The organism is Ruminococcus flavefaciens 007c (assembly GCF_000571935.1).
GTDB classification, from domain to species: Bacteria; Bacillota; Clostridia; order Oscillospirales; family Ruminococcaceae; genus Ruminococcus; species Ruminococcus flavefaciens_F.
The window spans coordinates 173,014-230,684 of sequence record NZ_ATAX01000036.1 but is presented as its reverse complement, the minus strand read 5'-3'; the positions used below and the strand labels follow the sequence as shown (position 1 = coordinate 230,684).

The window sequence follows — 57,671 nt, the reverse complement described above, 5'->3', positions numbered from 1 at the left end:
AGCGTGAAACAGCTGTTTCAAGGGAGAATATCCTTATCTCGGGATTGCGCTCCGAGACCTGCTTGAAGGCGTGACCGCTGATGATACAACATTCGCTGTCCTCCTCAGCATCTATAGCGACCTCAAATGTTATTGACTGCAAAACGCAAGAAGCAGAAAGCATACACATATCGCCCGTATGCAGGCGGTAAAGAGTTACGTCCTTGCCGTCCTCTGACATGATATATACACGAAGGCTTCCGCTGCGAACGAATATTACGCCCGAGCATTCGCTGCCGTTATGCAGGTTAGTACCTTTTTCGTATTTATGCACCGTGGAATTATCGCAGATGAAGGTGCGGTCGTCTGCTGATATTTTGTCCCAGAACGGGAATAATTCACTATATATTTCTTCAAACATGTTTTTTCCTTTCGGAGGTAGAAAAATGAAAACTATTATCATCGGCGGCGTTGCAGGAGGAGCTTCCGCAGCCGCAAGACTAAGACGATTAAATGAAAAGGACGAGATAATAATCCTTGAACGCGGTGATTATATATCTTTTGCCAACTGCGGTCTGCCGTACTTTATCGGCGGAGAGATAAAGGACAGGAAGATGCTGACATTGCAGACTCCAGAAAGCTTTCGCATGCGTTTCAATATTGACGTCCGTGTTAAGAGTGAAGCTGTGAAGATTTCTCCAGATACTCACACAGTTACCGTGCGTAATGTCGATACGGGTAAGGAATACGAGGAGACTTTCGACAAACTCATACTCTCACCCGGAGCTGAACCAATTCTTCCTAATATCAGCGGCGTTGATCTTCCTCACGTATTCACGCTGAGAAATATTCCCGATACTATGAAAATCAAGAACTTCATTGACAGCAACAAACCAAAGAGAGCTGTAGTTGTCGGCGGCGGATATATCGGAGTTGAAATGGCGGAAAACCTTGTAACTGCAGGTCTTGAAGTATCAGTAGTCGAGCTTGCAGAGCACCTTATCGCACCTCTTGATGCTGACATGGCAGCTGACGTTCATCGCTATATCAGGAGTAAAGGTATAAAGCTGTTCCTTAAAAACGGCGTTGCAGAGATAACCGCTAACACAGTCATTCTGCAAAAGGGCAGTATTGAAGCCGATATGGTGATAATGTCCGTGGGAGTTCGGCCCGAAACTTCACTTGCCAAAGAATGCGGTATCGCTCTGAACTCACGGGGCAGCATTATAGTGAACAGCCGTATGCAGACAAACTACCCTGATATTTACGCTGTCGGTGATGCAGTCGAGGTAAAGGACTTCATAACAGGCTCCGCTTCGTTCATACCTTTGGCAGGTCCTGCCAACAAACAGGGACGTATCGCAGCGGATAATATCTCCGGTATACACTCAGAATACATGGGAACCCAAGGCTCGGCTGTACTGAAGGTGTTCAATATGACTGTTGCGACCACAGGTCTTAATGAGAAACGTGCAGCTGCTGAGGGAATAACCTACGATAAAACATATACCTATTCTGCTTCTCACGCATCATATTATCCAAATGCGACGAATATGTCAGTAAAGGTGCTGTGGGACAAGAAAACCAATAAGCTCCTAGGTGCTCAGATAGTTGGTTTTGACGGAGTAGACAAGCGTATGGATGTGCTTGCGACCGCTATACGTTTCGGTGCAAAGGTCACTGATCTGAAAGAGCTTGAACTCTGCTATGCACCGCCGTTCGGAAGCGCGAAGGATCCTGTGAATATGTCTGGATTCGTAGCTGAAAACGTCATAAACGGAACAATTAAGCAGTTCTTCTGGCACAATGTTGAAAAGCTTCCGCGAGATGGAAGCGTTACTCTTCTTGACGTCAGAACCAAGACTGAAATTGCCCGCGGAATGATAGATGGCTTTATCAATATCCCACTTGATACCCTGAGAGATAATATTGACAAGCTGCCTAAGAACAAACCTGTATATGTACACTGTCACAGCGGTCTGCGAAGCTATATAGCCTGCCGTATACTAAGTGGAAACGGTTACGACTGTTACAATCTTGCCGGCGGTTGGAGACTGTATGAGTCAGTTATCAATGACCGAACAGTTCCTGAGTATATCTGTACTGAATGCAAATAGAATTTCAAGCAGTGTCTCCTTCGTGAGGCACTGTTTCAGTTTTCAAAAAGTTTATCTGCCAAATCAAGATCAAGAAGATAGAATCTTCTGCATTTCTGAATATTCCATTGCAAACGCTTTATTTCTATCATTCATCTGTTTAATGTAAGATAGCGCTTTTACTTCATTTAATTTCTGAAACAAGATGTTTTTATATATCAACGAGGAACTTTAATTCTTCTTTTTTATTATATCATAACACTCATAATATGTAAACATAAAAAAGTAAAACGCCTCGAATAAGACAGCAATAATACAACAAAAAAGGCATTATTACCGAGCATATCTATCATATAGATATTCGTCAAAAGAGATAAACGTCTTGACGACCTTTAGTCTTCTGTAAGGTGGATTGAGCTCTTTCGCTGCTCTTTCTATTTTAGTATATACATCATGTAGTAGTATCAGGCTCTGACAGTTCTATCTACCGGAAGATTGATCTGCTCACGATCGTAGTCGTGAAGATAGGTTCACCGAAAAGGAAAATGTTAAATACGAGGGCTGGTCGAGGTTAACAGTACAGTCGGCTACCAACATGCCACCCCTTTACTTTTTCGGGCTGAGTGTGTTATAATAGAAATATGAGCTATTACACGCTTGGTGAAAGAGTAGAAACTCCGTGTCTGGAAGGAAAAGTACCCATGAAATAATATGTAAAGGTTATGCAAAATCTCCCCATCACACACAGCCATTGCTGAGAATAATGTATTCTTTCACACAACAATATTCTTATGGAATAATGCTCTCACATCATGATACATTTATTTAAAAACTGACTTTACTTTTAATTACAGCAATTTACAAGCACAAAAAACAAGGAAAGTGGGAAATTATTTATGAAAATTTGTGTCCTTAACTGTTCACCAAAAAACAATTTATCTCTTACACTACAAACCGTTTTATATCTGCAAAAATGGTATCAGGAAAAACTTAATGAAGATGAGTTCGATATTATTCCTGCATTCAGCGGAAAAGTTACAGAGAAGATTGAAGAAACTGTCAAAAAATCAGATCTAATAATCATGTCAGGTGCGGTATTCCATTTTGATGTCCATAGCAGCATGGGAAAATTACTGGATTTGCTTTCCGATAATTATTATGATACCATAAAAGATAAGCCTGTCACCTTCATATCTACCTCGGGAATGCTGGGGGATTCTCTTGCTCATAACAGATTTGAAATGTGGGCAAAAAGAAACGGGCTGAGATACATTAACAGCCTGAGCTTAGAGAGCTCGGAGATACTTTCTCCCACAGGCCGTGAAGAATTGTTCTGCTGGTTCAAATATGTAAAGGCTATGGCAGAGTACTATAAAAACAAGAACATGCCCAAAGCGAAGCTCCACGGACGAGTAGTTTTACTTGATACCTGCGAGAACCAGATATCTAAAATTGGTTCTGCTATAATAAACGCAAAGCAAAGATTTGAAGCAAGCGGTTTTGAGACTGAAATCATAACGTTAAGAGACAAAAACATCAGCCATTGTACAGGCTGTCAGAGCTGTTTCAGCAACAGGACCTGTATTTTTAACGACGACTGGGAAAAGACATTTGAAAAACTGTATCTCAATACAGATATGATAGTATACTTCGGAGAATTGCATTATGCAACGCTTGGTAACTGCTACAAGACCTTCCTTGAAAGGCACGCCTGTCTGGGACGTTCAGGAATCGAGGACGAAGTTATAAAGTCCTATTTCTTCATACTGGACGAAAAATCTGACGGCGAAGATATATCCGCTTTCAAGTTCAACTGTGAGACCTTCGACGGCTTGAATTGCTCTTATCTAAGCGATGTCTGTAAAATAGAAAGCAGCGAGAAAATGCAAGAACTATACGACAAAATGACAATCGCCTATAATTCTGATATTATGCCTCAAAATGGTTTTTTAAAGAATGGCATCAGAACAGGCTTCGCAAAGATTGCAGCCAGTGTAAAGAACCGCTGTCCGGGCGATTACAGCTATTTTAAGGCAATCGGCTGTTATGAGACTATTCAGGCAAGTCCTCATGTAAAGTGGCTGGATAATGCAGAAGATGCTAAAAAAGACAGAGAAGCAAGACTGATACCATATAAAATGACATTATCACATCTTGAGGAGCTACCGACTATAACCGAAAGAAGAAAAAACAAAAGCATATCTGTCATTGAAAGGCAGAAAGCAGCAGCCAAAATTTCTGTCCTTATTAAATCGAACTAACGTAATCGAGCGCAATTGTATTGCTGCGTTCGATTTTTATTGTGCTTATGGATGGTAAACGTCCAGAAGAAATAATGACAGTTGTCAAGAAATTCTAAGAAGAATAGATGAATCAAAAATACTTGAAACTGATAATTAACTGTGATATAATATATAAAGGAAAAAATAATATCGGTATAATAGTCTTATTGGAGATAATGAAACTATGGATTTAACATTTGTATATTTCTGGGATCAGGTAACATCAAACCCACTTCTGATGCTTGCAGTCGGTTTGACGCTCGGCGTTATTTTCGTAAACGGCTGGACGGACTGCCCTAATGCGATTGCAACATGTGTGACAACCCGATGTATGGAAGCGCGCCCCGCGATTCTAATGTCAGCATTCTTTAATTTTCTAGGTGTTTTCATTATGAGTTCTGTCAATGCAACGGTTGCACAGACGATTGCCAATATGGTCGATTTCGGAACGAACTCGCATGATGCAATCGTAGCACTGTCAGCGGCTCTGTTGGCGATCGTGATCTGGGCGATACTCGCATGGTATTTCGGGATACCGACCAGCGAAAGTCACGCGCTGATCGCAGGCTTGACAGGTGCGGCAATTGCGATGCACGGCGGTCTTGACGGCGTTAATGGTCGCGAATGGATCAAAGTTATCTACGGCCTTGTAATCTCGGTCGTGCTCGGCTTTATTCTCGGCTATGCAGTCTGCAAGCTGGTGACCGTCATATTCTTCAATGTTGACCGGCGAAAAACAGAAGGCATCTTCCGGAACGGTCAAATTGGCGCCGCCTGTGCAATGAGCTTCATGCACGGCGCACAGGACGGTCAGAAATTTATGGGCGTAATCATGATGTGCCTTCTGCTTTCAAACGGTGGCGGAGAAGGCGACGCGGTAAAGATGCCGGTATGGATTATGCTGCTTTGTTCCGTCATCATGTCAATCGGTACGTCGATCGGCGGCAAGAAAATCATCAAATCCATCGGCATGGATATGGTGAAGCTGGAAAAATATCAGGGCTTTTCGGCAGATATTGCTGCTTCGATCGCACTGCTCATCAGCTCGCTCTTCGGAATTCCGGTATCGACAACACATGCGAAAACAACTGCGATCATGGGTGTCGGTGCAGTCAAACGGCCTTCTGCGGTCAATCTCGGTGTTGTTAAAAATCTCATGATGACATGGATTCTGACTTTCCCAGGCTGCGGACTTATCGGATATATCACCACGAAGATCTTTATGGCGATCTTCTGATCAGGAGGATACTATGGCTAACAAGAAAAATGATTTTTACTGGAACAACTACATTTCGGCTGCTGATACCGCTTGCAGTGCCGCGGATTATCTACTCGAATGCCTGCGTGAATTCGATACCGAACAGATGAACAAAATATTGCCTAAAATGCATGAATTTGAGCATAAGGGTGATTCCCTGCGTCATGAAATGACGGAAATGCTTGCCAAGTCTTTTGTTACACCAATTGATCGCGAAGACATGGCTGAACTGTGCCAGAGACTCGATCATGTGATTGACTGCATAGAGGAAGTTTTGCAGGTGATTTATATAAACAATATTTCAAAGATTACCGACGAGGCAGTTAGTTTTGCTGAGAAAATCTGTATCTGTACTTCCAAAATGAAAGCGATGCTGACGGAACTGCCGAATTTCAGAAAATCCGAGCAGCTACACAAGCTTATCATTGAGGTAAACGCCGCTGAGGAAGAATGTGATGCACTGTATCTTCAGGCTGCTTACAGTTGCCGCCAAAAATGGGACGGAAAGAATCCGCTGGACGTAATTGCATGGCGTGAGATCTATTCGACGCTTGAAGAATGTGCTGATGCCTGCGAAGATGTTGCGGATACTGTTGAAGCCGTGGTAATGAAAAACACCTGACGAATAATGCAGGTTGCTGTTGAATATGCAAATGAAAGGATACTGTCACAATGCTATTTTATCAAAAAATAGTATCATAACTATATCAATAGACCGTAGTCTATTTATATACAAGAATCAGATCCCCCAAGGGAGCTGTATCATCTCGGCAGATACCGTTGCTATTTCTTCTTTTGTTGCCTTGCGTATCAGATTCACAAGGAATACTGTTTCAGTCTCAGCTAAAAGCTGAGACAATCGCTTCATCTGAAGTCGCCCTTCAATCGCGGATTGATGTAGCGTTCTCTTTTTTCTGTACCTTTCCCATATTGGATAGCTTGTTTCGGACAGCGATTTATGCAGGCAGAGCATTTGGTACAATGACTTTTTATCCATACAGGCTTTTTATCGCGGAGCTTAACAGCACTGTCAGGACAAAGCTTTTCGCACATTCCGCAGCCGATACAGTTGTCATTCACACGGAAACGCTTTGTAGCATTCATGATATGATAAAGTTTTCGCATTGGCTTAGATAGTGTACCGCTACCAATCTCCCTCTTACCATGTCTTTCAATAATACTGATTATCTTTTTAAGTTTTTCTTCGGCGTTATTGATACGCTTTTCTGCTTCTGCTTTGCCCGTCACTTTGTAGTAGAATACTGTATTATCGGGCATTAACAGTTCAAAAACTGCATTCAGAGTAATACCTCTTTGGGCAAGTTCTGACTTAAGAAAGCCGCCTGCTCCGCCGATACCGCCTCCACAGGTTATGACTGCATAGACATATTCTGCGTTTGTAAGCTGTATTTTGCTTACAAAATCAAAAACCGTGTCGCTCAGTGTATAGCAATATACGGGAAATACAAAGCCTACATTCTCTTTATCTGAGACAGAGTATTTGTATTCTCTATTTTTTCGGGCATCTGCAATGCTTATAAGTCTTTCGTCCTCTTTGACAAGTTGTTTTGCAGCCCATAACGAATTTCCTGTTCCTGTGAAATAAAAAATCATATCGTACGCCTCCTGTTATTGTATTGATAGTATTATAGCATAATATCCAAATATCCGCAAGAGTGCCCCATTTCGGATATTCTAATACTGCGATTTACTTTTTCTTAGCACTTCCTGCAACCTGCTGATCGTATACAAAATTCAGCATAGCTTTCTTCGGGAACAATGGAGCGAGCTTCATCATTGGCATCTCCGACAGCACATGGGTCTTGGAGCAGATACCGCTTGAATCAATAGTGAAATTATTCATTTTGCCTATTCAAAACAGTATCAGCTTCTATTTTGCGGTTACGTATGTAGCAAGATCATAAGGAATGCACACGAACAATTACGGCACAATGCCGTCTACATAAGTCTTTGATACTTTTTTTAAAGATTTTTTTGATAACGACCATTATTATCTCAAGGCGCTTATGCCGATACCCTTAATTCTCTCAATAATAACATAAGTGTCGCAAGCAATAAGTAAACATAAAAATCCAGCCCGGAATGGGCTGGATTCTTATTTATAAATCGCTTTGATACAGCAGTTGTTAGGCTCAAAGTCTATCTTCAGAACGGCCTTGATATCACTATTGACAACATCATTCCATACGTTACCTGCATATACAAAGGACTGGCCTTTTTCGGATACAGTTTTATATTCCAGTTCGCCGTAGTCAACATCTTCCCCCTCAACAGGAGCACCTTTTGTGTAATTGATTACTATGGCATAATCAGTAACGTCAAGCGCAGTATCAAGCTCTATGGTATGATAACCATGATAGTCAAGCTTTGCGTCCTGAGAATACAGCAGATTCTGTATTCCCGCATCATATATCTCTATCTTTATATCCTGCTCGTCAAAGTCATTATATGTGCCCACAGCGGCAAGTTTTCCTTCCTTGTGGAAAACATTGGCAGTTTTTGTGATATCTCCTGTCCTGACATATCTGTCCTGCTCTGTGCCTGCGTCATAGCTCAGGACTTCACCGTATTTATCAGTGACAGAGTGGCTTATGGCGTATTCGAGAGGCGCGCTGTAGGATATATAATAATAGCACGCAGAGCCTAAAGAGCTGTTATAGGTAATCCATGCACCATCCTCGGAGGCAGTTTCTTTGAAGTATTCCTTCGGGAAATGGTCATCGTAGCCTATAATAGTTACGTCGTGGTCAAAATTGTCTTTTTTTGTATAGTTTATGGTGCGGTAAGTACCGAACCAGCCTTTTTTGCTGTTATCACTATCAAGAATACCGATAGCAACTGCGCCCCTTTTGCGGATATTCTCCTTTATGGCTTCTCTGTCATCTGCATCAAGAATGACAGAGCTGTCAAGAACAAGGTCATCAAAACCGTCTGACAGGCTAAATGTTACTATTGGTTGCGAACCGCCCAGTTCCTTTCCGTCTATTCCCTCTTTTACAAAGAAGCCCTCGTCCTTTTCATCTAAATAGGTGATATCAAGAAGCTGCAATGGGTCTATTGAGATGTAACTTCCGTTTTTCTTAAAATATGCGGTCTCCATACTCGCAGCAGCTGCATAGAGCCAGCAGGTACCATACTTCTGAGACTTCATTTCAAACTCAGTCATCTCGTCCGCGATATTATAGTATCCGTCTTGGCCGTGTACATAGTCATATACTTTTTTCTCTTTCGCAGTAGTTTCAGCAGTAGTTGTCACTTCTGCAGGAGCAGGCAGCTCCTCAATTGAGGTGTTGTTGTCAGAGCAGCTGAATACAGACAGCATCCCTGCAATTAAAAGTAATAAAATAAGTAGTTTTTTCATTTTTTCCTCCTGCTATTCAACATACAAGAATTTCTCTATAGCTGTCATTATCTCCTCAAGACACTTAACACCTATGAACTTTGTAAGCTACCCGCGGTTCATTTTCTTTTTTTCGGTAGTTTTACCTGTCAATAATCTCTTTCTGTTCCATAATGCCTCATTATTCCTTATTATATCATATCGCAGATACTATTGTAAATAGCTAAACAGAAAGCTCCTCCGGAAAGGAGGAGCTTTTAAAATAAGTATTATTTGCTCGGTTCAAGACTGCTTATGATCTTGAGGAGGTATCTCTGTATCATAACGGCGTCATCTCCTGTAAGTCCCTTTACTGAAGTATCAACATCAGCAAGTTCCCTGCCTTTTTCCGTTATAGCACTTGGTGATGTTCCGCCTAAACCATATTTATTCGGATTAGCAATGGACTGCATAATGAGTATCGCGTCTGACAGATCAACTACGCCGTCGCAGTTGGCATCGCCATACTTGCCTGTCATTACCAACGGAACAGTAGTAGTTGTTGTAGTTGTTGTAACTGTGGTTGTGGTTGTTGATGTAGTTGACGTTGAAGTTGAAGTGGAAGTTGTTGTCTGCTGTGAGCCGTTTGAGGAAATTATAAATGCCTTTATGCTCTCAGCGCCCGAAGCGGGAGGTGTTATTTCCTTGCCTGACTTGTCAGAAGCGTACCAAGCCTGTAAAAGTGCAGATTTTTCTTTCTTTATCATCTCGATAAGCTGCTTCTTTACATTACTGTCTGTAACAGCTTCGGCAGGCTCATTGGATACGTCCATTACCTGCTTGGGATTGTTCATATCAAGAGTGATAGTGCCCGACTTCTTAGCCTCCCAGACGTATGATACCCAGTAGCTCTTGCCGTTGAGCTGCGGCGAGAAGCCCAGACAGCCGTTCATAAAGTTTGTATTGCCTGCGAACTGAACGTCTACAAATGCAGTTTCTCCGATACTTGTACCAAAGTTTACAGTACCGCTGCCGTTATCTTTACCGTATATCTTGTCGCTCTCGGAAACATTTGAAGAAGTGGTCGTGGTCACTATATCAATTGGATTCGTAACAGAAGTAACGATAGTTGACTCAGCGTTTCCTCTTGCGTACTTGTTGATAGCAGCAACTATCTCGGGACGCTTCCATGTGCAGTTTGATCTGTCGAGGAGCATAAAGCTGATATCGTCCCACCAGCAGCAGGTAACGCCTACAGATGAAGCATAAGCTGTGAAGTAAGCAGCACAGTCAACTCTGTCCTGAACGTTGTTGCCCTTTTCTCTTGCGCCGTACTCACCAACGTAAACAGGGATACCCTTTGATGTGTACTTCTGGTATACCTTGTCAAAAGCCTGATTTATCTCGCCAGTGTCTGTATTGATGTTGAAGTTTCTCACGCTCTGGGAGTCGCTTTCCTCAGCAAGAGCGAAACCGTATGGCAGATATGCGTGAACAGCTACGATAAGTCTGTTCTGCGCACTGTCGTTAGGTATCTGGAAATTCTCATTCGTAGCGCCATCAACTGAGCAGTCATAGCCCGGGACCGCAACGTATCTTGTGCTGTTGTTTCCGCCTGATTTACGGATAGTATCAAGACAGTCCTGATTGAGTTTGTTGATAGTCTTTATAGCGTCGATACAATCAGGGTTTGAAGGATTTATCCACCACTCGTTTGTATGGCCGATAAGACGGGGCTCGTTCATTGTTTCGAAAATGAGCTTGTTGTCATAATCCTTGAAGCGGTCTGCGATCTGTGACCATACAGTGGTCATGTACTTCTTTGACTGATCGTAATGAGCAGTATCGGGGTACATATGCTTGGAGTCGTTATCGTGGTGAACATTGATGATAACGTACATATCGTCATCGATAGCGTAGTCAACAATCTCCTGGACTCTGTCCATCCACTGCTTTGAGATCTGATAGCTGCCGTCAACGTGATTGTGCCATGAAACAGGGATACGGACAGTTCTGAAGCCTGCCGCTTTTACTGTATCTATCATCTGCTTTGTGGTCTTGTAGCCGCCGTTCCAGCAGGTCTCGATACCCATTTCGCTTCCTACCCAGCCGGTATCGTCGATAGCGTCCATAGTATTTCCGAGGTTCCAGCCGAGACGCATATCTCTTACGAACTTGATGCCCTCAGTCTCGGGAACGGACTTTGCAGAGATATTGAGGCTTGGGATATTGTAGTCAGCAGCTGCTGCCTTATTGCTTGTAAGGAGCGGTACAGAGAACTCGCCGATGTCTGTTACAGTGATGTCTGAGCTCAATGCATCAGTAGGAATAGTGTATAAGCTGCCTGAGCTCTCACCTGCAAACTGCTGAATACTTACACTGACAGCAGATGTGGTAAAAACAGTGCTTCCCGCAGCCGAGGAAACAAGGATAACTGCTGCAAGAGCGGCGGAACAGCCTTTCTTGAAGAAACTACTCATAATAAAAACTTCCTTTCCTGAATCATGTTTTAAATAATAACTTGCCGAGCCTATGAACGGGATTCCAAAGGGACTGTGTTCCTTTGGCAGAGTCCGGAGGCAGCGCCTCTGGTCGCTGTTCACAGCTTTCAGAGAACAGCGAAACATTCCGAAGGCGCTCCTAACAGGGGCGGCGCCCCTTAATGGGACGTCGAGGACGCCGTCCCCTACATTTTTCGTTATTATAATTATAGAGCAGGTGAATGTAATTTTCAATGAAAATTCCAACTGTATTTATGTACTTTTCAGCTTTTTGCAGTTGATTTCCGCTATTGTATATGCTATAATCAGATAAAAAGAGGTGACTGCACATGAGAAAACGAATAGCATTCATAACCGTAAACGCAGAAAAGCTCTACCAGACCAGCCTTATCGAAGCAATGTGGCAGCAGTCCGCCGCCCTTGACTATGACTTTATAGTGCTGACTCATTTCGTAAACTTCGACAACGAGACCGAGTACCTTAAAGGCGATGAAAATATCTATACCCTCATCAGGCAGCTCAGATTTGACGGCGCTGTCATAGATCTGGGATCATTTTACAGCCGCTCTCTGTCAAAAAAGCTGGAGGATATGCTCTTTGAAAAGGGTATACCCGTCATCGCTCTTGATTATGTCAGCGAACGCTTTGAGAGCTGCCTGCAAAACAACAGGGAGTATTTCCGGCAGCTCACGGAGCACTTCATCAGGGTACACGGCTTCACAAGGATATACTGTCTCAGCGGCCCCGAGAACGTGATACATTCCATCGAGCGTATAGAGGGCTACAAGGACGCCCTTGCAGAAAACGGCATACCATTCAGACAGGATCATGTTTTCTACGGCGACTTCTGGGTAAACTACGCCAAGGGCTTCGCGGAACGCATCGTAAAGGGCGAGATAGAGCGTCCGCAGGCCATTGTATGCGGAAACGATTTCATGGCTTTGCAGCTCTGTCTGTCATTTGCGGAAAACGGCATAAACGTCCCCAACGACATCGCCGTGGGCGGTTACGACGGCAACCCCGACGTCAGCAGCTACCGCCCGTCACTTACGACCATCGGCAGCGGCTTCAGGGAAAACGGTATAGAAGCTGTATGCCGCCTGCATAAGCTCATAAGCGGCGAGATTCCCCGTTACCGCACAGAGGTTCGCCCTGCCGTTAAGGTTGGAGCAAGCTGCGGCTGCCGGGCGGATACCTCGGGAGACGCAGCCATAAGCGATAAGATATTTGCAAGGGACATGACCTTGGGCATATTCATGCACAGCAACTATTCCTCCATGATGAACAATGTCAAAAATATGGACGAGTGCGCAATAGTCCTCGCACAGAACGCCTATCTTCTCTACCCGGAAAGTGACTTTTTCCTCTGTCTTTGCAGCAGCGGTGAGGAGAACTCGGACAGCGGCTACACAGATAAAATGGTCTGCCGTATGAAATACTGCAATGGCAGGTGCGACATATCTCAGCAGGAATTTGCTCTGGATACGATGATACCTCCAAATGAGCTCTCAGATCGGCCTGCCGCCTATATATTCACTCCCCTGCACTACCTCGACAGGAACTTCGGCTACTGTGTACGCAGGTATTCAGACAGCATAGTATTCGAGCAGTACTACGGTGAATTCTGTCAGGTCGCCGCAAACAGCATAGAGCGCATACGTATGCTTGACTACGAAAGATCCCTCAACGACAAGATACAGCAGCTCTCTGAACGTGATATCCTCACGGGACTTTTCAGCCGAAAGGGACTTATCTCAAAAGCAGGCTCACTCAGTCCCGACCGTCGCTACTACGGCGTTATCTATTGTATTGAGGGAGCAGAGCAGTTCCGTGGGCAGTACGGAAATGAGTACGTCCGACAGATTATAGTCTCATTGGCCCAGGCGGTGAACCTTTCATGCGCAAGGGGCGAGCTTGCCGCAAGAACGGGCAGTGAGGAGTTTATAATTATAGGCGAATGCGACGATTCCGACTTTCCCGAGCAGCTCTTCATAAACTCACTGAAATCCAATCTGAAAATGATAGAAATGCAGCAAAGCATAAGCATCTCGGCCATGCTCAGACGCTTATCAGCAGTAACCGACAGCAGCAGCGCTCCCACTGACATGATAGCACAGCTTGAAAAAAAACTGGAGGATATGCGCAGTTCCGCCACGGAAAGCAGCAGCGCATTTCTTGGGAAGCTCCGCGAGCTGCAATACAACGTCTACGAGGAACCCCAGCTTGAATGGGCTGCGAAAAAAGCTGCCGCACAAATCGGCATAAGCACCTCCTACTTCCAGCACCTCTACCGCCAGTTCCTTAATATCAGCTTTAACGCAGATGTTATCTCTGCAAGACTTGCCCTTGCGGAAAGGCTTCTTGTCAACACAGCTCTCAATGTCAGCGAAATAGCCGAGAAATGCGGTTACCCCGACGCTTCGCATTTTATGAAGCTCTTCCGAAAGAAAAAAGGCAAGACCGCCTCTGAATACAGGAAAGCCATGACCGGCATTGGAGCATAACAAATATAATATGCAATTCTGACCTTTTATTCATACCTTTCAATGGGTGATTTTGGTGCATGAGGAGGCATATAGCTGAATAATTATTAAAATGGTCGGCTTACACTTTCTTTAAGCCGACCATTTACGCCATTAATTTGGTATAACTAGAAAAGCCTCCCTATAAATAGAGGTGCTTTTCTGCGGGTACTACAAAGTTTGTCTCATTTGTGAGTACCAAATATGGTGGAGTACAGGTATATTCAGTTACCTTGTTTAATGAGTTTCCGATGAATCCCACAGAATTACATACTACTGCCATAGAAAGAATAGCTGCAATACTTTTTTTAGTTTTTCTATTCATAATAATCTCCTTATATTTTTTCAATAAATTCTAAGTTGTGGTACCACTTAATACATTTCTGACTAACGTTATTTTATATTATTTCCTATATAAAATCAATACTTTTTATGTAAGATGTATTTTTAGGCAAGAAGTTGCATAAAAAAACAGGTAAGTTGCATTTAATGTTCGCAAATTACCTGTTTAATCCTTCTCTCAAGATTCATTAAAACACTTTCAAGAACCCAAAATTACTTTTAAATCTGATGTTATTACTGATCTTCTCCACATAAAGAAAGGTGATTCCTCTGTCAATGCAGATGATCATGTAATAATAACGATTGTCAACGGTGAGGCTTATTGCCCGACTCATCATTTTATATATCTGCTTTTTTCATATATGCCTCTAATGAGACTATATCTTCTTTTGTAGTTGAAGCATATGCATAGTACGCAAGGATATTCGATGCATCAATGGCATTGATCGATCTGTCCTGATTTACATCTGCATTAAGCTTCTGCAGCGCATCATATCCGCCTTCCTGATTTGTAGATATACGGGCATAATATGAAAGTACTGAAGAAGCATCAACTGCGTTGATATAACCATCAGAGTTAACATCTCCCAGTGTATCAGGTGTTTCGATAACTACCGGGCTGTCAGGAGCAGGACCTGAAATCATCGTTGTTCCTCCGTAAACGATAGGATTCTGTTGTGTCCATACGTATATAAGTTGGTACAGCCTTGCAAGTGATCGCTCATTTGCAACAGACGGATCAGGCTCAACAAATATCGCTGCGTATTTTTGAAAAATTTGCTTAGTATTACCGTCGGCATCATTCTCGTAATGATAACCGTACGAAAAATCGTTTTTTTCGGCATGGAATTTGTAGTATTTTTCGGGCATTTTCAAATCTGATGTCATCTTCTCAAAGTCATAATCATAATAGTTCTTCTTATTAAAATCATTCCGATCGTTACTTTCCAGCAAATCACTCTCGCCTTTCAGCAAATAGTCATTCAGCTTCACATTTACCCAAGTCACGGGTCTGAAGGCAACCCTTTCTTCCGCGTATTCTTTGCTCTTGTATGTCAGATCATGTTCTGAACAATACTGCTTCAGTTCGTCTTCCTCCAAAGCATACAGTTCCTCAAAAGTCAGTAATTCTCCTGAGTCAGCAGTCTCTGAAACAGTGGTAAGAGTTTTGCTGTCAGCTGCACTTACATCGTTCACAGGAAGGCCTGTAAGCATTGATGAAAGCATCATTGTTGCAGCAATACAGGTGTCTATTCTTTTTTTTATCATTATTACTCCTCCTTCTCTTCAATATCTAAGAATTATTCTATAAAGATCATAATCTCTTCAAGACACTTACCGTTGATATATTTACATTTCCTTCCGACCATGCTTCACACAAAGCACACCGACTGCGATCATAACCAGCGCAATAGAACCAAAAAAAATGTAAGCATTTGAATCCTGCACTGTTTCACCTTTCATTACCGCTTCACCTGTATCCGGATTGCACATAAGTGACACTTCTTCGCCCTCCTGATAGGATCTTGTCAGATCTGTTTTCTCTATTTTTCGCTGCTGAGCGGAATCTGTTTCATAACTGATCGTGATTGCGTAATATGTTTTGACTTTGATTGTACGGAAAGCGGTTTCTGTACACTTATATGATTCGCACTGCTGCACAGTTCCGGTCATCGGTACTGTATACAGCTTTGCATTCATAGATGTTTCATGATAATGTATGATTATCAGCAATATAATAAGTGTAGCAACAAGGAAAAAGGCAATTCCTGTTGTGATCTTGTCTTTCGGTGTGATTCTTCTCAGAACAGAACGCCCCTTTCTAATGTATTTCCGTCATCCAGGCGGTATTCATTTGATCTTATACTATATAAAGTCATTATATCACAAATAGTTAATCATGGCAACAGTTATTTAACAAATCGTTTTTGATAAGAAAATACCCATGAGGATCATTCCTCATGGGATTCTTTTATACATCCAGGAATTTTTCTATAACGATCATTATCTCTTCAAGGCACTTTCCGTTGATACATTTACATCAGAATTATCCGGAATAAAGGGCTTCCCCTTTACATTCCCGTCAATATCATATTTTGTGATGCTTATCGACTTGTCAATGTTTACGGCAGTATATATACAGTTCTTTTCCCTTGTAAAAAAGCCCTTGTATTCGGTTCATCAAATGGTATCAGACATTCATATTTCTGTTTTTCGGAAGCTTTATACAAACCGTCACCCTTTATATAGTATATCTCACCATTTATTTCAGCTATGACACTTCAGCATTTGGTTAAATAAATAAGCGATTCCTCAACGTGAGAAAACGCCTATTTATAGCCATATTTGCTTGGTGGAGCATAGGGGATTCGAATTGAGCAAGAGCCTTTTTGTGACTTTCAGTAAAAAACGAAAATGGCTGTGTTTAGCGAATTTCTGTGATTTGAATTTTAGTGGCTTCAAGTAATTTTTGACAGTTTTTAGTACAAATAAGTGGTAAACAAGTGGTTGATAAGTCACTCCTTATGCTTCTGAGTGATAAACACCCTGCAAGTGAATCAAAGTTTTTGACATCACTGAATAGAATATTAACATAAAACAGATTGTTATTATTGCTATTATTGAATCCTTCAAGGTCAATATTTGTACGATAAGTATACAGTTTCTGCAAATTGCTGAATGTGCTCATTTTTTTGGAATCAAACCTGTTTACGCTGGATAGTGACAGAGTCAATATAGAAAGTTTTTTAAAATCTGCCAAGCTGCTGATATCATTTTCTTTAGCTGAAGTCAATATCAGATTCTCAACTTCTGTGCATCTATTGATTTCCTTAATATTAGTAAACCTCAGATTCGGGCTTATTTCTTGGATATTTGTTTTATAGATTTTTCCGTTGATCTTCACATACGTCTTCCTTAAATAAACAGCACCCGAAGCTATGCACAGAAGTATTAGCGCCGCAATTATTGCAGCAACCTTTTTTTTGAATGAATCCTTCATAGTTTCTCCTTTTTTAAACACAGCTAGGTCGCTGCGTTCGGCTTTCTTTATTTCACACACAAAACCTTATTTCTTTTATTCGACATCTAAGAATTTCTCAATAACGACCATTATCTCTTCAAGACGCTTACCTCCAATACCCTTGATCTTGCTCAGTTCTGCTTCAAGAGCAGGAAGATCAATTGTTTTTCCTTGTTCTCCGAGCAACTCATCACCATACTGGAGAATGAACTTTGTAAGTTCCTCACGGTTCATTTTCTTGATCTTTCGGTAAGTGTCCCTGTCGATGATCTCTTTCTGTCCCATATATAGCTCCTTATTCGTTTCTTGTAAACTATTATACCATATCACCTATATAATGTAAATACATAAAACAGAACCGCCACATAGCGGTTCGCATAGTTATAACGTTGATTTTGTATGCTCTACAATCTTCGAAACCACAGGCCGACGCTGACGGATTTTCGGCAGTTTCTTGTGTTTTAATAGGATCCTGTTTTGTACCTATTTTTCGAGGACAAAAGCTGAATTTACGGATATTGCCTTTGCAGAAAAAATCTTAAAACTGTAGGAAAATATTAGCTCTCACAAATTAATTTGTGAGAGCTATATAATTTAAAAGTGTGGCATATTAGTAATATGATGTGTCCGGAACAACAATGGGAAATTTCGCGAAATAGCGTGAGATCGATGGGGCACAAGGTGGTGTATACATACTATATGCAGATTGGTGTATAAGAAGCAGGAGTCATCATAATTCGCAGGTTAATAATTGCTTTTACACAGCAAATGCAAAAGTTCATAATTTTACTCATTTTGCAATGTGAAGAAGCCGCCATTTTTTGGCGGCTTCTTGTTTCATCTTTGATTTTATATGCTATTATCTAATGAATAATATTATCGACCTTTACTATGCGTAAATTAATTTTATACAAAAACTTTGAGTATCTGTCCGCCCCTTTCGGGGCGGATTAATATGTACAAAGCGAGTTTTCATTGATTGTGAAAAATGCTGATAATATTATATATTATATGAACATTTTACATAGTATATTGAATATTTGCAAAATATATGGTAAAATTATACATATATGAATATGATATAAGTGCCATGATGTGAGCTATCTTGCATAATGGATAGAGTGGTACTATAAGCGGTTTGATAGATAAGTATGGAGGTCTTATTATGAGGGAGATAAAAATTGTAAAAAGGTTAGCAGCGACATTAATCTCATTCTGTATGATGATCCCATCATTTACTTTTACGAGTGTTAATGCTGTAAGTACTACAACCACAACCACTACAACTACAAAAAGGACAACTCCCACAACAACTACTACTAGAAAAGTCACGTCGACTACTCCATTATCTTCACCTGTTACTACGACATCACAAAGTTCAGTTTTTAGACTTGGTGATGTAAATGCAGATGGGAATGTAGATTCTATAGATTCAAGCTTTGTATTGATTGAATACTCAAAACTCTCCAGCGGTAATGGTATTGGTAGTTTTAATGATGAACAAAGAAGAGCTGCAGATGTTGACAAAAACGGCATAACAAATGCAGTCGACGCATCTAAGATTTTATGGTACTATGCATATAGTTCTACACATGAAAATGCTGTAAGCCTGGATGATTTCCTTAAAGATAGATATAGAAATACATCGTCGACTAAAATTATAGCAGTTAATACTGAAAGTGCTTACGATGAATATGATGATAACATATTAAACAAATTAGATGTTACCCTTTTACTTACTCAGAAAAAGCTGACATTATACGAAGCAAGATCTAACCCAAGCATAGAAATAATTCTTTCTGCCAAAAGTTCAAATGGAGCAACGATTAACTCAACAGGTATCCATATCATATATGATGATAGACTCCAAATTGTTCCTGATGAATATGATAATGTAGCTGATTGTATGAATTCACGCCTTCGTTCTTTTAAAGCCCAAAAATATGAAGCCAATGGCATATTTGTAGCTACTAGTTCTGATAGAGAGTGTATGCTATCGGCAGATGGAACAAATCTTTGGAGGTTTACGCTCAGATTACCTAGTAATGTTAAGGTTGGAGATATATACCCTATTAATATTGTTTATATGGACGGAGATCTATTTGATAACTGCCTATCCAATGATACCGAAAAGCTAAGAGAAAATGCTTTCAGTCATATTGAACAGGGGTATATTGAAATTATAGACTCACCACAGACTACGACCAGTAAAGCAACAACTACTACTACAAAGCGTGTAACCACAACTTCGACTACTACGTTCACAACAACTACTACAATGGTTTCAACAACGAACAAACTTGATGCATTAAAAAACACATCATATATTCTTACTAACGGAGATCAATATACTATTCCGATAGATCCATCTGATTTGATTTTTAGATCGAACAATTCTGATGTAGCTGTTGTTTCAAAAACAGGTACCATAACTGCAATAGGCAATGGAGATGCAATAATAAGTATTATAGACACTGAATCCAATGTTGTTCAAATTAAAATAACTGTAAATCCTATTGGGTATACAACATCATCCACAATAACTCAACCTGGTATTACAACTACAACCACGACAACTTCACAACATTCAGATTATAACCTCGGAGACGTGAATAACGATGGAATGGTAAACGCTGTAGATGCATCTTCGGTTCTTGCATATTATGCAATGATCTCTACAAATAAGGATGGAGGTTACACTGAAGAGCAACAGCTAGCTGCCGATGTTGATCATGATGGAAAGATAAATGCAGTTGATGCTTCAAATATACTTTCATATTATGCATATATTTCAACTACAAAAGAAGCAGTAGTGTCAATGGAAGAGTATACAAATAGCAACAAATGGGAAAAGGCATATCAAGATAAACTTCAAGAATTTATGAATAGTGATGCATTTGGGACAATAGCACCGAATGACTCCATGTTTGATCTGAGAGATATTAATGGTGATAATATTCCAGAACTATTTATCTCTGTTGGAACATATCATGCAGCAACAGTTCAGGTCTTTTCATTTTTAAATGGAGAAATAATCGAATTGTTTGATGGCGGAGAATATGGTTTATTAAGTTATATTCCTTCTGAATCATATTTGTGTGAAAATGTATCTAAGGCTCCAGGTCCAGACAAATCTATTGACAGTTTGCTTAAAGTATATAAATATGACGGGAAAACAATTACTAAGGTAATTGAATTCGGTGATAACTTTCGTGGTATGAATAATTATTTCACAATAGATGGAACTGAGGTCGATAAAAATAAGTATTATAACGAGAAAGAAAAATATAATTTACAGTCATCCATTTCATTAGGACGAAATTATTTGTTTGATTCAGTTAATATCAATAATATAAAAAGCTATTAACAATGGATACAGATATACCAAACACAGTATATACTGAGTGACTTCAGAAGATATTGATAATAACGAAAGTATGAAAGTTATTCTGAATGGTGTCATGTAGGATGTATATATAAGGTACAGATAGATTTAATCATACTGATTAAACAATAAAGCCCACGCTCATTTCTTTGAGGGTGGGCTTTTTCTTGTTTTCAGCGGTTATAATTAGCCTTATTATCGTAAGCGTAAAATAAAGGACGTATTCCACCAAAAAGGAATCTGATGTATAATAAAGTCTAAGCAAGTCCATGGACTAAATTAGAGTATCTAAAATAGTCGATGGAGTAAACTGGACTAAATTAGACATAGGGGGAATACGGAGATGAAAATAACGACAGCTATTACCAATGTCAAGAGAGATATACAGCTGCAGGAATGGAGTGAGCAGATCAAAGCACAGCAGGAAAGCGGTATGACCGTAACAGCATTCTGCGCTCAGAATGGTATCAGTCCCAAGACATATTACTATCATCTTCGCAAAATTCGGGAGTGCTGTTTGGAATCCAAACCTGCAATAGTGCCTGTAGCTGTCCCAAGACCAAACTCAGATATTCGTATTGAGAAAAATGGCTTGCAAATATCACTTCCGGCAGATATCTCAGCAGATACTTTACTTGAATTAGTACATGAATTATGCTGAATGACCTGTCATTAGATAAGCAGGTATACATCGTCACAGGATATACCGATTTGAGACGTTCGATAGACGGACTTGCAATGATAGTAAAAGCACAGTTACATCTTGATCCGTATAGTACGGCATTGTTTTTGTTCTGTGGCAGACGCTGTGACCGCATTAAAGGACTTCTCTGGGAAGGTGACGGATTTCTGCTTTTGTATAAGCGCCTTGATAACGGAAGATTCCAATGGCCGCGTAATGAAACAGAAGCTTTACTGCTTACACCGCAGCAGACACGATGGCTTCTTGAAGGCTTAAAAATAGAACAGCCTAAAGCTATCCGTGAAGGCAAACCGAGTGTGCTGTATTAAGGAAATTCTTCGATATTTCTTGATTTTTCGGCAGTTTTATGGTATAATATATATATCATGAAACGAATGGAGGATCGCAGTATGTCTGAGCAGAATACAGTAAATAATGATATATCATTGGCTCAGGAAAATGCTGCGCTCCGTAATAAAGTTACAGTGCTTGAAGAACAGCTTTCTCTTATGCAGGAACAACTTGCATGGCTGAAAAAACAGGTTTTCGGAAGAAAAACTGAACAAACCTCTGTGATAATGGGAAGTGATATGCAGCTTTCATTCTTTCCTGTGATCAATGATAAAAACAGTCATACTGCTGATAAGACTATTACCGTTCCCGAGCATAAGCGAAAGAAAAAGCGCACTCATAATGACTGGATGAACGAATTGCCTGTTGAAGAGGTATTACATAAAGAAGACGATCCTAAATGTGATAAATGCGGCTCTGATATGACGGAGATCGGCGAGGATAAATACGATGAACTGATATACACTCCTGCTAAATTTCATATTCGCCGTCACATAGTAAAGGTATACAAGTGTATCAAGTGCGGTACAACTCCCGAAGTAAGCACTGAACCATGCAATATCAGACGTGCTGAACATCCTGAGCTTATGATACCGGGAAGCTATTGTTCTCCCGAACTTCTTGCACATATTATTTATGAGAAGTTCTGCAAGGCAGTACCGCTGCACAGACAGGAGAAGGACTTTAAATCCAAAGGCATCCATTTACTTAAAGCAACTATGTCGAACTGGGTATGCTATGCTGCTGAGAAGTGGTGCAATCCCATTGTGCAGAATATGAAAGAAAAACTGTTATCAGAAAAGATCATCCATGCTGATGAAACAGTATTTCAGGTACTGCACGAAAAAGGCAGAAAAGCAACGACCGATTCAAGAATGTGGGTATACTGTAACGGAAAGATCAATGACCGCAGTAACATCATTTTTGATTATCATCCTACAAGGAAAAGTGAAAATGCAGTCAGATTTCTCGGAGAATTTGATGGTTTCCTTGTATGTGACGGTTATGCAGCATACAATGCACTGCAAAAGGCAAAGAGATGCGGCTGCCTTACTCATGTCAGAAGATACTGGGTAAACGCACTGCCAAAAGAAAAATCAGCATACGAAACATCGGCAGCAGCTAAAGGTGTAGATTTCTGCAACAGGATCTACCATGAAGAAAAACTGCTGACAGAACTTACTGCTGAGGAAAGATATGAGCAGCGTCTTGTAAAGATCAAGCCTTTACTTGATGCTTTCTTGGCATGGACTGAAGAGCTTCAGGTCAGCGGTAAGAACAAGCTTGTCGACGCAGTCAGATATACTCTCAATGAAAAGAAATATCTGTATACGTTCCTTGAAGATGGCGATGTTCCTATCGACAACAACAGAGCTGAAAATGCTATCAGACCTTTCACCGTAGGTCGTAAAAACTGGCTCTTCAATAATACAGAACGCGGTGCAAAATGCAGCGCCCTTTTGTACTCGATATTTTCAACAGCTCAGGCTAACGGTATGGACGTTGAAAAGTATCTGACCGATCTGTTCTCAAATCCGGCAGGCACGATACTCCTGCCATGGAATAATTGATAAAGTTTATCCTCGCCATCGGCGAGGATATTTTTGTATCTTATGGAACGCGATTTATTTGAGGCTTACCTTACATCTTTTTTCTTAGCTTAATGACATTATCCTGCAATGTGTTTCTGTTATTGATGATACTATCGCAGTGTCATTTTAACGTTATGTATCTGCATTTTTATCAGGCTTACTTTTTAATCTTTTTGCGATTTTCAAGTACTCCTGACGTCAAGACAGCAGCAAGACCGAATAAGATCATCATTACTGCACCGAATGCAATGATTACATTTGTCATTGAGTTGTTGCCTGTCTGAGGAAGCTCGACAGCTTCTCCTGCGGCATTTGTTCCGATTCCTGTCTCAGGATCGATAGTATATGTATCGAGTACATTACCTTCATTATCCTTTAAAGTGATCTCACGCTTGCCGTCTTCAGTTGTCTTAATTTCTGTAGAACCAACCTGTTTAGATGTCTTGCCCTGATAATCTACTACAGCTTGTTTGGCAAGCTTCTTATCAGCCTCAGCTGCAGTGTCTAAAGTAGTTGTTGCAGCAGATGTTGTGACAGTATCTGTAGTGATTGGAGTAGTTTCTGTTATTGTTGTCTTTGATGTATTTGTATTAGTCTTTTGGGCGGTAGTAGTGGTCGTAGTAGTTGTTGTCGTCGTAGTTGTTGTTATTGTGGTAGTTGTGGTGGTCGTCTTCTTTTCGTTAAAATAACCTTTAGCGTCGATTCTGTCTATACGGGCGTATTCCTTATCTGTATGTTTGGAGTCATATTTCGTACCGTTTTCACCTACAATTGAGCCGCTCCGCTCAAACATATTCCATGACGCGGTCACCTTTTCAGTATTCCATTTATCCGAGACCAGCACAGTGATCAGATATGTACATTTAGAGAACATAGAGCCCATACTGGTTACATTCGCAGTATCAAAGTTACTCAGATCAAGCTTGCTAATTATACATTCTTCAAACATAGCTGTCATACCGATTACATTAGAAGTATCAAAGCTGCTTAGATCTAACTGCTTGATATTTGAGCAATGCTCAAACATATGTGACATATTAGTTACATTTGAAGTATCAAAACCGCTCAGCTCAAGCTCTTGAACTCTACATTCTTTAAACATAGCTACCATATTAGTTACATTCGAAGTATCAAAGCTGCTCAGATCAATTTCTGCCGCTAAACATCCATTAAACATATGCCCCATATTGGTTACCTTCGAAGTATCAAAGCCGCTCAGATCAAGCTCTTTAACTCTACAGTCATAAAACATACTCGACATATCGGTTACATTAGAGGTATCAAAGCTGCTCAGATCAAGCTCTTCCGCTCCGCATTTTTCAAACATTCCTACCATATTGGTTACATTAGAAGTATCAAAGCTGCTCAGATCAAGCCTTGTTGCTGTACAGCCATAAAACATATAAGTCATATCAGTTACATTCGAGGTATCAGCTTCAGAAAGATCTATGGCTTCGCATTTAAAATCACTAAAGAGATTATGGCAGTTCTCCGGAAATGCCGCACTTTTTTTCACAACGACATTTTTGACCGTTTCATTTTGGCGATACTTTTCCAGATCTTCCTTTCTTATAATTCCGCCCGAAATTATAAGAGTACCGCTTTCCTCATCAAAATCAAGCACTGCATACTTCGTTGCAGTTCCAAAAGTCAGGTAACCCAGACTTTCTGCCTTGTCAATACGCGCATACTCTTTGTCAATATGTCCGCTGTCATATGTCGTACCGTTTCCGCCTTTTATGCAATAACAATTATTGAACATATTCTCAGAGTTCGTTACCGCAGCCGTATCCCACTTTTCTCCTGTCTTAATTTCCTTAAGGTGTACGCTCTCGTTGAACATACCGCTCATATCCGTTACATTTGAGGTATCGAAGCTGGTCAGATCCAGAGAATCAAAACCGCAGCCTGAAAACATATTGCTCATATCCGTTACCTTTGAGGTATCAAAACCGCAAAGCACAGGAGCTGTCTTATTATAGATCAATGCAGGCTCATCAACTCTTATGGATAAACTATCGTAGTGACAGCAATTCATGAACATTTCGCTCATATCCGTTACATTTGAGGTATCAAAATGGTAAAGATCAAGGTAATTAGTATCAGTGCCCTTGAACATCCCCTTCATACTGGTGACATTTGATGTGTCGATTGCTCCGGGGCTGAGATACTCCGATTTATTTCCGCTGTACATATAGCTCATATCCGTTACATTTGAGGTGTCAAGACCTTCCATTGATGCCACAGTATTGGAGCCGCTGAACATATAACTCATATCCGTAACATTTGAAGTGTCAAGACCGCTGATATTTATCGAGCCCACATTGTCATATCCTTCACCCCAATGGTTGTATCCTGAAAACATACCCTTCATGGTCTTTACATTTGAAGCGTCTGCCTTGCTCAGGTCTATAAACTTAGAATTGGAAAAGCCGCCGAACATATATGAGCAGTCCTCGGGCAGAACAGCGCCATCAAGGGCTTGCACCCCATGAATATTCGGATTGTCCCGTAAACTTCTTATACTTTCTGCACCGATTTTTCCATTAATATACAGTATCTTGCTTTCTTCATCATAATACATTCCTCCGAGCCACACCAAGCTCTCATCTTCCGCCGAAACCAAAAATCTTCCGGGAGAACAGTAATTTGCGGTATGCACCGCTCCGCATGAAATAGCCATTGCCATAAATGCAGCAATAAGTTTTTTTTCTTTCATAACAACACCTCCGTCACATAAATACGTATATCATATCCGTCTGTTTTTGGGTATAATCCCTATTAAAATTATAGCATAATTTTTCCACACAAGGAATGCGCTTTTACCACAAAAATCAACCACTCTCTTTGTCTGTTATAAACAAAAACAGCACGTATAAACGTACCGTTTCCGACCGATCATTTCTGATCGCCTATGGAATTTGTTTTATGCAGAAGATACTCCTGTATCCTCAATGCGTCATCTCCTGTAAGTCCCTTTGTGGAGCTGTCCACATCTGCATTTGCATATCCCTGCTTTGTCAGCGGCTTCTGAGCAGTACCGCCGATACCGTACTTATTGGGATTTGCAAGAGCCTGCATTATGAGTATAGCGTCTGCAAGATCTACCTTATTATCGCAGTTGGCATCGCCGAGCATTGTTACAGCAGGTTTGCTGACTGTAGTTGTAGTAGTCGAAACTTTTGGCTTTGTTGTTGTAGTAGTCATTGTCTTGGGCTTGGTTGCGGTGGTAGTCGTTGCCTTGGGCTTTGTTGTGGTTGTTGTTGTTGTTGTCGTTGTAGTTGTAGTTGTGGTGGTGGTTGTAGTGTAAAGATTGTTCTTCTTTATATAATCGAGAGTATCCTGAGGAGCTTCACCGTAGATATACAGATTATCGCCGCTGTTGGCTATTTCGGCATATTCTCCGTCTCCGCTGACCTTTGCGGTAAGGTCCTTTGAATTGAACCAGCCCTTGTCATTTCTCAGCAAAGCTTCCTCTCCGAGCTTATATACACAGTCTCCCAGTCTTACAGCAGACAATTCGCTGCAATTATAGAACATATTCTTGAAGCCGTTTACATTATACGAATACTGCGCTACAGTCTTTGAACTTGCTTAGGCTCTATTATACACTTTGAAACTCCAATTTGTAAGACGCGCTTTATTTGACGCTTACTTATTATCGAAATAGAACCAGCACTTCTGACCGGTTATCTTGGCAACATAGTTGCAATAAGCGTTCATCTCACTAAAACCTGTCTGTATCATCTGTCCGTTTATGTAACTAACGGAAATCTAACGGAAACGTTTTACCAAGATAGAACGATTAAATTCACTTGTTCATTCAATAACTTTCGGAGATATCTTGAAGTTGATTCTAGAGCATTTTAAGATTTTAAAATATGATTTCTTCCATTACTATTTTATTCGTTGCCGCCTCAAGGGCGGCTAACTATAATTACTTATGCTGTTATGAACTCCGTCGGCGATTTATGATACTCAACTGCCTTCTCAAAGACCATATTTGTCAGTGCTCTCTCAGCAATGTTGAAAGGATCTCCGTCGGGACGTATCCATTCCTTCACATCTTCCTTATCCAGTATAAGCGGCATACGGTCATGAATATCCCTTACTGTGCCGACAGCTTCTTTCGTGAGCACAGAGAACATAGGTACCTGCATACCGCTGTGTTCCTCATAACGGTATAGTCCAGCAATATAAGTGATATCTGAACCTTCGGTCTGTATAGCGAACTTGATTTTCTTGGTATTCCTATGCTCGACCATACTGCGACTGTCTTCATCATATAAAGGGTATCCCCATTCATAGTACCATGATGCAGGGATGACACACCTTCGTCGATACCAGGAGTCTTTCCACAGTGCCTTTGTATCAGCAGTTTCTACACGGCAATTTGCAAGAGGCTTGGTAGTAGCTTGATGTGTAAATCCCCATGCCATAGGGAATATAGTCATTTTTCCATATTTGTTCGGTGCAAGAACTGGAGCTATATCTGACGGATACAAGTCTCCTGACATGGATAGGCTCTTTCCGAGTTTTATCGACATTTCCAGAGCAAATGACATTTTTCTTATCTTTATGAGAACCTCGGCCATTTCCTTTGGTTCTATTCTAAGAGACATACACATGCACCTCACCTCCAAGCATAAACAGAATATATGTTCTAAATCTATTATATCACATATATTTTCATACGTCAAGTTTTGTAATAAAATGCTGGGGCATAAGCCCCGGCATATACTTAATCAATTCGTAAAGATTGTTTAAACATTTTAGTCTCCTGATTGACTAATTGTGCAATTTTTGATATAATAAATGTAGATATAACCTCATTATTATTGCTTATTTGAAGTGGAGGTGCGACTATGACCATACTGACAAAAAAAGAAATGTCCGAGGAAGATATCAAGCTTCAATATATAACACCTGCTATTTTATCAAAATGGGATAAGAGCAAGATAACTATGGAAACTAAGATAACTGACGGAAAGATCTGTCTTAATGGCAATATTGTCTATAGAGACAAGAAAAGCGCTAAATACGCTGATTATGTTCTCTACTGGAGCAATAGCTTTCCGATTGCTATAGTTGAAGCAAAGGACAATAATCATAGCGTATCCTTCGGATTACAGCAAGCTATAACTTATGCACAAATGATGGATGTTCCTTTTGTTTATAGTTCAAATGGTGACGCCTTTTATGAGCATGACATGCTTACAGGTACGGAACGTGAGATCTCACTCGATGCTTTTCCTTCTCCTGATGAACTGATAGAGAGATACAAGGTAAGAGCCAATGGCGGCAGCGGACTTACTGCGAATGAACTTGCAGTTATAAGCCAGCCTTATTATTCAAGTCAGAACACATATGAACCTCGATATTATCAGCGTGTCGCTGTAAACAGAACGGTTGACGCTATTGCTCGTGGGCAGAATAGGCTCCTGCTTGTTATGGCTACTGGCACCGGAAAGACCTACACAGCTTTTCAGATCGTATATCGTCTGCTGAAAAGTGGAATGAAGCGCAAGATCCTGTATCTTGCCGACAGAAACATTCTCGTCGATCAGTCTATACAGCAAGACTTCTCTCCGCTTGAAAAGGTAATCCATAAGGTAAATGTTGCAAAGGACGATAAAACCACAATAACTTCACATCAGGTTTATTTCTCGCTGTATCAGCAGCTCGTCGGCGATGATGATCAGGAGCACTTCTCAGAATTATTTGATAAAGACTTTTTTGATCTTATTATCGTAGATGAGTGTCATCGTGGCAGTGCTAAGGAAGAAAGCAGATGGCGAAAAATACTGGAATACTTTAATTCCGCTACACAGATAGGAATGACTGCAACTCCGAAAGAGACTGCATATACTTCAAATATATCCTATTTCGGAGAGCCTGTATATACCTATTCTCTTAAAAATGGCATAGATGATGGATTCCTTGCCCCCTTTAAGGTGATAAGTGTAACTACAGATATCAGTGACGGCTGGAGACCGCTGAAGGGACAACGGGATTATTACGGCAGAGAAATTGAGGACAGAATATACAACAATAAGGATTATGACTATAACATCATAATTGAAGATCGTATAAATCAGGTAGCTCTTGAAATAACTAATTATCTTCGCAGCACTGATCGTATGCAAAAGACTATCGTTTTCTGTGCTTCAGAGGAAGCTGCTGAACGTATGAGAATAGCACTTACAAACTTCAATGCAGATATGTGCACCAAAAATCCAGATTATGTGGTACGTATCACAGGCTCGGATGATTATGGCAAGGGTAAGCTTGATTATTTTATTTCCGTATCTTCGCCTTATCCTGTTATTGCTACAACCTCAAAACTCCTGTCTACAGGAGCTGACTGTAAGATGACAAAGCTAATCGTTCTTGACGAGAATATCGGCTCTATGACTGAATTTAAGCAGATAATAGGCCGTGGAACAAGACTACGCGAAAAAGAAGGCAAGACACACTTTGTTGTCATGGACTTCAGAGGTGTAACAAGATTGTTTTACGATGAAGCATGGGATGGTCCTATCGAGATAGATCCCAACTGGCCTAAGGAACCAGGAGCGGTAATACACGTTCCTCCACCAGGACCGCCTCATGAGCCGCAGGAGAAGCCGTATGTCGGTGTTGACGGATGTACAGTACGTATCATCAACAAGGTTGTATCTGTATATGATTCTGACGGAAAGCTCCTGAGGCATGAGAATATCATCGACTACACCAAGACCAATATCCTTGGCGAGTACGCCGATTTAGAGCACTTTATCAAGAGCTGGAACGGTGAGGAAAAGAAGAAGGCTATATCTGAACTTTTCAAGGATCACGGTATCGATATACAGGCTCTGAAAGAATCTCAGGGCATGGAAGATATTGACGACTTCGATTTCATCATACATATAGCATTTGATAAGAAACCGCTGACACGTAAAGAACGTGCAAACGACGTTAAGAAGCGTGATTTTATAAGTAAATATAACGGACTTGCAAGAGAGGTACTTGAAGCTCTGCTTGAGAAATACTCCAACGAGGGTATCTATCAGATAGAGGATACACAGATACTGAAGCTGGATCCGTTTATAAGAATGGGAAAGCCTGCTGCCATTGTCAAGCTATTTGGCGGTAAAGACGGCTATATGCAGGCAGTTAAAGAATTAGAAGATGAAATATACAAGGAGATATCCTAAATGAGTAGCTTAGGCAATTTTGTAAAGAGACTTCGCGATATAATGAGAAATGACGCAGGTATCAACGGTGATGCGCAGCGTATCGAGCAGATAGCATGGCTGCTGTTTCTCAAGGTATATGACACCAAGGAAGAGGACTGGGAGTTCGATGATGACAGCTATGAGTCTATCATTCCTGAGGAGTGCCGCTGGCGCAACTGGGCTGTAGATGACGGCAAGGGTACAGCCATTACAGGTGATGATCTCCTTGATTTCGTCAACAATAAGCTCTTTCTCACACTTAAAGGCATTGAAGTGTCAAAGACTACTCCTATCAACAAAGCTATCGTAAAGACTACATTTGAAGATACCAACAACTACATGAAGGACGGCGTTCTGCTCCGTCAGATCGTTAATGTCATCGATGAGCTTGACCTCACAAATTATGAGGAAAGCCATGCATTCGGCGAGATTTATGAGTCTATCCTCAAAGAATTGCAGAGTGCAGGTTCTGCCGGTGAGTTCTATACTCCCCGTGCTGTAACAGACTTTATGGCTCAGATGATAAAGCCTGTTATCGGAGAAAAAATGGCGGACTTCGCTTGTGGTACCGGCGGCTTCATTATCAGCTGGCTCAAAGCTCTCGAATCACAGAAAAAGACCATTGAGGACAGAGAAGCCTTTGATACTTCCGTTTATGGTATCGAGAAGAAGCAGTTCCCGTATATGCTCTGCGTTACGAACCTGCTCCTGCATGATATCGATACTCCTCGTATCTATCACGATAACTCACTGCTGAAAGATGTTCTTGACTATACTGAGGACGATCAGTTCGACGTAGTTCTTATGAACCCCCCTTACGGTGGAAGTGAAAAGAACGACGTCAAGAACCATTTCCCTGATGACCTTGCAAGCAGTGAAACAGCTGACCTGTTCATGTCTGTAATTATGTATCGTCTGAAGCAGAACGGCAGAGCTGCGGTCATTCTTCCCGACGGTTTCCTGTTCGGAACTGATAACGCAAAGGTCGCTATCAAGAAGAAGCTCCTGAGCGAATTCAACCTGCATACTGTAATTCGTATGCCGCACAGCGTCTTTGCTCCGTATACATCTATTACTACAAATATCCTGTTCTTTGACAGAACAGGTCCTACAAAGGAAACATGGTTCTATCGTCTTGATATGCCTGACGGCTACAAGAACTTCTCCAAGACCAAGCCTATGAAGCTTGAGCACTTTGCTCCGGCCATTGAATGGTGGAACAAGCGTGAGGAGATAACAGTTGACGGTTTTGACAAGGCAAAGAAATACACCGCACAGGAGCTTGCAGAGAAGAGCTACAACATCGACCTTTGCGGCTTCCCTCATGAGGAAGAAGAAATACTCCCTCCGAAAGAACTGATACAGGAATATCAGGAGAAACGTGCAAGCCTGAACGCTGATATTGACCGCATACTTGCACAGATAACAGGTATTCTTGGTATAAATACGGAGGACTTGTCATGAACGCACAGCAGTTAAAAAACTCCATACTCCAGTTGGCGGTGCAGGGAAAGCTCGTTCCGCAGGACAAGAATGATGAACCTGCAAGCGTACTGTTAGAGCGTATCAAAGCCGAAAAACAGGCACTAATTAAGGCAGGTAAGATAAAGAAGGAAAAGCCTCTTGCTCCTATAACTGAGGAAGAAATACCATTTGATATTCCCGATAGTTGGGAATGGATCCGGATTGGAAATATTTCTTCTATGGTTACAAAAGGAACAACGCCAAGGGGCGGTAATGTATCGTATCTTGAAAGTGGAATTGGTTTTCTGAGAGCAGAAAACGTTGCTGGTTTGGATAGATTAGATACTGCTAAAATGAATTATATTGATGAAGATACTCATAATGGCTTTTTAAAAAGGTCAGTTCTTGAAGAAAATGATATCTTAATCACTATTGCAGGAACACTTGGAAGGACAGCTATTGTTCGTAAAGAAAACCTTCCATTGAACGCTAACCAAGCTATTTCAATAGTAAGATTGATTAATACAGATTATTTTGACCTGTTTTACTTGATATGCGCTATAAATTCGCCTATAATACAAAAAATGCTTACACTTCAGAAAAAGATTACTGCAATACCAAATTTAACTTTAGAGATTGTTTCTGATTGTTTAATCCCTATCCCGCCTCTCTCCGAGCAAAAACGCATAGTTGCAAAGATAGAAGAGCTTCTGCCTTATATTGAGAAATACGATGAAGCTGAAACTAAGCTCACAGAACTCAATACAAAATTCCCCGACGCCTTGAAAAAGTCTATACTGCAAGAAGCCGTACAAGGCAAGCTCGTCCCTCAAAACCCTGACGACGAGCCTGCAAGCGTTCTCCTTGAACATATCAAGGCTGAAAAGCAGAAGCTTATTAAGGAAGGTAAGATAAAGAAGGAAAAGCCCCTTGCTCCTATTGCTGAGGACGAGATACCGTTTGAGATTCCTGAGAGTTGGGAGTGGTGTAGATGGGGAGATTTATCACAGTCTATTCAATATGGATATAACGCTCCTGCAAAGCAATCAGGACGAATCAAAATGGTACGTATTAGTGATATTCAAGATAACACAGTTTTATGGGATAGCGTTCCATATTGCGATATTGATGAAAGTGATATTGAAACATACCTATTGCAAGCAAATGATATATTGTTTGCAAGGACAGGAGGCACTGTCGGAAAATCATATCTTGTAAAAGAAGTTCCAGAACAAGCGATATATGCAGGATACTTGATAAGAACACGGTATAGCAATTCGCTTTGTCCTGAATATCTAAAGTTTTTTATGGAAAGCACACTTTATTGGACTCAGCTTAGAAATGGAACAATAGCTACTGCACAGCCTAATTGCAATGGAAAAACGCTTTCAAATATGATTTTACCAGTTCCTCCGCTTGAAGAGCAAAAGCGTATAGTCGCCAAAATCGAGGAATTAATGCCGTTCATAGGCAATCTTACAAAGTAAAATACCATCAAGGAGAGTATGTATATGTCTGATAAACGTAAAAAAGGTGAAACACATGCTATGCATATACTCCGATTGAAAGGCTATGAATTTGACACTGAGTATAGTGATAAAAATATCGGTAAAAGTATGCCTGATCTGAGATATAAAGACGGCCGCTATCTGGAAGTCACTCATACCGCTCATAATAACTGTATACCGCAAATTCCAAACAAGTATTCTCAGCTGAGTACGGCAAAACAACTTGAAATTGCAGAACAAGCTGATGAAGCGCACAAACGTATGACAGACTTCAAATACGAATGTGACAGTAAAGGTGATCTTACAGAAAAAGGCTTTGGTGATTTGAAAAAAGACGCTGCGATTTTAAAGTCTCATTACGGCTATGATGTTACGACGTTTGATTTCGATGAAAAGTTTTCTGAGTTCAACTGTGATGTTCCTATAATCTGTATGTCATCGGATAAGGTACTTAACGAGATAACAAAAGACAAGGGCTCAAAGTATACTGATGGAAGTACGGACCTGTTTATATTTGTTACTGATGGAGAAATGTATAGTGTGGAGCATCTTATCAATTCTCGTGAGTATAATTTATCATCCGATGGATTCTTTAATGCAGTAAGTTCTGCCCCGTTCAAGAATATATTTTTATGCGAATGGGACTGGTCTTGTCAGCAGTATGAACTGGAATCACCGAATATTCTACTAATGAGAGTTGAGGACGATGAGGTGAAGACTATAAGGCTATGACGGTTGGTAGAATAAAAGCAGCTTTTCTCATTCTGCCCCTTCATGGGGCAGACAATATTGATGAAGCAAATAATCTTAGCTTAAACAGGTGGAATGAACAGCCTAGCTTACATCGCTGAATATAGCATGTAAAAGTTATGGATATTGAATCTACCGTTATTGCAACTATCCCCTTGCTGTATAGAAACGCATTGCTGATGTGCTGGAGAAGGTGCTGGGGCGATAGATAATAGTTAAGGAGGTTTTATGAGACATTATTCAGCTAAAAGAATACTATCTTTACCACGTTTATCGCATTTGTTATACGATGATCAGAATAACTTCACTCCTGAAAGGCTCATAACCGATCTTGGATTATATGAGGGAGTATTGATTGATGCATCAAATATTACTATGCATATCACAATTATTCCCGATCCATCTCTAGGAAAAGATCGTGAGATTGTAAATAAAATGATAGTAAGTGATGATGTAAAATCTTTACATAGTTTCCTTTTATTCAAAGATAATATTATGCTCCCATGTTCAGAATGTAGGAGAAATCAACCGTTCTCACCTGTTGTTGCGTTTAATCCTCAACGTCAAAGATTTATTATTGATAAAGAAAATGAGAAAGATGAAGCCAAAACAATTAAAATTCCAATTGAAAAAAGCGTGAAAGAATTTAGTTTTCAGAATAATCCTTTTGGTCCAATAACTGGTTCCTATTTATCATGCAATGATGAATTATCATTAAGCGGAAATCTTTCAGACGAGAAAAAAGATACTGAATCAGCAGCATTATCTTGTGTAAATGGGATTAGTCTCTATTTTAGTGAGATAAGACGCGACTTTGTCTGTTCGTTAAATAATGATCATCATGTTACCGCATATTTTATTATTCACAAAGCTGAAGATGCATGTAAGGAGCAAAAACAATCTGCCGATTATGAAAAACTGAAGTATTGCCTTGTGCTTGAAAAAGTTGGTCAGGAACCTTCAATGGCGGATCTTCAGATGTTTGATATTGAAAAGTATAAAAAAGTTTTATCCGATGAAAGCTTCAGAGACTTTTCAATGGCTTTAGGTTTGCATGCTAATGGTGTAGGGTGTGGATCGCTTTTATATCTCCGACGCATATATGAGACGCTTATTAAAAATGCTCAGGATAAGTGTTCCTTAATGTCAGAATGGGATGAAGAGGAGTATAATAAAATAAAGCATTTTAATGATAAAATAGAATACTTAGAAGCATTTGGAGCTAAAATAATTCCTGACGAATTATCAGATGTTAAAGCCAAGATTTATGGCTGGCTAAGTAAAGGTGTTCATGAGTTATCGGAACAAGAATCAATGGAGCTTTTTCCATATTTGAAGTATGCTATTGAGCTGATACTTGACGAACAGATAGCCCAAAAAGAGAAAGAGGAAAAATTGAAGGAATTAAAGAAAAAGCTTCAAAAGTGAATATATTTAGTATAAACGCCTTCATTAGAAGGCGTTTCCTTTTTATGTATAGATAAGCATGATAATGGCATCTTTCATAGTATATCATGATATATCAGAAGCTTTAAAGAGGTTTTACACTAGTCTGTTGCGCTATCATGTGGAACGAAAACACGTGGGCATTCCCATTCCGTTTCATCTTCTTTGCGAACTATCAGCTTTGTAAGTTGTCCAGTGACATCAGCCATACGTTGCGCTATAGAATAATTAGTGCTGTTATCCCCGTACATCATTTTCCCAGTATTGAAATCCGTAGGATTTACAACAGTATGGGCATGATTAAGAGATTTAGCCTGTTTTTCACTATGTATTCCTATCAATGCTTGGTGGGAATCCGTGATATTTGAGAATACTTTGTCAGTCAGCTCCAATGCTTTCTCAGGCGTTGGAGCTGTTTCAGGTGAATAAGATGTAACATAGTGGAACAGCGGTGTTTTGTTCTGATTATTGAAATACTTGGCAGTTCTTTTCATTTGCATAGCTGCAATATCAGGATCGTAAGGATTGACTCCGTATCCTTTAGCACACTCCTGTCTACCGTCAAGAACGTAATTAACAGCATTATCTATGTATCTATCTCCACCGTGAGTATGGATAATTACTTTAAAGATTTCCATAGTGATTCAACCTCCTTCTGTACGTTTTTAGCAAGCTCAGGTGATGGATTATCTACAGCTTCAGTTGCCATGTTAGCGATATCCTGCAATTTGGATAATATCGCAGGCGTGAGTTTATTATAATCATGCTGTAGGCGTTCAATTGCAACGTGGGAAAATGTTGTTCCTTTTTTCTTTGCTTCACTTTCAATCTCTTTTACAACATGTTCAGGAATACGGAGTGGTTTGCATATTCGCTTTTCATTTTGTTTTTTCATTGGAATTACCTCTATTTACATAAAATTAATCTGATTACAAATAATTGAGATTGTAGACTCTGTCTTGGGTGATGGAAGTATACCAAGGGAAAGAGATTATTTACAGGAATAAGTATAAGAGAATTTGTAATACAGATTAATCGATAGTATACTGGAATAAAAAGTGTACATCTACGGCAAAACAGTGTATAGTTGATCAGCAAAGTGCAATATTAAGCCATAATTTCTGATTTTTCTTTTTTTCGTATGTATATCATTATACTGATGATAGAAGTTTTCATCATTACATACGAAAGGAGGAACAGAATTGTTTAATAGTAACCGCTATCTTACCTGCGGTATTGATAGCAAAATACCTTTAGACCTGCAGCTTTTTATGTGGGAATGCGTCGACCAACTACCACCGGAAAGGGACTATCTGCAGGTCTTTGATCTGGAGCAGGTAGGCACGATGCAAAGCATCACACATCGGTCAGAAGAGCCTGAGTATCGCAAAGTATACCTGCTCCCGTCTGAGAAGCCTATAACCGAGAAGCTATACATCATTGATGACGGCGACCACTGCACAATACTGCTTGCCAGCGAATATTAGAATATGAAGCCAGCCCCTTCGGGGGCTGGCTTTTCTCATTTTATGGAGGTTTTTACAATGAAAGAAAACAAAACAGAAACATTGTACTGCTCCCACTGTGGAGCAGTTATAAGCGACAACGAAGACTATGAGACTATTAACGGTGAAATCGTATGTACAGAATGTGTTGAACAGCATACCACGACATGTGATCGCTGCGGTGCTATAATCTGGACCAGTGAAAGCTACGGGGATGATTACACTACTCTCTGTAGTCACTGCTATCACAACCATTACACCAGATGCAGCTGCTGTGATGCGCTGCTACATGAAGATGACGCCTACCATCTTGACGGTTATGACTATTGCAGTGACTGTTATCATGATGAGGTGGATAAGAACCGCTCCATCCATGATTACGGATACAAACCTGAGCCTATCTTCTATGGCGATAGTCAGCGGTATTTCGGCGTAGAATTAGAGATAGACGGAGCAGGTAAAGACAGTGAAAATGCCGATGAATTGCTTGCTATCGCCAACAGAGAGCAAGAGCATATATACATCAAGGGTGACGGCAGTCTCGATGATGGTATGGAACTTGTAACACATCCTATGACTATGGAGTATCACATGAATGATATGTGCTGGGAAGATATCATGCATAAGGCTATATCACTGGGCTATAGGTCACATCAGACAAGTACCTGTGGACTACATATCCATGTTAACAGAGATAGTCTTGGCGAAAATCATGAGGAGCAGGATGAGGTAATCAGCCGTATACTGTATTTTGTGGAACACCACTGGAATGAATTGCTAAAATTTAGCAGACGTTCTGAGTATTCAATGAACCGTTGGGCTGCACGCTATGGCTATGAGCACTCACCAAAGGCTATCTTAGACAAGGCAAAGAAAGGAAACAACGGACGCTATGCTGCAATAAATCTCATGAATTATACGACCATTGAGTTTCGACTTTTCAGAGGAACGCTCAAATACAATACGCTTGTTGCGGCACTTCAGCTTGTGAATCGTATCTGCGATATGGCTGTTTACAGCTCCGATGATGGAATATCAAAGGTCTCATGGTCAGATTTTGTATCAGGCGTTACGGAACCCGAGTTGATTCAATACTTGAAAGAACGCACATTATTCGTCAACGATGATGTTAGTGCAAGTGATGATATTTAAAAATCTGGAGGGAAAGCAAATGAAAAAATATGCTATAAATCAAAGGATACACCGAGATCCTACTACATACTTTAAAAGTCATCCAATTCTTGAAGTGTTGAAATACATTGCAATCATTATCGGTAGCTATGCCATTTCAAAGCTAGAAGAATTTGTAAATAAACACGACGACACAACCAAGGAATAGGAGGTATATTATGTGTTCACTATTCGGCTGGCTCGATTATCAGGGCATCGTCCCTGATAGAATGAAGAGGAAGCTCACTCAAGCCCTGGCTAATGCAGCAGAAGAGAGAGGCACGGACGCAGCTGGTATCAGCTACATTAATGATGGGAAGGTCGTTATCTTCAAAAGACCGAAACCTGCTCACAAATTACATTTCACTCCTCCTGAAGGAACTATGGCGGTTATGGGACATACCCGTATGACCACTCAGGGCAATGAGAAATACAACTACAACAATCATCCGTTCGCCGGTTTTGCCGGCGATACTTCTTTCGCTTTTGCCCATAACGGCGTTCTTTGGAATGATAAGGAACTTCGCAAGGACAAGCTTATCCCTGATACACATATCGAGACAGATAGTTATGCTGCTTGCCAGCTCATTGAGCAGCAAAACAAACTTGACTTCGATAGTCTCAAGTACATGGCTGAGACAGTTGAAGGCAATTTCACTTTTACCGTACTTGACCAGTATAACTCCCTATACATTATAAAGGGAAGCAATCCCATGTGTTTGATTCATTTTGAAGCACTCGGGCTGTATGTATACGCTTCCACGGAGAGTATAATGAAGGCGGCATTACGCCGCCTGGGGTTACATAAGTTTGCTTATAAAAAGATAGAAGCTTCTGAGGGCGATATAATATGTATTGATAAGGAAGGAGAAATTTCCAAAGCAGAATTTCAGCCTAAGATTTATCGTTCGAAGTACGGAGCATGGTATGACTGGGATGACTCTTCTTATTATAATATGCATGAGGAAATACTGCTCGCGTATTGTGGATGTTATGGAGTTGATAGCTCAGATGTAAAGCTCTTACTGGAGTACGGATACACCTGCGACGAGATTGAGGATATGCTCGCAGACCATAGCCTGCTCCGTGAAGCTCTGCGAGATGTAAAATATATGTACGGAGAAGACATCTACGAGAGCTGCTACGGAGGCGTATTCTGATGGGTAAGATAGGATACATTCGCGTATCGACAGAACATCAGGAAACAGCACGACAGGAAGCACTCATGGAGCAGTATCAGGTTGAGCGCCTCTTCGCAGAGAAGATGTCGGGTAAGAATGCTGACCGTCCCGAGCTTAAAGCCATGCTTGAATACGTCCGAGAGGGTGATACATTATATATCGAAAGCATCAGCAGGCTTGGTCGTTCTACCCGAGATCTATTAAATATCATCGATGTGCTCCAGCGTAAGGGAGTAACGCTTGTCAGCAGCAAGGAGAATATTGATACCAACACTCCACAGGGACGTTTCGTCCTTTCTATATTTGCAGCACTCTCAGAGCTTGAACGCGAGCAGACTTTACAGCGTCAGCGCGAGGGTATCGCTATTGCGAAGGCGCAGGGAAAGTATAAAGGGCGAGAACCCTTACCCATTGATTGGGAAAAGTTCGGTAAGTTGTATGAGCAATGGAAGGCTGGAAATATTACGGCAGTATGGTTTCAGAAAGAAATGGGACTCAGACCCAATACATTCTATCGCCGTCTCAGAGAGTACGAAGAGAAGTATATGTAAATAAGAAGGAGCCGGGATATCCCGGCTCCATTTATAGTTCAATAGAGTACATTTTTTATTTGACATATTTCAAAAGCGAAAAAACAACTTATATGACACAGTTTTACACTGTGTCAATAGACCATAGTCAAGTGAAACGGAAGGTTCTACCTTCATGGCTACTCAAAGGACAACCATTGAACGCACTTTTTCACAGTATCTTGCTTTAACGAAAGATATGATTTATAATGCTCATCAATTGTTAATTTATTATCGCAAAAATATTTTCCGATATCATATATTCTTTTTATGTTATCATTTACTTTTATTTTGTTGGCCGTAATAATTAAGAGGTCAGAACAATGTTCTTGTAATTCCAAATATTGAGAATCATATTTGGAATTGGCAGATGATAAACGGCTTACTGTCGCTTCTTTAACTCGGTCCTTCAACTCATCATCAACGGGTTTCACCTTTTCCCTCTGAAACATTTTCTCTTTTTCTGTTAAAAAAATCATCATCTCATCTGTGAGTTCCAACCCTTCATATATGTTACCGCTATCGAGTTCATCTTTATAATGAAAATATTCTTTTGCATAATGATCTAATGATTGTAAGTCTTTATCAATTTGCTCGCAAATGACTAAGATGTCATTTTTCTCTTCGGGACTTAAGGTATATTTTCGAATTATATCTTTTGCTTCTCTCGTGTTATTAGATTTTTCTTCAATAATTTTTGGCTTTCTACTCTTTTTAGTTGCCGATCCTATGACATTAGAAGAGTAGTACTCAGCGATTGCTTCTGATACTATCTTAATGTTTTTCTCATTAACGTCAATCTTTAAAAACTGAGCAAATTCCATTATCCTTGAATCAACATAATCCTGCAACTCTTCACAGTAGCGTTTTTGGAATTCTTCATCGAACTCAGTTTCAAGCTTGGGAATAAATTGGCTAAGGCCTCTTTTTCCATGGTAATACTTTCTGAACCCATCACCTTTATTATCTTCAAAATGACACTCCCCTTTTTCATCTATATAAGTTGGATACTTCTCGTCTATATAAGCTTTATCATTATAGGTCAATCCCATTTTAAGTAATTCTTTCGTAAAAATGTCCATATCGGTTTTCTTGCCATCAATTATTTCATGGAACGCTTGAGCATACTTTGAAAACTCTGTGTCTTTATTGGCCATTACATTACCTCCTCAAAAATTCGTCAATCATTATAATACACCCTAAAAAAGACGAGACAAGACAAACGAGGCGATGTCTTGTCTCGTCTTGTCTCCATCCATATAATGATTATATCATATGATTTTGCAACGGACAATAGTTGTTTCGCAAAAAATATGCCGAGCTTCATTGAATGCGGTAATGACGAAATTTTGGGTTCAAAGAAATATTAAAATGGGGCTTTTGATGATTTTCAGCGACCAAAATTCAATTTGCACCGCATTCTACACTGCTCAAATAATTTTAAGGAGCTGATATTGTGAATACAAGAAGACCAACATCAAACCAACCTCAAAATCAAGGACAGGTGCTACAGCCTATCTCCGAACACGAGCTTGCTGTGGAAACGGCAAAAGAATTGATTGGCGTTCAAAAAAGATTAGGACTAACACTAACCATCTACGATGGAAATCTAAACAGGATGTCTGGAACGTTTGAGAGTATATGGGAGCTTATTAACAATCCAGAATTTATCTCAAAACTGACCCAGGATTTCTATTTTAGTGATAAAAATGAGTCACGTTGGTTCAAAGTGAAAATCCGGAAAGGGAAATTAATCGGAATATCCTTCCTGATAGGAATGAAAACAAACTGGGTTAAAATTTATAATTTTAGCTTTGGCAGATACGCTTATATCGTAATTGGATTCTATCCAGGTGTCGGGAATATTATTGCTACCACATCGGCAATTCCATTTGAGAATGTTACGCCCGAAAAAGTAACGCAACACTTTCCTCAGCTTATCGGGCAAACGGCGAATAATAAGAATGATATCGGAAAAATTTTATGCTTTATAATAAACAAATTTACGGCTAATCCTTCGTCAGACATATGTGAATACATCGGGCCAAAGCAAGGCTTTAATTATTTTGGTAATAATAATTACTTGTTTTCGCCGCCGCATTTACTACGAGATGAAATCAAACCGTATCTGAATAAAGGACTGTTAAGCCGACAGCACCCTTACTCTTGTTCCGATTTAAACGATGATTTGTCAAAGATACTCATTCCACTATTCAAAAATAAACGAGAGTTGCAAATATTACTTTTGTACCGACTTGCAAGTTGGCTCTCAGCCTTCTTTGCTAAGAAGGACGTTTATTCGGACAACATATTGATTGTTAAGCCATCGACCGAAGTTCCCGTGGCTCTGTCAATCGCTCTGCTGAGAAACACTAGTTACGCTTCTCTTGAGGCACCGCCGATAGGACCAAACATCAAATCTTTGAAGTTTGAACTGGAAAATGTCAACGATGGTCTGGTTGTTGCAATCGACGTGTTCGCTGCGGATCAGTTGAAAAAAGGAGAAAAAGGCTTCGATCTGATGATTAATGATGCTACCAGAGCTAAGAATAATGGCAATGGCGTACATCACATCTCAGCTCTTATATCCAAATTTGCCGACTTATACATCCCCAAGGAAGTATGCTGTGTCCTTGAATTTGACAATGTAAGTACCAATTACTCGCCTGAAACATTCAAAAATGCGCTTCGCCGTTTAGATGCAAACGTCATTACACGAATCGAAGATGGTTGTAAAAAAAAAGGTGCTTTTTTAAAAGTTTTCAATAATCATATCAACGAGATTATGCATAAAATGCCATGCGCTTTACCACGCTCAAAGTATTTTACCTACATCATGCTCATGGCTGCACTGCGGATGTACAACGAATGGTACTCTCCGCTCTTTTGCCTGGATATCGAGAAATATATTGTTGATTGGCTTGGCTCACAGGAGCAGGATCGGCAACCTTTGTACGATACAATATGCTCAGAGTACGGCAAAATTCTCAATCAGAAAATTGCTGACGGCTATTTCCACCTTATACCGAAGGATGAGGTAACTCTGTTTGACAAAGGAAGCCATGCCATTATTGTTGACAAGGCCGAACGCCGTATCTATATAGAAACAGCAGACAGCTTTGATATTGCTAAGGATGAAATGACCTCTATCGTTGATACAGATAGCCTGACTGCTGCTCTTTACAGCGGAGGGTATCTCCCACATAATGCAAAGAACGAGAAAAGTGTTCGCATAGCAGCTATCACTTCTGACGGCACACCTTATCCTTTATATGTACACGCAATAAGCTACAAACTGCTTACGCAGGAGAACAAGCTAAAATTCGAGTTGTTGGATAAAGAGGCAAATCTCTTCACTTATGACGAGTTACAGAAAGAAGGAATCTTGCCACTGATAAAGACGGTAGACGGTAGATTCGCTGGTAAAAAGCTTCGTTATGAAGCTGAGGAGTCGAACAGCTACTTCGGCACAGGCAAAACCGGATCAGGTAAATCATGGGCTATCGCTCAGTTAATATGTATGCTGTTTATGCTCGGTCATACTGCTGTGGTATTCGATGTCAGTGGTAGTTACACAAAGGAAAAGCTCCTGAAAATGCTCCCGACTGAAGTAGTGGAGAAGCTCTTTAGGTTTATCTACGTCGGTGCTGGAAAGGATCCAGTACCTGTTGATCTCGGCTCATTGAGAGGCTGTGAGACTCTTCCAGATAAGAAGAGGTCTATTCATAGTGTTCTGCGTGCTGCTACTGGCGCTATCGACAAGAGTACCTCGCGAAAGCTGAAAGGATTCCTTTCGGAATATCTCAATAATAAGGAATACTCGATATCTCTGAATGACCTCTGCTCTAAATTAGAGGAAGTTGAAGGTTGGGGTGCAGAGATTGTTGACTGCGTTCAGTCCGTACTTGATGATATCAAGGAAGTCGGATTTGAGGAGCAGACCTGGGATGATTTGTTTGTAAAGAACAAAAAGATTATCGTCATAAACCTCGGAAACGAGGTTGGTGACTCTAACCACCAGCTTTTGGATATGCTGGTTGGAAGCCTCTTTAACTGGCAGATGACACACGACTCGGGATTCTTATCGATCGCAATCGATGAGCTTATTGACCAAGACTTCAGCACAGGCTCACCGCTTCAGACGATAGTAAAACAGGGGCGCAAGTTCCATACCGCTCTAATCGGGGCAACCCAAGATTATTATAATCAGGGAAGCTCACATCTCGACGTAATGAAGCAGTCTAACATTAAGAGCTTTTGCCGCCCCGGCAAATCCGAGGACAGAGTGGCACAGAAACTGGGCTACAGCAACGCCGTTGACGCTGGCTTCAACAAGTTCAAGGCTGGCGACACACTCCTTGAATTCGACGGATATAACAAGGAGACCGGTGAGAATGAGGCTCTGACCATGAAAGGAAGAGTTGTCAACTTCGTCGAGACTCCGTTGTACCAAAAGTTTCATGAAATTTATGGTTGTTATTAATAGTGGTGGCGCCCGTTGAGGGCGCGCCACACACAATAATACTATTAGATTTCTTATAGGTCAAGCCAAAGTAGAACAGGAATAATAGATTACATAAGTAATACGACAGAGCCAATAAAAGGAGAGTGATTATTATGGCTGAAAACAAAATTATTATGCTGACTATCAAGGAAGCGGCGGCTTTAGTTGAAGGGCTGACCGAATACAGGGTACGTCAGATGTGTATAAACGATCAGGTTCCGCACATCATGGCAGGCAAGAAATATCTCATAAACAAGGAAACATTCCTAAGATACCTGCGCGGTGAAACTGCGTAAATTAAGCGAAAGGCGCGTTTCTGCCGGGCTTTTCCACCGGGGTGTGGTAGAATGGTCTTGGTTGAAACGCGCCGTATTATTGAACGGAGGTTTGATATATGGCAACTTTCAGAAAACGAAAAAATGGTTCTTATGAGATAAAAGTATCCTGCGGCTACGGTGTTGACGGAAGGCAGCACAATCAATACAAAAGCTACTATCCAGAACCCGGTATGACTCCCAAGCAGATAGAGAAGGAGGTCAACAGGCAGGCGATACTGTTCGAGGAAGAATGCAAGAGAGGACAGATAACATCGGCAATCAAGTTTGAAACGTTCGCCGAGCAATGGCTTGAGGAATACGCAAAGGTCAACCTGAGAGCCACATCATATTCAAAGATGATACAAGTCACAAAGCGTATATATCCTGCGCTCGGTCACAAGAGGTTGGATAAGATAACATCGCGCGACATACAGAAATTCATCATTGGTCTGCTTGTTGACGAGAAGAATCTGAACAATGGCAAGCCCCTTTCAAGGAAAACTGCCGTTCATCACCTGAACTTCATAAGTGATGTGTTCAGCTACGCAGTCAGAATGGGTATGCTGTCAGACAATCCTTGCAGGCGCGTAGTAGTTCCGAAAACTGAAGGAACTGAAAAGGAGATATATACGCTGGACGAGGTGAAAAAGCTGTTCAGCAATCTATCCAATGAGCCTTTAAACTATCAGATGTATCTTACGCTTGCGATCTACAGTGGATTCCGGAGAAGCGAAATGCTTGGGCTGGAATGGAAGGATATTGACTTCGACTACAACACCATTAAAATCAGGCGCACCTCGCAATACACCGCTGAAAAGGGAATCTATACCGATACTACCAAGACAAAAAAGTCTCAGCGTATTTCCAAATTCCCAGAGACGGTAATGGAACTGCTGAAATCTTTTCAGCAGGAGCAGTCAAAAGAAGCGGAGAGACTTGGTAGCAAGTGGGAGGATCACGACAGGTTGTTCACCAAATGGAACGGAGCTCCGATGCATCCGCAAACGCCTTACAAGTGGCTGAGAGATTATTGCGACCGAATAGATATCCCATTCCGCGGACTTCACACTCTGCGTCACTTGCACGCAAGCCTGCTTATCTATGAGGGAATGGACGTAGTGGCGGTATCCGCAGATATGGGACACAGCGTCGTAGGAACGACATTGAACCTGTATTCTCATATGTTTCAGGAAGCGAGAGCTCGTAACTGCGAGGCGATAACAAACGCCCTGCGCTTCACAAACGAAGCTGCAACAGAAGAAAACAAAAGCACAGCAGCTGAAGCAACAAGCTCAGACGAAGATGAGGACGAGTAAGAAAGCATAGGACCGACAATTGACTAAAAATAGATCCGCAGGGAAAATGCTCTGCGGACTGCACCAAAATGGTTAAATTGAAAAACAAGTGGTTGATAAGTGGTTAAGTACATTTTCAGAAAAAACGAAGCTCGGAAATGACTATATACGGTCATTTCCGAGCCTTAAAACTGGTGGAGCATAGGGGATTCGAACCCCTGACCCCCACACTGCCAGTGTGATGCGCTCCCAGCTGCGCTAATGCCCCGAACAGATAGTATTATATCATATCACTGATCTGTTGTCAAGTATATTATCAATATTTTGCAAAAAAGCAGCAAAAAAGTGCAGGCTGTCAGGTATAGAGGGCATAACCGTCTGCCGAGGAACCCTTTACGGCACTGATCTGCCTTGATATAATATCAGGATCGTTTATCCATTCAAGCTCAGCAGCTTCACCTGCCCACTTATCCTCTCTGCCCAGCTTATAGGCCGCAAGCCCGATAATAAGTGCAACTCCGCTGTTCCCCACCAGCTCCTCCCACTGAGCAAGGACGGGCAGGAACGGACTTGTTTCATTCTCAAAGCCGAAGTATATCTGCGGAACTATATAATCGCAGAATCCCTGTTCCCCGCCCCAGCGCCTGACATCTGCATACTGAGTATCATAGTCCGAGTTTATATTCCCCTGAGGACTTATTCCGAACATCAGCTTTTTGTCCCACAGCTTAACTGTATCGTAGATCTTTTTCACAAAACGGTTCACATTGGCTATGCGCCATTCGGCAAGATCGTTCCCGCCGCTTTCCGTGAAGGCGTCGCTGTCAAAATCAGGATCAGCGGAAGGATAGAAGTAATCGTCAATATGTATTCCATCCACATTATAATTACCGATGATCTCGTTCACAGTCTCCGCAAGCAGCTCCGCAGTCTCGCTGTATGCAGGATCGAGATACCAGCGTCCGTTTACGTTTTTGACAAAGGGCTTTCCCGCATTTATCCACTTCTTTATTATGAAGTTATCGGGAACCTTCCTCATCTGCTCCTCAGTCTGCAATCTCAGCGGATTAATCCATGCGTGTACGGAGATACCGCGCTTGTGAGCCTCATTGAGCACTATCTCCAGCGGATCGTAGTTACCGTCGAGATAAACTCCCTTGGGATAGAGCTCTGATCTGTAATATGCGTCGCCCATTGGATGCACATGGAAGTATACAGTATTAACATTTTCAGCCGCAGCATCCTCAAAAAACTGCTCCATGCCTCTGCGGAAGTCCTCATCGCTTTTCCCCTGCATATATTCAGGGAACTTCACATAAGGCAGCCACATCCCCACCTGCTCCCGGTAATTTACGGGAACATATCTCTTCTCGTTCTCGGGAACAGCTGACTCACTCTGCATCGGCACAAAGCTGCTTTCGGGGATATTCAGCGCCGAACAGCTTGCACAGGCAAAAAAAGCAGCCGCACAGGCGGCTGCGATCATCTTTTTCATACATCTCACCTCACTGCATTATATGCAGCTGAGGTATATGATATTCTCACTTTTTCTCATAGAAAACGATAGTCATTTTATCGTTTATCACCTGCGTACTGCCTGTTCTGCGGTAGCCCATTTTCTCATACAGATAACAGTTTCCCTTTTCCTGCAAAATGGTATCAAGGCACCAGTTATCACTGCCGTGAAGCTCCTCGGCAGCTCTCATAGCCGCCTGTGCGAAGCCCTTTCCGCGATGCTCCTTCATGATGAATATGGGCGAGATACGCTTCCGACTGCCATCCTTCATGTCCACAACGCGAACAGCTCCCACAGCAGTATCGCCCCACATGATAAAGTAGTAATAAGTAAATGGCTGTTCAAGCCGCTCCCGCACTCTGCTCACAGGCTCGTTGGCGGGGCTTATATCGTAATCGCCATACTTCTCAAGAAGCTCGGAGAAGGCTTCCACCTGCATTTTCCAGAGCTTTTTACACTCATTCATATCAACACGTTTCAGCGTAATATTCATAATATCTCCTCCTGTAAAATAATTTCTGTAGGAGACGACGTCCTCGGCGTCCCAAAAACAAATGATTATCGGACGGATAATATCCGCCCCTGCATGATAAAGAAAGCTCCCGAAGAATACTCCTCGGGAGCTTTAAAATTATATCTGATTAGCAATGGGAGCAGTTGTGTTATGCTCGCCGTAGCCTTCGTTCTTAACGACCTCAACGTTTCTGTAACACTCCATACCTGTACCTGCGGGTATGAGCTTACCGATGATAACGTTTTCTTTAAGTCCGAGGAGGTGGTCGCTCTTTCCGCTGATAGCAGCGTCAGTAAGAGCCTTTGTAGTCTCCTGGAAGGAAGCCGCAGACATGAAGCTGTCAGAATTGGAGGAAGCCTTTGTGATACCCTGAAGAACAGGTGTGGTCTGTACGAGCTGAACATCGTACTCGCCTGCGTCGATACGCTTCTGGAGTTCTTCGTTGATCTCGTCGATCTTCTTGCAGTCAACAAGGGTGCCGGGCAGCAGATAGCTGCTTCCTGACTCCTCTACCTTGACCTTGCGGAGCATCTGACGAACGATAACTTCGATGTGCTTATCGTTGATATCAACACCCTGTAAGCGGTAAACCTTCTGGACTTCATTGATAATGTAGTTCTGAACGGCCTGGATACCGAGGATATTGAGTATATCGGCAGGATAGATGTTACCTTCTGTAAGACGGGTACCCTTTTCGATCTCCTCACCCTCCTGAACTCTTATCTTGAAGTTGTAAGGGATCATATAGTTTTCTGACTCGCCTGTCTCATCGTTGGAAACGATGATATTTCTTGTAGTCTTTACCTCTTCGATGTGGATCTTACCTGTGATCCTTGAAAGGATAGCAGCACCCTTGGGACGTCTGCTCTCGAAGAGTTCCTCAACACGGGGAAGACCCTGTGTGATATCTTCAGCGTCGGCAGAAGCAACACCACCGGTATGGAAGGTTCTCATGGTAAGCTGTGTACCGGGCTCACCGATAGACTGAGCAGCGATAACGCCGACAGCTTCACCGACTGAAACGATATTGTTGAATGCAAGGTTTGCGCCGTAGCACTTAGCGCATACGTCCGTTCTTGACTTACAGGTAAGTACGGAACGGATCTTTATTCTCTCAACGCCTGCGTCGATTATCTTCTTGGCGTCAGCGTCATTTATGAGCTTATTGCGTGATACTATGAGCTCACCCGACTCGTCGCGGAGATCCTCAGCGAGGAATCTGCCCACAAGACGCTCCTCGAAGGGCTCAACGATCTCATTGCCGTTCTTGATCTCGAATACCTCGATACCCTCTGTTGTACCACAGTCGTCCTCACGGATGATAACGTCCTGAGAAACGTCAACGAGACGACGGGTAAGATAACCCGAGTCAGCGGTACGGAGAGCCGTATCGGCAAGTCCCTTTCTCGCACCACGTGATGCGATGAAGTACTCCAGGATGTTAAGACCTTCACGGTAGTTAGCTCTGATCGGGATCTCGATTACGGCACCGGAGGTATTGGCGATAAGTCCACGCATACCTGCCAGCTGACGGATCTGTGAGATAGAACCACGGGCACCGGAGTCAGCCATCATCCAGATAGGATTGTAGCGGTCGAAGTTTGCCTTCAGAGCTGCTGTAACCTGATCGTTGGTATCAGTCCAGAGAGCGATGATCTTCTTGGACTTCTCCTGCTCGGAGATATAGCCGTACTCATACTCTGCTGTGATCTCAGCAACTTCCTTGTCAGCCTCAGCAAGGATAGTCTTCTTCTGGGGCGGGATAGTAGCGTCGCAGACAGCAACTGTAAGAGCTGCTCTTGTGGAGTATTTATAGCCGAGAGCCTTGATACGGTCAAGGACCTCAGAGGTAGTTGTTGTACCATGTATCTTTATGCAGCGCTCGATGATGTCTGAGAGCTGCTTCTTGCCTACGAGGAAAGCGACCTCAAGGTCGAACTGCTTGTCGGAGTTGGTTCTGTCAACGTATCCCAGATTCTGAGGGATATTCTCATTGAAGATAAGTCTGCCGACTGTAGCGTCGATTATCTTTGATACCTTCTTGTCGCCGATGTCCTTGGTGATCTTTACCTTGATATTGGCGTGGAGCGAAACATCATGCTCATTGTAAGCCATGAGTGCCTCGTTTACATCGCGGAATACCTTGCCCTCGCCGGGTTCACCGGGCTTATCCATAGTCAGGTAGTAAGAACCGAGTACCATATCCTGTGAAGGAACGGCAACAGGCTTACCGTCTGAAGGCTTGAGGAGGTTATTGGCAGCGAGCATGAGGAAACGTGCCTCAGCCTGAGCCTCAGCCGAAAGAGGAAGATGTACGGCCATCTGGTCACCGTCGAAGTCAGCGTTGAACGCTGAACATACCAGCGGGTGGAGCTTGATAGCACGACCTTCAACGAGGATAGGCTCGAATGCCTGGATACCAAGTCTGTGGAGCGTAGGAGCACGGTTGAGCATTACGGGATGATCCTTGATAACGTCCTCAAGTGCGTCCCAGACCTTATTGTCTGCACGGTCGATGAGCTTTCTTGCGCTCTTGATATTTGCGATTGCCTTCTTGTCAACGAGTCTCTTCAGTACGAAGGGCTTGAAGAGCTCCAGCGCCATTTCCTTAGGAAGACCGCACTGGTACATCTTCAACTCAGGACCAACGACGATAACCGAACGTCCGGAGTAGTCAACACGCTTACCGAGAAGGTTCTGACGGAAACGTCCCTGCTTACCCTTGAGCATATCGGAAAGAGACTTGAGGGCACGGTTGCTGGGACCTGTAACAGGTCTGCCGTGTCTGCCGTTGTCTATGAGAGCGTCAACAGCTTCCTGAAGCATACGCTTCTCGTTTCTTACGATGATGTCGGGAGCGTCCAGCTCTAACATTCTCTTGAGACGGTTGTTTCTGTTGATAACTCTTCTGTAAAGATCGTTAAGATCTGATGTAGCGTAACGACCGCCGTCCAGCATGATCATAGGACGGATATCGGGTGGGATTACGGGAACAACGCTGAGTATCATCCACTCGGGCTTGTTGCCTGAAAGGCGGAATGCCTCGATGATCTGGAGTCTCTTCAGGAGCTTTACCTTCTTTTGGCCTGCGGGAAGACCTACCAGCTCAGCCTTGAGGTCGTCGGCAACGATCTCCAGGTTGTTTCTCCAGTCGATATCCTCCAGCTCTCTGAACTTCTGACACTCCTCGCACTCGCACTCGGTAGGCTTGTTGAAGCACTCTATCTTCTTGCCGCCAAGTGATACCTTGCCCATTTCGATGAGTCTCTGCTTGTGAGTATCGTATCTTTCGGGATCATATTCGTTGAGGAGCTTTCTTATAGCCTCAGCACCCATCTCTGCCTTGAAGTCGTCGCCGTACTTTTCGAGGTAGGAGAGATACTCCTTCTCAGAAAGGAGCTGCTTCTTGAGAAGCTCTGTATTTCCGGGATCTGTTACGATATACTTGGTGAAGTAGAGAACCTCCTCAAGTCTCTTCTGTGATACCTCAAGCACCTGACCGATTCTGGAAGGTGTGCCCTTGAAGTACCAGATATGAGAAACGGGAGCAGCCAGCTCGATGTGGCCCATTCTCTCTCTTCTAACTCTTGCTCTTGTGACCTCAACGCCGCAACGGTCACAGATCTTGCCCTTAAAGCGTATCTTCTTGAACTTTCCGCAGTGACACTCCCAGTCCTTTGTAGGTCCGAAGATCCTTTCACAGAAAAGACCGTCGCGCTCGGGCTTCTGTGTTCTGTAATTTATAGTCTCAGGTCTTTCAACAGCGCCGTGTGACCAGCTTCTGATCTGCTCAGGCGAAGCAAGACCTATCTTTATTGATTCAAAAGTTGTAAATTCCATGCTACCTCCTGCATATTTACATTTACCGCAGAGCGCAGCCCGATGGACTGCACACTGCGTACCGGTATTTCGAATATATATTAGTCCTCGTCAGAGGGATCGTCGATGTCGAAGCTGTCGAAGAGATCTCCGTCCTCTTCATCATCGCCGAAGAAATCGTCATCTTCGCCTTCATCGAGACTGAACTCATCGTCCTTGTCGACACTGTCGAAGTCATCTCCCTCTTCATCGTCCTCGAAGCCAAAGCCTGCATCACCCATATCGCCGTCGGAATAGCTTGTACTGTCAGCAGTATCCTCGTCAGCGAAGGAATCATGTGAAGGCATCGGATCGTCGTCGTCGAAGTTCTGGGTAAGGTCGATCTCCTCCTGCTTGTCGTCAAGCACCTTGACGTCAAGACAGAGTGACTGCATTTCCTTGATAAGAACCTTGAAGGACTCGGGGATACCCGGTGTAGGAACGTTCTGTCCCTTAACGATAGCCTCGTAGGTATTGACACGTCCGATGGTATCGTCTGACTTAACGGTAAGGATCTCCTGAAGGGTATAAGCTGCACCGTAAGCCTCGAGAGCCCAAACTTCCATCTCTCCGAAACGCTGTCCGCCGAACTGAGCCTTACCGCCCAGAGGCTGCTGAGTAACGAGAGCGTAAGGACCTACTGAACGGGCATGGATCTTATCATCAACCAGGTGGTGGAGCTTGAGGTAGTACATATAGCCCACCGTTACGCGGTTATCGAACTTTTCACCTGTACGTCCGTCATAGAGAGTAAACTTACAATCCTCTGTAAATTCAAGAGCATTGGGATTAACGACCTTATCCATAGCCTTGAGCTCGAACATATCGTTCTTATGCTCCTGAGCGTGTTCATTTGCCATCTTGAAGCACTCACGGATATCGTCCTCGTGTGCGCCGTCGAATACAGGAGTCATGATGTGCCAGCCCAGAGCCTTACAAGCCATACCGAGATGAACTTCAAGCACCTGTCCGATATTCATTCGTGAAGGAACGCCGAGGGGGTTGAGCACGATGTCGAGAGGAGTACCGTCAGGAAGGAACGGCATATCCTCCTCGGGAAGTATACGTGAAACAACGCCCTTGTTACCGTGACGGCCGGCCATCTTATCGCCGACAGTGATCTTACGCTTCTGAGCGATATAGCAGACAACGCGCATATTTACGCCTGCTGAGAGCTCATCACAGTTATCGCGTGTGAACACCTTTACGTCAACGATAACGCCCGACTCACCGTGAGGTACCTTCAGTGAGTTGTCGCGGACTTCTCTTGCCTTTTCGCCGAATATAGCGCGCAGGAGTCTTTCCTCTGCGGTAAGCTCTGTCTCACCCTTGGGTGTTACCTTACCGACGAGGATATCGCCGGAGTTGACCTCCGAACCTATGCGGATGATACCGTTCTCATCGAGATTTGCGAGAGCGTCATCACCGACATTGGGGATATCTCTTGTGATCTCTTCGGGACCGAGCTTTGTATCGCGGCACTCGATCTCGTATTCTTCTATATGAACAGAAGTGAATACATCTTCTCTTACAAGGCGCTCGTTAAGAAGAACAGCGTCCTCGTAGTTGTAACCTTCCCATGTCATGAAGCCGATGAGAGCGTTCTTACCGAGGGAGATCTCTCCGTCGGCAGTTGCGGGACCGTCTGCAAGCACCTGTCCCTTCTTGATCTCTTCGCCTGCTGTGACGATAGGTCTCTGATTTACGCAGGTACCCTGGTTCGATCTCTTGAACTTGATGAGATCGTACTTGTGCTCAACACCGTCGGTATCGACCATATTGATCCTGTCAGCGTCAACATATGTGATCTTGCCGTCATATTCGGAAACAACGCATACGCCCGAGTCAACGGCAGCCTTGTACTCCATACCTGTACCGACGAAAGGTCTCTCGGTCTTGAGGAGCGGAACAGCCTGACGCTGCATGTTAGAGCCCATGAGGGCACGGTTGGCGTCATCGTTTTCGAGGAATGGGATCATTGAAGTAGCGACGGATACGACCATCTTAGGAGATACATCCATGTAGTCTACCTTTTCGCGGTCTATTTCAAGTATCTGCTCGCGGTATCTTGCGTTTACACGTGGTCTTGCGAACTTTCCTTCATCAGTGAGGGGCTCGTTGGCCTGAGCAACAACGAAGTTATCCTCCATATCGGCAGTCATGTATACTACCTCGCCTGTAACGACGCCGGTAGCCTTGTCTACCTTTCTGTAAGGAGCCTCGATGAAGCCGTACTCATTTATTCTCGCAAATGTAGCCAGATAGGAGATAAGTCCGATATTAGGACCTTCAGGAGTCTCGATAGGACACATTCTTCCGTAGTGGCTGTAGTGAACGTCACGAACCTCAAATCCTGCACGGTCTCTTGAAAGACCTCCGGGACCGAGAGCTGAAAGACGTCTTTTATGTGTAAGCTCGGCAAGAGGATTGTTCTGATCCATGAACTGTGACAGAGGTGAGGAGCAGAAGAACTCCTTCATAGCCGAAGAAATAGGTCTTATATTGATAAGAGTCTGGGGAGTAAGGGTATTCACGTCCTGAGTCTGGAGGTTCATTCTCTCACGGATACCGCGCTCCATTCTTGTATAACCGATACGGAACTGGTTCTGGAGAAGCTCGCCCACGCTGCGGATACGTCTGTTGCCCAGGTGATCGATATCGTCTACCGTACCCACGCCCTCGCAAAGGTTGAGGAAGTAGCTGATGGAAGCTCTGATATCATCAAGAGTGATATACTTGGGTGAGAGCTCATCTGCCTTCTTCTTTATAGTCTCTTCAAGCTCGTCTGCATCGGCAGCATTGTCGATAATGTCCTTAAGGACATTGAAGGATACCTTCTCGTTGATGCCGTACTTCTCAGCGTCAAAATCAACATAGCCTTTTATATCGACCATACCGTTACCGATGACCTTGACTGTCTTTTCTACCATGCGGATATTTGTCTCACCGCGCTCGTCGGTGTAGTACTCCTTGGACTCAACGGTAACAAAAGCGCTGTATACGCCTGCCTGCTCGATCTCGCAGGCCTTGTCGTAGGTAAGAGTCTCGCCTGCGTCTGCAAGGATCTCTCCTGTCATCTCGTTGATGATAGGCTGTGCAAGAGTCCTTCCTGCAAGACGTGAAGCGATACCCAGCTTCTTGTTGTACTTATAGCGTCCGAAGCGGCAGAGGTCATATCTCTTTGCCTCAAAGAAGAGGTTGTTGAGGTGGCTTACTGCGCTCTCCACCGTGGGAGGCTCACCCGGACGGAGCTTCTTGTAAACGTCGATAAGAGCATCAGAGCGGTTCTTTGTCTGATCCTTCTGGAGGATAGTCTGTCTGAGGCGCTCATCATCGCCGTAGGTCTCAAAGATCTCATCATCTGTACCCTCTTCGCCGAGAGCTCTGATGAAGGTAGTAAGCGGGATCTTTCTGTTTTTATCTATACGGACGTAAACAACGTCGTTTGAATCCTGTTCATACTCCAGCCACGCACCGCGGTTAGGGATGATCTGCGAGCTGAAGAGGTCCTTACCTGTCTTGTCCTTTGTGAAGGCATAGTAAACACCGGGTGAACGGACGAGCTGTGATACGATAACACGCTCGGCACCGTTTATAACGAAGGTACCGCTGTCTGTCATAAGGGGGAAGTCACCCATATAGATCTCGCTTTCGCTGACAGCACCGGTCTCCTTGTTTGCAAGGGTAGCGGTAGCTCTCATAGCGACCTGATAGGTAGCTCCTCTGGATTTACATTCTGCAAGAGAATATTTGGGAGTGTCGTCAAACCTGTAATCCTTGAAGTTGAGGACGAGATTGCCGTTGTAGTCGGTGATCGCAGTCATCTCACGGAAGACCTCGCGAAGACCTTCTTCCTTGAACCACTTATACGAGTTCTTCTGTACCTCGATAAGGTTCGGCATCTCCAGAGGCTCGGTAATCTTACCGAAGCTCATTCTGACATTCTTTCCCAGCTGCTTAGGTGTAACATTCACCATAGGCGGAACCTCCTTGTATTTTATTGCTGCCGTTCCCTGCGCACACAGTCTCGGGAGCAGCAGAGCTTTTTGACGTTATCGTATCATCAGAAAAATTTTTGCAAAAACTATTGACAAGCCGATGCAATGTATGCTATAATATCTTGCAAAATAGCGATACTATTCCATATTGATACATTATAACATTATAATACAGATTTTATCCCGTGTCAAGGGAGTTTGGAAAGATTTATCAAAAGCACCTGTTTTCAGTAGAAATGGGTGCTATTTTTGTTTATTTTGGTTTACACCGCTCTCCTGCTCCGCAAAAAGGCATAAAAAATCCCCGAAGCGTTTTTCGTGCCGCTTCGGGGCTGTATTTTTATGCAACTCTTTCCACCATGTAGCCTCTGGCTTCGAGAATATCGTCAATACCTTTATTGCCTGCAAAATGTCCTGCGCCCACCATGAAGAAATAGTTCTTGCCTTCCTTGAGGTACTCCTCCGCCTTATCGGCCATGCCTTCATTGCGTTCATATATCACCACATCAAGGTAATGGGCATAATCGTCTGCCAGCTCCTTCGGGATACCTGTAGCTGACTCTCCCTCGTCAAGAGCATCTATATCTCCCGAAGCCCAGAGGTCGTACTGTGCGGCAAAGCTCTTTGTGTACTCCACAGTGTCATCTGCGCTGTCGATCAGCTCGTTCATCATAAAATCCGCCAGTTCATCGGTGAAAGCGGTCATAGCGGCAGCCTGCTCCTCAACGGTCTCGATATTGATTATCTTCTTACCGTCGTTATCAGCCATGCTCATAAAGGTATAGTCCACGCCCTTCTGTGTGATGTTCTTCAGCATCATGACAGAGGCCATTTCAATTTCCGTAGCCCAGAAGCCTGCAGTATAGGTATCCATCATGTCATTGTACATGAAGTTGCGCTTCATGAAGTTCCTTGCCTTTTCATAGGTCTCTTCCGAGATATGATCCTTTATAGTAGTACCGTCTGTATACATCATTCTCGAATAGAAGCCTGCCATCTGAGAGGTATCCTGCATTATGTCATTCATATTGTACTCAACGGCTACTCCGTCGCATTTTTCGTACACGTCTGTCACGTAATCGGGCAGGTAGAAGGAATCCTCAGCGACCATGTGCATAGTTCCCAGCATATACAGAGAATTCCCCGTTTCCTTGTCAGTGACCTTCCACATGGCAGGAGAAACGTCCTTTACGGTTATATAGGCATTTATATCGTTTTCGGCAGCTGTTGTGGGCTCCTTGTTCACGGAAGCCGTATTCTGCTGCGCAGAGCCTCCGCCCTCCGAGCCGCCTTTTTCCTTCTTCGTACACGAAACTGCGCCCAGTGCGCAGCAAGCCGCAAGAACAGCAGCAATAATACGTTTTTTCACCATAATATCCCTCTCAGTTCTCAAAGCTCTTGTCGATCATATCGTAATGAGCATCAATTGCCTTGAAGCAGAAATCCACATCTCCCGTTATTATGCCCTGCACCATTTTTTCATGGGCATCCTGAAGTGCAGCACGGA

Annotated in this window: 44 protein-coding genes and 1 tRNA gene (2 of these 45 only partly in view); 21 read left to right on the top strand and 24 right to left on the bottom strand. The window is 42.4% G+C overall.

Annotated elements, in window-relative coordinates; translation table 11 throughout:
- On the bottom strand, positions 1-400 hold the 5' portion of the coding sequence (locus tag RF007C_RS15700) for a Crp/Fnr family transcriptional regulator (protein ID WP_037301498.1). 263 nt of this gene lie to the left of the window's left edge; 400 of the gene's 663 nt are visible here — the first part of the coding sequence; its start codon is at positions 398-400; its stop codon lies beyond the left edge, outside the window.
- Between the two features lie 25 nt (positions 401-425).
- Between RF007C_RS15700 and RF007C_RS15695 the strand changes: the two genes are divergently transcribed.
- From RF007C_RS15695 to RF007C_RS15680, 4 genes are all read left to right on the top strand, one after another.
- The gene (locus tag RF007C_RS15695; protein WP_037301495.1) at positions 426-2,096 is read left to right on the top strand and encodes an FAD-dependent oxidoreductase; all 1,671 of its coding nucleotides are present in this window, start codon (positions 426-428) and stop codon (positions 2,094-2,096) included.
- An 875-nt stretch (positions 2,097-2,971) separates the two neighbouring features.
- Positions 2,972-4,336 (top strand): NAD(P)H-dependent oxidoreductase, encoded by a 1,365-nt coding sequence (locus RF007C_RS15690; RefSeq protein WP_037301492.1) that lies wholly within the window; start codon positions 2,972-2,974, stop codon positions 4,334-4,336.
- A gap of 205 nt (positions 4,337-4,541) precedes the next feature.
- On the top strand, positions 4,542-5,594 hold the full coding sequence (locus tag RF007C_RS15685) for an inorganic phosphate transporter (protein ID WP_037301489.1): 1,053 nt from the start codon (positions 4,542-4,544) through the stop codon (positions 5,592-5,594).
- A gap of 13 nt (positions 5,595-5,607) precedes the next feature.
- Positions 5,608-6,237: a DUF47 domain-containing protein gene (locus RF007C_RS15680; protein ID WP_019680472.1), complete on the top strand. Its 630-nt coding sequence runs from the start codon at positions 5,608-5,610 to the stop codon at positions 6,235-6,237.
- 117 nt (positions 6,238-6,354) lie between these two features.
- Here RF007C_RS15680 and RF007C_RS18215 read toward each other — a convergent pair whose 3' ends face one another.
- The 5 genes from RF007C_RS18215 to RF007C_RS15665 form a co-directional block, all read right to left on the bottom strand.
- Positions 6,355-6,483 (bottom strand): hypothetical protein, encoded by a 129-nt coding sequence (locus tag RF007C_RS18215; RefSeq protein WP_275450847.1) that lies wholly within the window; start codon positions 6,481-6,483, stop codon positions 6,355-6,357.
- Complete coding sequence (locus RF007C_RS15675; RefSeq protein ID WP_037301487.1) at positions 6,480-7,229, bottom strand: EFR1 family ferrodoxin; 750 nt, start codon at positions 7,227-7,229, stop codon at positions 6,480-6,482. The genes RF007C_RS18215 and RF007C_RS15675 overlap by 4 nt, the downstream gene beginning before the upstream one ends.
- Before the next feature lie 94 nt (positions 7,230-7,323).
- Entirely contained in the window at positions 7,324-7,479 is a 156-nt protein-coding gene (locus RF007C_RS17575; protein ID WP_161634901.1) for a hypothetical protein, read from the bottom strand.
- A gap of 252 nt (positions 7,480-7,731) precedes the next feature.
- Positions 7,732-8,997, bottom strand: a complete 1,266-nt coding sequence (locus tag RF007C_RS15670) for a lectin like domain-containing protein (RefSeq protein WP_037301485.1) — start codon at positions 8,995-8,997, stop codon at positions 7,732-7,734.
- A 248-nt stretch (positions 8,998-9,245) separates the two neighbouring features.
- Positions 9,246-11,435, bottom strand: a complete 2,190-nt coding sequence (locus tag RF007C_RS15665; protein ID WP_242836318.1) for a cellulase family glycosylhydrolase — start codon at positions 11,433-11,435, stop codon at positions 9,246-9,248.
- Between the two features lie 350 nt (positions 11,436-11,785).
- On the opposite strand from RF007C_RS15665, the gene RF007C_RS15660 reads away from it, so the two are divergent.
- Entirely contained in the window at positions 11,786-13,960 is a 2,175-nt protein-coding gene (locus RF007C_RS15660) for a substrate-binding domain-containing protein (RefSeq protein ID WP_037301480.1), read from the top strand.
- Positions 13,961-14,120: 160 nt separating this feature from the next.
- Here RF007C_RS15660 and RF007C_RS15655 read toward each other — a convergent pair whose 3' ends face one another.
- From RF007C_RS15655 to RF007C_RS15635, 5 genes are all read right to left on the bottom strand, one after another.
- The gene (locus RF007C_RS15655; protein WP_037301477.1) at positions 14,121-14,303 is read right to left on the bottom strand and encodes a hypothetical protein; all 183 of its coding nucleotides are present in this window, start codon (positions 14,301-14,303) and stop codon (positions 14,121-14,123) included.
- A 356-nt stretch (positions 14,304-14,659) separates the two neighbouring features.
- On the bottom strand, positions 14,660-15,589 hold the full coding sequence (locus RF007C_RS17570) for a dockerin type I domain-containing protein (RefSeq protein ID WP_051456730.1): 930 nt from the start codon (positions 15,587-15,589) through the stop codon (positions 14,660-14,662).
- A gap of 81 nt (positions 15,590-15,670) precedes the next feature.
- A complete protein-coding gene (locus tag RF007C_RS17565; protein ID WP_161634900.1) occupies positions 15,671-15,823 on the bottom strand; it encodes a hypothetical protein in 153 nt (50 codons plus the stop codon).
- 922 nt (positions 15,824-16,745) lie between these two features.
- Complete coding sequence (locus RF007C_RS15640) at positions 16,746-17,321, bottom strand: hypothetical protein (protein WP_037301472.1); 576 nt, start codon at positions 17,319-17,321, stop codon at positions 16,746-16,748.
- 75 nt (positions 17,322-17,396) lie between these two features.
- A complete protein-coding gene (locus tag RF007C_RS15635; RefSeq protein WP_028515303.1) occupies positions 17,397-17,627 on the bottom strand; it encodes a hypothetical protein in 231 nt (76 codons plus the stop codon).
- 880 nt (positions 17,628-18,507) lie between these two features.
- On the opposite strand from RF007C_RS15635, the gene RF007C_RS17845 reads away from it, so the two are divergent.
- The 4 genes from RF007C_RS17845 (at position 18,508) to tnpC (ending at position 23,331) form a co-directional block, all read left to right on the top strand.
- On the top strand, positions 18,508-20,709 hold the full coding sequence (locus RF007C_RS17845) for a dockerin type I domain-containing protein (RefSeq protein ID WP_051456729.1): 2,202 nt from the start codon (positions 18,508-18,510) through the stop codon (positions 20,707-20,709).
- Between the two features lie 361 nt (positions 20,710-21,070).
- Entirely contained in the window at positions 21,071-21,388 is a 318-nt protein-coding gene (gene tnpA / locus RF007C_RS15620) for an IS66 family insertion sequence element accessory protein TnpA (RefSeq protein WP_037301468.1), read from the top strand.
- The gene (gene tnpB, locus RF007C_RS15615; protein ID WP_037301465.1) at positions 21,382-21,738 is read left to right on the top strand and encodes an IS66 family insertion sequence element accessory protein TnpB; all 357 of its coding nucleotides are present in this window, start codon (positions 21,382-21,384) and stop codon (positions 21,736-21,738) included. The genes tnpA and tnpB overlap by 7 nt, the downstream gene beginning before the upstream one ends.
- Positions 21,739-21,819: 81 nt before the next feature.
- Positions 21,820-23,331 (top strand): IS66 family transposase, encoded by a 1,512-nt coding sequence (gene tnpC / locus RF007C_RS15610; protein ID WP_051456728.1) that lies wholly within the window; start codon positions 21,820-21,822, stop codon positions 23,329-23,331.
- Between the two features lie 178 nt (positions 23,332-23,509).
- On the opposite strand, the gene RF007C_RS16755 is transcribed toward tnpC, so the two are convergent.
- From RF007C_RS16755 to RF007C_RS15595, 3 genes are all read right to left on the bottom strand, one after another.
- On the bottom strand, positions 23,510-26,071 hold the full coding sequence (locus RF007C_RS16755; RefSeq protein WP_051456727.1) for a BspA family leucine-rich repeat surface protein: 2,562 nt from the start codon (positions 26,069-26,071) through the stop codon (positions 23,510-23,512).
- Between the two features lie 179 nt (positions 26,072-26,250).
- Positions 26,251-26,892 (bottom strand): hypothetical protein, encoded by a 642-nt coding sequence (locus RF007C_RS18150; protein ID WP_037301464.1) that lies wholly within the window; start codon positions 26,890-26,892, stop codon positions 26,251-26,253.
- 401 nt (positions 26,893-27,293) lie between these two features.
- Positions 27,294-27,974, bottom strand: coding sequence for an SOS response-associated peptidase (locus RF007C_RS15595; RefSeq protein WP_242836317.1), 681 nt, complete (start codon positions 27,972-27,974; stop codon positions 27,294-27,296).
- A gap of 243 nt (positions 27,975-28,217) precedes the next feature.
- Here RF007C_RS15595 and hsdR point away from each other — a divergent pair, with 243 nt between their 5' ends.
- The 5 genes from hsdR (at position 28,218) to RF007C_RS16750 (ending at position 35,719) form a co-directional block, all read left to right on the top strand.
- Positions 28,218-30,548 (top strand): EcoAI/FtnUII family type I restriction enzme subunit R, encoded by a 2,331-nt coding sequence (gene hsdR / locus RF007C_RS15590; protein WP_037301459.1) that lies wholly within the window; start codon positions 28,218-28,220, stop codon positions 30,546-30,548.
- Positions 30,549-32,033 (top strand): HsdM family class I SAM-dependent methyltransferase, encoded by a 1,485-nt coding sequence (locus RF007C_RS15585; protein ID WP_037301456.1) that lies wholly within the window; start codon positions 30,549-30,551, stop codon positions 32,031-32,033.
- Positions 32,030-33,520 carry a restriction endonuclease subunit S gene (locus RF007C_RS15580; protein WP_051456726.1) on the top strand — a complete coding sequence of 497 codons (1,491 nt, stop codon included), beginning with the start codon at positions 32,030-32,032 and terminating at the stop codon, positions 33,518-33,520. The genes RF007C_RS15585 and RF007C_RS15580 overlap by 4 nt, the downstream gene beginning before the upstream one ends.
- A gap of 24 nt (positions 33,521-33,544) precedes the next feature.
- A complete protein-coding gene (locus RF007C_RS15575; protein WP_037301453.1) occupies positions 33,545-34,273 on the top strand; it encodes a hypothetical protein in 729 nt (242 codons plus the stop codon).
- A 246-nt stretch (positions 34,274-34,519) separates the two neighbouring features.
- Positions 34,520-35,719: a hypothetical protein gene (locus RF007C_RS16750; RefSeq protein ID WP_051456725.1), complete on the top strand. Its 1,200-nt coding sequence runs from the start codon at positions 34,520-34,522 to the stop codon at positions 35,717-35,719.
- Between the two features lie 119 nt (positions 35,720-35,838).
- Here the strand turns inward: RF007C_RS16750 and RF007C_RS15565 are convergent, their stop codons facing one another.
- Positions 35,839-36,375, bottom strand: a complete 537-nt coding sequence (locus RF007C_RS15565) for a relaxase/mobilization nuclease domain-containing protein (RefSeq protein WP_037301449.1) — start codon at positions 36,373-36,375, stop codon at positions 35,839-35,841.
- Complete coding sequence (locus RF007C_RS15560; protein ID WP_037301447.1) at positions 36,357-36,632, bottom strand: hypothetical protein; 276 nt, start codon at positions 36,630-36,632, stop codon at positions 36,357-36,359. Before RF007C_RS15560 ends, RF007C_RS15565 begins: the two co-directional genes overlap by 19 nt.
- Before the next feature lie 307 nt (positions 36,633-36,939).
- On the opposite strand from RF007C_RS15560, the gene RF007C_RS15555 reads away from it, so the two are divergent.
- The 4 genes from RF007C_RS15555 (at position 36,940) to RF007C_RS15540 (ending at position 40,144) form a co-directional block, all read left to right on the top strand.
- Positions 36,940-37,224, top strand: a complete 285-nt coding sequence (locus RF007C_RS15555) for a DUF960 domain-containing protein (RefSeq protein WP_037301443.1) — start codon at positions 36,940-36,942, stop codon at positions 37,222-37,224.
- Between the two features lie 57 nt (positions 37,225-37,281).
- On the top strand, positions 37,282-38,394 hold the full coding sequence (locus tag RF007C_RS15550; RefSeq protein ID WP_037301441.1) for an amidoligase family protein: 1,113 nt from the start codon (positions 37,282-37,284) through the stop codon (positions 38,392-38,394).
- A 197-nt stretch (positions 38,395-38,591) separates the two neighbouring features.
- Entirely contained in the window at positions 38,592-39,572 is a 981-nt protein-coding gene (locus RF007C_RS15545) for a class II glutamine amidotransferase (RefSeq protein WP_037301439.1), read from the top strand.
- On the top strand, positions 39,572-40,144 hold the full coding sequence (locus tag RF007C_RS15540) for a recombinase family protein (RefSeq protein ID WP_037301437.1): 573 nt from the start codon (positions 39,572-39,574) through the stop codon (positions 40,142-40,144). The genes RF007C_RS15545 and RF007C_RS15540 overlap by 1 nt, the downstream gene beginning before the upstream one ends.
- Before the next feature lie 158 nt (positions 40,145-40,302).
- Here the strand turns inward: RF007C_RS15540 and RF007C_RS15535 are convergent, their stop codons facing one another.
- Positions 40,303-41,319 (bottom strand): hypothetical protein, encoded by a 1,017-nt coding sequence (locus tag RF007C_RS15535; protein WP_037301435.1) that lies wholly within the window; start codon positions 41,317-41,319, stop codon positions 40,303-40,305.
- Positions 41,320-41,618: 299 nt separating this feature from the next.
- On the opposite strand from RF007C_RS15535, the gene RF007C_RS15530 reads away from it, so the two are divergent.
- The 3 genes from RF007C_RS15530 to RF007C_RS15520 all read left to right on the top strand — a co-directional run bounded on the left by RF007C_RS15530 (position 41,619) and on the right by RF007C_RS15520 (position 46,299).
- Positions 41,619-44,645 carry a helicase HerA domain-containing protein gene (locus RF007C_RS15530; protein WP_037301434.1) on the top strand — a complete coding sequence of 1,009 codons (3,027 nt, stop codon included), beginning with the start codon at positions 41,619-41,621 and terminating at the stop codon, positions 44,643-44,645.
- Between the two features lie 134 nt (positions 44,646-44,779).
- Positions 44,780-44,962: a helix-turn-helix domain-containing protein gene (locus RF007C_RS15525; RefSeq protein WP_037301433.1), complete on the top strand. Its 183-nt coding sequence runs from the start codon at positions 44,780-44,782 to the stop codon at positions 44,960-44,962.
- A 98-nt stretch (positions 44,963-45,060) separates the two neighbouring features.
- Positions 45,061-46,299: a tyrosine-type recombinase/integrase gene (locus tag RF007C_RS15520; RefSeq protein ID WP_051456724.1), complete on the top strand. Its 1,239-nt coding sequence runs from the start codon at positions 45,061-45,063 to the stop codon at positions 46,297-46,299.
- A 171-nt stretch (positions 46,300-46,470) separates the two neighbouring features.
- On the opposite strand, the gene RF007C_RS15515 is transcribed toward RF007C_RS15520, so the two are convergent.
- The 7 genes from RF007C_RS15515 to RF007C_RS15485 form a co-directional block, all read right to left on the bottom strand.
- A tRNA-Ala gene (locus RF007C_RS15515) sits at positions 46,471-46,546 on the bottom strand.
- An 87-nt stretch (positions 46,547-46,633) separates the two neighbouring features.
- Complete coding sequence (locus RF007C_RS15510) at positions 46,634-47,773, bottom strand: glycoside hydrolase family 10 protein (RefSeq protein WP_051456723.1); 1,140 nt, start codon at positions 47,771-47,773, stop codon at positions 46,634-46,636.
- A 46-nt stretch (positions 47,774-47,819) separates the two neighbouring features.
- Positions 47,820-48,287 (bottom strand): GNAT family N-acetyltransferase, encoded by a 468-nt coding sequence (locus RF007C_RS15505; RefSeq protein ID WP_037301431.1) that lies wholly within the window; start codon positions 48,285-48,287, stop codon positions 47,820-47,822.
- A gap of 138 nt (positions 48,288-48,425) precedes the next feature.
- Positions 48,426-52,148 (bottom strand): DNA-directed RNA polymerase subunit beta', encoded by a 3,723-nt coding sequence (gene rpoC / locus RF007C_RS15500; RefSeq protein ID WP_037301429.1) that lies wholly within the window; start codon positions 52,146-52,148, stop codon positions 48,426-48,428.
- Between the two features lie 80 nt (positions 52,149-52,228).
- Positions 52,229-56,143: a DNA-directed RNA polymerase subunit beta gene (rpoB, locus tag RF007C_RS15495; protein WP_019680485.1), complete on the bottom strand. Its 3,915-nt coding sequence runs from the start codon at positions 56,141-56,143 to the stop codon at positions 52,229-52,231.
- Between the two features lie 361 nt (positions 56,144-56,504).
- On the bottom strand, positions 56,505-57,536 hold the full coding sequence (locus RF007C_RS15490) for a TraB/GumN family protein (RefSeq protein ID WP_037301427.1): 1,032 nt from the start codon (positions 57,534-57,536) through the stop codon (positions 56,505-56,507).
- A gap of 10 nt (positions 57,537-57,546) precedes the next feature.
- Positions 57,547-57,671, bottom strand: the 3' end of a protein-coding gene (locus RF007C_RS15485) for a FadR/GntR family transcriptional regulator (protein ID WP_019680487.1). Its footprint extends 550 nt past the window's final position; the window shows 125 of its 675 coding nt (coding positions 551-675); the start codon falls outside the window, past its right edge; the stop codon is at positions 57,547-57,549.

Excerpts from the sequence above, each read along its gene's own strand:
- RF007C_RS15560 (WP_037301447.1), bottom strand. The coding sequence starts at position 36,632 with ATGAAAAAACAAAATGAAAAGCGAATATGCAAACCACTCCGTATTCCT.
- RF007C_RS15660 (WP_037301480.1), top strand. The coding sequence starts at position 11,786 with ATGAGAAAACGAATAGCATTCATAACCGTAAACGCAGAAAAGCTCTAC.
- RF007C_RS15580 (WP_051456726.1), top strand. The coding sequence starts at position 32,030 with ATGAACGCACAGCAGTTAAAAAACTCCATACTCCAGTTGGCGGTGCAG.
- RF007C_RS15635 (WP_028515303.1), bottom strand. The coding sequence starts at position 17,627 with ATGGGACAGAAAGAGATCATCGACAGGGACACTTACCGAAAGATCAAG.
- tnpB (WP_037301465.1), top strand. The coding sequence starts at position 21,382 with ATGCTGAATGACCTGTCATTAGATAAGCAGGTATACATCGTCACAGGA.
- RF007C_RS15675 (WP_037301487.1), bottom strand. The coding sequence starts at position 7,229 with ATGATTTTTTATTTCACAGGAACAGGAAATTCGTTATGGGCTGCAAAA.
- RF007C_RS17575 (WP_161634901.1), bottom strand. The coding sequence starts at position 7,479 with ATGAATAATTTCACTATTGATTCAAGCGGTATCTGCTCCAAGACCCAT.
- rpoB (WP_019680485.1), bottom strand. The coding sequence starts at position 56,143 with ATGGTGAATGTTACACCTAAGCAGCTGGGAAAGAATGTCAGAATGAGC.
- RF007C_RS15575 (WP_037301453.1), top strand. The coding sequence starts at position 33,545 with ATGTCTGATAAACGTAAAAAAGGTGAAACACATGCTATGCATATACTC.
- RF007C_RS15585 (WP_037301456.1), top strand. The coding sequence starts at position 30,549 with ATGAGTAGCTTAGGCAATTTTGTAAAGAGACTTCGCGATATAATGAGA.
- RF007C_RS15595 (WP_242836317.1), bottom strand. The coding sequence starts at position 27,974 with ATGTCTCTTAGAATAGAACCAAAGGAAATGGCCGAGGTTCTCATAAAG.
- RF007C_RS17845 (WP_051456729.1), top strand. The coding sequence starts at position 18,508 with ATGAGGGAGATAAAAATTGTAAAAAGGTTAGCAGCGACATTAATCTCA.
- RF007C_RS15550 (WP_037301441.1), top strand. The coding sequence starts at position 37,282 with ATGAAAGAAAACAAAACAGAAACATTGTACTGCTCCCACTGTGGAGCA.
- RF007C_RS16750 (WP_051456725.1), top strand. The coding sequence starts at position 34,520 with ATGAGACATTATTCAGCTAAAAGAATACTATCTTTACCACGTTTATCG.
- tnpC (WP_051456728.1), top strand. The coding sequence starts at position 21,820 with ATGTCTGAGCAGAATACAGTAAATAATGATATATCATTGGCTCAGGAA.
- RF007C_RS17570 (WP_051456730.1), bottom strand. The coding sequence starts at position 15,589 with ATGATAAAAAAAAGAATAGACACCTGTATTGCTGCAACAATGATGCTT.
- RF007C_RS15685 (WP_037301489.1), top strand. The coding sequence starts at position 4,542 with ATGGATTTAACATTTGTATATTTCTGGGATCAGGTAACATCAAACCCA.
- rpoC (WP_037301429.1), bottom strand. The coding sequence starts at position 52,148 with ATGGAATTTACAACTTTTGAATCAATAAAGATAGGTCTTGCTTCGCCT.
- RF007C_RS15545 (WP_037301439.1), top strand. The coding sequence starts at position 38,592 with ATGTGTTCACTATTCGGCTGGCTCGATTATCAGGGCATCGTCCCTGAT.
- RF007C_RS15680 (WP_019680472.1), top strand. The coding sequence starts at position 5,608 with ATGGCTAACAAGAAAAATGATTTTTACTGGAACAACTACATTTCGGCT.
- RF007C_RS18150 (WP_037301464.1), bottom strand. The coding sequence starts at position 26,892 with ATGTTCTATAATTGCAGCGAATTGTCTGCTGTAAGACTGGGAGACTGT.
- RF007C_RS16755 (WP_051456727.1), bottom strand. The coding sequence starts at position 26,071 with ATGAAAGAAAAAAAACTTATTGCTGCATTTATGGCAATGGCTATTTCA.
- RF007C_RS15665 (WP_242836318.1), bottom strand. The coding sequence starts at position 11,435 with ATGAGTAGTTTCTTCAAGAAAGGCTGTTCCGCCGCTCTTGCAGCAGTT.
- RF007C_RS15655 (WP_037301477.1), bottom strand. The coding sequence starts at position 14,303 with ATGAATAGAAAAACTAAAAAAAGTATTGCAGCTATTCTTTCTATGGCA.
- RF007C_RS15640 (WP_037301472.1), bottom strand. The coding sequence starts at position 17,321 with ATGAAGGATTCATTCAAAAAAAAGGTTGCTGCAATAATTGCGGCGCTA.
- RF007C_RS15535 (WP_037301435.1), bottom strand. The coding sequence starts at position 41,319 with ATGGCCAATAAAGACACAGAGTTTTCAAAGTATGCTCAAGCGTTCCAT.
- RF007C_RS18215 (WP_275450847.1), bottom strand. The coding sequence starts at position 6,483 with ATGAAGCGATTGTCTCAGCTTTTAGCTGAGACTGAAACAGTATTCCTT.
- RF007C_RS15565 (WP_037301449.1), bottom strand. The coding sequence starts at position 36,375 with ATGGAAATCTTTAAAGTAATTATCCATACTCACGGTGGAGATAGATAC.
- RF007C_RS15505 (WP_037301431.1), bottom strand. The coding sequence starts at position 48,287 with ATGAATATTACGCTGAAACGTGTTGATATGAATGAGTGTAAAAAGCTC.
- RF007C_RS15690 (WP_037301492.1), top strand. The coding sequence starts at position 2,972 with ATGAAAATTTGTGTCCTTAACTGTTCACCAAAAAACAATTTATCTCTT.
- RF007C_RS15510 (WP_051456723.1), bottom strand. The coding sequence starts at position 47,773 with ATGAAAAAGATGATCGCAGCCGCCTGTGCGGCTGCTTTTTTTGCCTGT.
- tnpA (WP_037301468.1), top strand. The coding sequence starts at position 21,071 with ATGAAAATAACGACAGCTATTACCAATGTCAAGAGAGATATACAGCTG.
- RF007C_RS15490 (WP_037301427.1), bottom strand. The coding sequence starts at position 57,536 with ATGGTGAAAAAACGTATTATTGCTGCTGTTCTTGCGGCTTGCTGCGCA.
- hsdR (WP_037301459.1), top strand. The coding sequence starts at position 28,218 with ATGACCATACTGACAAAAAAAGAAATGTCCGAGGAAGATATCAAGCTT.
- RF007C_RS15520 (WP_051456724.1), top strand. The coding sequence starts at position 45,061 with ATGGCAACTTTCAGAAAACGAAAAAATGGTTCTTATGAGATAAAAGTA.
- RF007C_RS15525 (WP_037301433.1), top strand. The coding sequence starts at position 44,780 with ATGGCTGAAAACAAAATTATTATGCTGACTATCAAGGAAGCGGCGGCT.
- RF007C_RS15670 (WP_037301485.1), bottom strand. The coding sequence starts at position 8,997 with ATGAAAAAACTACTTATTTTATTACTTTTAATTGCAGGGATGCTGTCT.
- RF007C_RS15695 (WP_037301495.1), top strand. The coding sequence starts at position 426 with ATGAAAACTATTATCATCGGCGGCGTTGCAGGAGGAGCTTCCGCAGCC.
- RF007C_RS15540 (WP_037301437.1), top strand. The coding sequence starts at position 39,572 with ATGGGTAAGATAGGATACATTCGCGTATCGACAGAACATCAGGAAACA.